51 protein-coding genes and 2 pseudogenes (1 of these 53 only partly in view) are annotated in these 56184 nt (G+C 73.2%); 27 read left to right on the top strand and 26 right to left on the bottom strand.

Annotation, left to right across the window (positions count from 1 at the left end; all coding sequences use genetic code 11):
- Positions 1–792, top strand: the 3' end of a protein-coding gene (locus tag ACF09E_RS00265; protein WP_392203080.1) for a phosphoketolase. The gene continues 1656 nt to the left of window position 1, outside the view; 792 of the gene's 2448 nt are visible here — the last part of the coding sequence; the start codon falls outside the window, past its left edge; it ends in the stop codon at positions 790–792.
- Positions 793–825: 33 nt separating this feature from the next.
- Here the strand turns inward: ACF09E_RS00265 and ACF09E_RS00260 are convergent, their stop codons facing one another.
- The 3 genes from ACF09E_RS00260 to ACF09E_RS00250 all read right to left on the bottom strand — a co-directional run bounded on the left by ACF09E_RS00260 (position 826) and on the right by ACF09E_RS00250 (position 3621).
- The gene (locus ACF09E_RS00260) at positions 826–2001 is read right to left on the bottom strand and encodes a PP2C family protein-serine/threonine phosphatase (protein ID WP_392203829.1); all 1176 of its coding nucleotides are present in this window, start codon (positions 1999–2001) and stop codon (positions 826–828) included.
- A 375-nt stretch (positions 2002–2376) separates the two neighbouring features.
- Entirely contained in the window at positions 2377–2817 is a 441-nt protein-coding gene (locus ACF09E_RS00255; protein WP_392203079.1) for a hypothetical protein, read from the bottom strand.
- 96 nt (positions 2818–2913) lie between these two features.
- Positions 2914–3621, bottom strand: a complete 708-nt coding sequence (locus ACF09E_RS00250; RefSeq protein WP_392203078.1) for a class I SAM-dependent methyltransferase — start codon at positions 3619–3621, stop codon at positions 2914–2916.
- A gap of 284 nt (positions 3622–3905) precedes the next feature.
- Between ACF09E_RS00250 and ACF09E_RS00245 the strand changes: the two genes are divergently transcribed.
- The 4 genes from ACF09E_RS00245 to ACF09E_RS00230 are packed head-to-tail and all read left to right on the top strand — an operon-like array spanning position 3906 to position 8840.
- Complete coding sequence (locus ACF09E_RS00245; RefSeq protein WP_392203077.1) at positions 3906–5255, top strand: polyprenyl synthetase family protein; 1350 nt, start codon at positions 3906–3908, stop codon at positions 5253–5255.
- The gene (crtI, locus tag ACF09E_RS00240) at positions 5252–6808 is read left to right on the top strand and encodes a phytoene desaturase family protein (protein WP_392203076.1); all 1557 of its coding nucleotides are present in this window, start codon (positions 5252–5254) and stop codon (positions 6806–6808) included. The genes ACF09E_RS00245 and crtI overlap by 4 nt, the downstream gene beginning before the upstream one ends.
- Positions 6805–7851 carry a phytoene/squalene synthase family protein gene (locus tag ACF09E_RS00235; protein WP_392203075.1) on the top strand — a complete coding sequence of 349 codons (1047 nt, stop codon included), beginning with the start codon at positions 6805–6807 and terminating at the stop codon, positions 7849–7851. Before crtI ends, ACF09E_RS00235 begins: the two co-directional genes overlap by 4 nt.
- A 5-nt stretch (positions 7852–7856) precedes the next feature.
- Positions 7857–8840, top strand: a complete 984-nt coding sequence (locus ACF09E_RS00230) for a DUF5914 domain-containing protein (protein ID WP_392203828.1) — start codon at positions 7857–7859, stop codon at positions 8838–8840.
- Positions 8841–8907: 67 nt separating this feature from the next.
- Here the strand turns inward: ACF09E_RS00230 and ACF09E_RS00225 are convergent, their stop codons facing one another.
- The 4 genes from ACF09E_RS00225 to ACF09E_RS00210 form a co-directional block, all read right to left on the bottom strand.
- Entirely contained in the window at positions 8908–10467 is a 1560-nt protein-coding gene (locus tag ACF09E_RS00225; RefSeq protein ID WP_392203074.1) for an FAD-dependent oxidoreductase, read from the bottom strand.
- A 76-nt stretch (positions 10468–10543) separates the two neighbouring features.
- The gene (locus tag ACF09E_RS00220; RefSeq protein ID WP_392203073.1) at positions 10544–11716 is read right to left on the bottom strand and encodes a lycopene cyclase family protein; all 1173 of its coding nucleotides are present in this window, start codon (positions 11714–11716) and stop codon (positions 10544–10546) included.
- 246 nt (positions 11717–11962) lie between these two features.
- On the bottom strand, positions 11963–13108 hold the full coding sequence (locus tag ACF09E_RS00215) for a homoserine O-acetyltransferase (RefSeq protein WP_392203827.1): 1146 nt from the start codon (positions 13106–13108) through the stop codon (positions 11963–11965).
- Positions 13105–14466 carry a bifunctional o-acetylhomoserine/o-acetylserine sulfhydrylase gene (locus ACF09E_RS00210; RefSeq protein ID WP_392203072.1) on the bottom strand — a complete coding sequence of 454 codons (1362 nt, stop codon included), beginning with the start codon at positions 14464–14466 and terminating at the stop codon, positions 13105–13107. Before ACF09E_RS00210 ends, ACF09E_RS00215 begins: the two co-directional genes overlap by 4 nt.
- Before the next feature lie 481 nt (positions 14467–14947).
- Between ACF09E_RS00210 and ACF09E_RS00205 the strand changes: the two genes are divergently transcribed.
- Together ACF09E_RS00205 and htpG are read left to right on the top strand one after the other, a co-directional pair.
- On the top strand, positions 14948–15643 hold the full coding sequence (locus ACF09E_RS00205) for a type III effector protein (RefSeq protein WP_392203071.1): 696 nt from the start codon (positions 14948–14950) through the stop codon (positions 15641–15643).
- Positions 15644–15693: 50 nt separating this feature from the next.
- Positions 15694–17613, top strand: coding sequence for a molecular chaperone HtpG (gene htpG, locus ACF09E_RS00200; RefSeq protein WP_392203070.1), 1920 nt, complete (start codon positions 15694–15696; stop codon positions 17611–17613).
- Positions 17614–17821: 208 nt separating this feature from the next.
- Here htpG and ACF09E_RS00195 read toward each other — a convergent pair whose 3' ends face one another.
- Positions 17822–18778 (bottom strand): helix-turn-helix transcriptional regulator, encoded by a 957-nt coding sequence (locus tag ACF09E_RS00195; protein ID WP_392203069.1) that lies wholly within the window; start codon positions 18776–18778, stop codon positions 17822–17824.
- 62 nt (positions 18779–18840) lie between these two features.
- Here ACF09E_RS00195 and ACF09E_RS00190 point away from each other — a divergent pair, with 62 nt between their 5' ends.
- The 3 genes from ACF09E_RS00190 to ACF09E_RS00180 all read left to right on the top strand — a co-directional run bounded on the left by ACF09E_RS00190 (position 18841) and on the right by ACF09E_RS00180 (position 21138).
- Positions 18841–19446, top strand: a complete 606-nt coding sequence (locus tag ACF09E_RS00190; protein ID WP_392203068.1) for a TIGR03086 family metal-binding protein — start codon at positions 18841–18843, stop codon at positions 19444–19446.
- Positions 19447–19554: 108 nt separating this feature from the next.
- Positions 19555–19716: a DUF5670 family protein gene (locus ACF09E_RS00185; RefSeq protein ID WP_392203067.1), complete on the top strand. Its 162-nt coding sequence runs from the start codon at positions 19555–19557 to the stop codon at positions 19714–19716.
- A gap of 201 nt (positions 19717–19917) precedes the next feature.
- Complete coding sequence (locus ACF09E_RS00180; protein WP_392203066.1) at positions 19918–21138, top strand: phosphatidylserine/phosphatidylglycerophosphate/cardiolipin synthase family protein; 1221 nt, start codon at positions 19918–19920, stop codon at positions 21136–21138.
- Positions 21139–21207: 69 nt separating this feature from the next.
- On the opposite strand, the gene ACF09E_RS00175 is transcribed toward ACF09E_RS00180, so the two are convergent.
- Entirely contained in the window at positions 21208–21429 is a 222-nt protein-coding gene (locus tag ACF09E_RS00175) for a hypothetical protein (protein WP_392203065.1), read from the bottom strand.
- Between the two features lie 179 nt (positions 21430–21608).
- Here ACF09E_RS00175 and ACF09E_RS00170 point away from each other — a divergent pair, with 179 nt between their 5' ends.
- Both ACF09E_RS00170 and ACF09E_RS00165 read left to right on the top strand, forming a co-directional pair.
- Positions 21609–21992: a hypothetical protein gene (locus tag ACF09E_RS00170; RefSeq protein WP_392203064.1), complete on the top strand. Its 384-nt coding sequence runs from the start codon at positions 21609–21611 to the stop codon at positions 21990–21992.
- Positions 21993–22172: 180 nt separating this feature from the next.
- Positions 22173–22328: a hypothetical protein gene (locus ACF09E_RS00165; RefSeq protein ID WP_392203063.1), complete on the top strand. Its 156-nt coding sequence runs from the start codon at positions 22173–22175 to the stop codon at positions 22326–22328.
- On the opposite strand, the gene ppk2 is transcribed toward ACF09E_RS00165, so the two are convergent.
- Positions 22325–23314 (bottom strand): polyphosphate kinase 2, encoded by a 990-nt coding sequence (ppk2, locus tag ACF09E_RS00160; protein ID WP_392203062.1) that lies wholly within the window; start codon positions 23312–23314, stop codon positions 22325–22327. The genes ACF09E_RS00165 and ppk2 overlap by 4 nt on opposite strands.
- Positions 23315–23685: 371 nt before the next feature.
- Here ppk2 and ACF09E_RS00155 point away from each other — a divergent pair, with 371 nt between their 5' ends.
- Positions 23686–24486 (top strand): hypothetical protein, encoded by an 801-nt coding sequence (locus ACF09E_RS00155; RefSeq protein ID WP_392203061.1) that lies wholly within the window; start codon positions 23686–23688, stop codon positions 24484–24486.
- 72 nt (positions 24487–24558) lie between these two features.
- Here ACF09E_RS00155 and ACF09E_RS00150 read toward each other — a convergent pair whose 3' ends face one another.
- On the bottom strand, positions 24559–24855 hold the full coding sequence (locus tag ACF09E_RS00150; RefSeq protein ID WP_392203060.1) for a hypothetical protein: 297 nt from the start codon (positions 24853–24855) through the stop codon (positions 24559–24561).
- 569 nt (positions 24856–25424) lie between these two features.
- On the opposite strand from ACF09E_RS00150, the gene ACF09E_RS00145 reads away from it, so the two are divergent.
- A complete protein-coding gene (locus tag ACF09E_RS00145; RefSeq protein ID WP_392203059.1) occupies positions 25425–25613 on the top strand; it encodes a hypothetical protein in 189 nt (62 codons plus the stop codon).
- Between the two features lie 18 nt (positions 25614–25631).
- Here the strand turns inward: ACF09E_RS00145 and ACF09E_RS00140 are convergent, their stop codons facing one another.
- Positions 25632–26474, bottom strand: coding sequence for a hypothetical protein (locus tag ACF09E_RS00140; RefSeq protein WP_392203058.1), 843 nt, complete (start codon positions 26472–26474; stop codon positions 25632–25634).
- 294 nt (positions 26475–26768) lie between these two features.
- Between ACF09E_RS00140 and ACF09E_RS00135 the strand changes: the two genes are divergently transcribed.
- Positions 26769–26945 carry a CsbD family protein gene (locus tag ACF09E_RS00135; RefSeq protein WP_392203057.1) on the top strand — a complete coding sequence of 59 codons (177 nt, stop codon included), beginning with the start codon at positions 26769–26771 and terminating at the stop codon, positions 26943–26945.
- Positions 26946–27014: 69 nt separating this feature from the next.
- On the opposite strand, the gene ACF09E_RS00130 is transcribed toward ACF09E_RS00135, so the two are convergent.
- Complete coding sequence (locus tag ACF09E_RS00130) at positions 27015–27908, bottom strand: RNA polymerase sigma-70 factor (protein ID WP_392203056.1); 894 nt, start codon at positions 27906–27908, stop codon at positions 27015–27017.
- A gap of 80 nt (positions 27909–27988) precedes the next feature.
- Positions 27989–29167: an NAD(P)/FAD-dependent oxidoreductase gene (locus tag ACF09E_RS00125; protein WP_392203055.1), complete on the bottom strand. Its 1179-nt coding sequence runs from the start codon at positions 29165–29167 to the stop codon at positions 27989–27991.
- A gap of 261 nt (positions 29168–29428) precedes the next feature.
- On the opposite strand from ACF09E_RS00125, the gene ACF09E_RS00120 reads away from it, so the two are divergent.
- The gene (locus ACF09E_RS00120) at positions 29429–31171 is read left to right on the top strand and encodes an FG-GAP-like repeat-containing protein (protein ID WP_392203054.1); all 1743 of its coding nucleotides are present in this window, start codon (positions 29429–29431) and stop codon (positions 31169–31171) included.
- 84 nt (positions 31172–31255) lie between these two features.
- Here the strand turns inward: ACF09E_RS00120 and ACF09E_RS00115 are convergent, their stop codons facing one another.
- Both ACF09E_RS00115 and ACF09E_RS00110 read right to left on the bottom strand, forming a co-directional pair.
- Positions 31256–32218: an endonuclease/exonuclease/phosphatase family protein gene (locus tag ACF09E_RS00115; RefSeq protein ID WP_392203053.1), complete on the bottom strand. Its 963-nt coding sequence runs from the start codon at positions 32216–32218 to the stop codon at positions 31256–31258.
- A gap of 252 nt (positions 32219–32470) precedes the next feature.
- Positions 32471–33634 carry an esterase-like activity of phytase family protein gene (locus ACF09E_RS00110; RefSeq protein ID WP_392203052.1) on the bottom strand — a complete coding sequence of 388 codons (1164 nt, stop codon included), beginning with the start codon at positions 33632–33634 and terminating at the stop codon, positions 32471–32473.
- Between the two features lie 994 nt (positions 33635–34628).
- On the opposite strand from ACF09E_RS00110, the gene ACF09E_RS00105 reads away from it, so the two are divergent.
- From ACF09E_RS00105 to ACF09E_RS00095, 3 genes are all read left to right on the top strand, one after another.
- Complete coding sequence (locus tag ACF09E_RS00105) at positions 34629–35390, top strand: hypothetical protein (protein WP_392203051.1); 762 nt, start codon at positions 34629–34631, stop codon at positions 35388–35390.
- A gap of 612 nt (positions 35391–36002) precedes the next feature.
- Positions 36003–36377: a VOC family protein gene (locus ACF09E_RS00100; RefSeq protein ID WP_392203050.1), complete on the top strand. Its 375-nt coding sequence runs from the start codon at positions 36003–36005 to the stop codon at positions 36375–36377.
- A gap of 151 nt (positions 36378–36528) precedes the next feature.
- Complete coding sequence (locus tag ACF09E_RS00095) at positions 36529–37308, top strand: isocitrate lyase/phosphoenolpyruvate mutase family protein (RefSeq protein ID WP_392203049.1); 780 nt, start codon at positions 36529–36531, stop codon at positions 37306–37308.
- 90 nt (positions 37309–37398) lie between these two features.
- Here the strand turns inward: ACF09E_RS00095 and ACF09E_RS00090 are convergent, their stop codons facing one another.
- Positions 37399–37695, bottom strand: coding sequence for a hypothetical protein (locus tag ACF09E_RS00090; protein ID WP_392203048.1), 297 nt, complete (start codon positions 37693–37695; stop codon positions 37399–37401).
- A gap of 235 nt (positions 37696–37930) precedes the next feature.
- Here ACF09E_RS00090 and ACF09E_RS00085 point away from each other — a divergent pair, with 235 nt between their 5' ends.
- A complete protein-coding gene (locus ACF09E_RS00085) occupies positions 37931–38209 on the top strand; it encodes a GlsB/YeaQ/YmgE family stress response membrane protein (protein ID WP_392203047.1) in 279 nt (92 codons plus the stop codon).
- A gap of 139 nt (positions 38210–38348) precedes the next feature.
- Here the strand turns inward: ACF09E_RS00085 and ACF09E_RS00080 are convergent, their stop codons facing one another.
- Positions 38349–39140 (bottom strand): response regulator, encoded by a 792-nt coding sequence (locus tag ACF09E_RS00080; RefSeq protein ID WP_392203046.1) that lies wholly within the window; start codon positions 39138–39140, stop codon positions 38349–38351.
- 118 nt (positions 39141–39258) lie between these two features.
- Here ACF09E_RS00080 and ACF09E_RS00075 point away from each other — a divergent pair, with 118 nt between their 5' ends.
- The 3 genes from ACF09E_RS00075 to ACF09E_RS00065 all read left to right on the top strand — a co-directional run bounded on the left by ACF09E_RS00075 (position 39259) and on the right by ACF09E_RS00065 (position 43110).
- Entirely contained in the window at positions 39259–40863 is a 1605-nt protein-coding gene (locus tag ACF09E_RS00075) for an ATP-binding protein (protein ID WP_392203045.1), read from the top strand.
- A complete protein-coding gene (locus ACF09E_RS00070; RefSeq protein WP_392203044.1) occupies positions 40860–42050 on the top strand; it encodes a PP2C family protein-serine/threonine phosphatase in 1191 nt (396 codons plus the stop codon). The genes ACF09E_RS00075 and ACF09E_RS00070 overlap by 4 nt, the downstream gene beginning before the upstream one ends.
- 175 nt (positions 42051–42225) lie before the next feature.
- A complete protein-coding gene (locus tag ACF09E_RS00065) occupies positions 42226–43110 on the top strand; it encodes an NAD-dependent protein deacetylase (RefSeq protein ID WP_392203043.1) in 885 nt (294 codons plus the stop codon).
- 187 nt (positions 43111–43297) lie between these two features.
- Here the strand turns inward: ACF09E_RS00065 and ACF09E_RS00060 are convergent, their stop codons facing one another.
- From ACF09E_RS00060 to ACF09E_RS00050, 3 genes are all read right to left on the bottom strand, one after another.
- The gene (locus ACF09E_RS00060; protein ID WP_392203042.1) at positions 43298–43750 is read right to left on the bottom strand and encodes a phospholipase; all 453 of its coding nucleotides are present in this window, start codon (positions 43748–43750) and stop codon (positions 43298–43300) included.
- A 405-nt stretch (positions 43751–44155) separates the two neighbouring features.
- The gene (locus ACF09E_RS00055) at positions 44156–45592 is read right to left on the bottom strand and encodes a carotenoid oxygenase family protein (protein WP_392203041.1); all 1437 of its coding nucleotides are present in this window, start codon (positions 45590–45592) and stop codon (positions 44156–44158) included.
- Between the two features lie 305 nt (positions 45593–45897).
- On the bottom strand, positions 45898–46770 hold the full coding sequence (locus ACF09E_RS00050) for a DUF6426 family protein (RefSeq protein ID WP_392203040.1): 873 nt from the start codon (positions 46768–46770) through the stop codon (positions 45898–45900).
- Between the two features lie 361 nt (positions 46771–47131).
- Here ACF09E_RS00050 and ACF09E_RS00045 point away from each other — a divergent pair.
- Both ACF09E_RS00045 and ACF09E_RS00040 read left to right on the top strand, forming a co-directional pair.
- Positions 47132–47512, top strand: a pseudogene (locus ACF09E_RS00045) (ATP-binding protein); the annotation flags it as partial.
- Positions 47513–47659: 147 nt separating this feature from the next.
- Complete coding sequence (locus ACF09E_RS00040) at positions 47660–50332, top strand: LuxR C-terminal-related transcriptional regulator (protein WP_392203826.1); 2673 nt, start codon at positions 47660–47662, stop codon at positions 50330–50332.
- Between the two features lie 80 nt (positions 50333–50412).
- Here ACF09E_RS00040 and ACF09E_RS00035 read toward each other — a convergent pair whose 3' ends face one another.
- A complete protein-coding gene (locus tag ACF09E_RS00035; RefSeq protein ID WP_392203039.1) occupies positions 50413–50631 on the bottom strand; it encodes a hypothetical protein in 219 nt (72 codons plus the stop codon).
- Positions 50632–50950: 319 nt separating this feature from the next.
- Positions 50951–51706: a hypothetical protein gene (locus ACF09E_RS00030; protein WP_392203038.1), complete on the bottom strand. Its 756-nt coding sequence runs from the start codon at positions 51704–51706 to the stop codon at positions 50951–50953.
- Positions 51707–51846: 140 nt separating this feature from the next.
- On the opposite strand from ACF09E_RS00030, the gene ACF09E_RS00025 reads away from it, so the two are divergent.
- Positions 51847–53469, top strand: coding sequence for a multicopper oxidase domain-containing protein (locus ACF09E_RS00025; protein ID WP_392203825.1), 1623 nt, complete (start codon positions 51847–51849; stop codon positions 53467–53469).
- A gap of 121 nt (positions 53470–53590) precedes the next feature.
- Here ACF09E_RS00025 and ACF09E_RS00020 read toward each other — a convergent pair whose 3' ends face one another.
- The 3 genes from ACF09E_RS00020 to ACF09E_RS00010 all read right to left on the bottom strand — a co-directional run bounded on the left by ACF09E_RS00020 (position 53591) and on the right by ACF09E_RS00010 (position 54909).
- Positions 53591–53911, bottom strand: coding sequence for a hypothetical protein (locus ACF09E_RS00020; RefSeq protein ID WP_392203037.1), 321 nt, complete (start codon positions 53909–53911; stop codon positions 53591–53593).
- A gap of 51 nt (positions 53912–53962) precedes the next feature.
- On the bottom strand, positions 53963–54202 hold the full coding sequence (locus ACF09E_RS00015) for a hypothetical protein (RefSeq protein WP_392203036.1): 240 nt from the start codon (positions 54200–54202) through the stop codon (positions 53963–53965).
- A 146-nt stretch (positions 54203–54348) separates the two neighbouring features.
- Positions 54349–54909 carry a peptidoglycan-binding protein gene (locus ACF09E_RS00010; RefSeq protein ID WP_392203824.1) on the bottom strand — a complete coding sequence of 187 codons (561 nt, stop codon included), beginning with the start codon at positions 54907–54909 and terminating at the stop codon, positions 54349–54351.
- A 1069-nt stretch (positions 54910–55978) separates the two neighbouring features.
- Here ACF09E_RS00010 and ACF09E_RS00005 point away from each other — a divergent pair.
- Positions 55979–56184: pseudogene (locus ACF09E_RS00005) on the top strand (class E sortase); the annotation flags it as partial.

Genomic DNA, 56184 nt, shown 5'->3' with positions numbered 1-56184 from the left:
GGCTTCGTGGACCACGTCCTCAACAAGAGCCCCGAGGTCGTCCGCGTCTACCTGCCACCGGACACCAACACCCTCCTGGCCGTCGCCGACCACGCGCTGCGCAGCCGGGACCACGTCAATGTGATCGTCGCGGGCAAGCAGCCCTGCTTCGACTGGCTCTCCCTCGACGAGGCCCGTGCCCACTGCGCACGCGGCGCGGGGACATGGGAGTGGGCGGGCACGGAGGTCGAGGGGCGGGACCCGGACGTGGTCCTCGGCTGCGCCGGCGACGTACCGACCCAGGAGGTCCTCGCGGCGGCGAGCCTCCTGCGGCACCATCTCCCGGACCTCGCCGTCCGCGTGGTGAACGTGGTGGACATGACGCGGCTCATGCCCCGCGAGGAACACCCGCACGGCATGCCCGACGAGGAGTACGACGCCCTGTTCACCACGGACAGGCCGGTCGTCTTCGGGTACCACGGCTACCCCTGGCTGGTGCACCGGCTGGCCTACCGCCGCGCCGGGCACGCGAACCTCCACGTGCGCGGCTACAAGGAGAAGGGCACCACGACCACGCCCTTCGACATGGTCGTGCGCAACGACCTCGACCGCTACCGCCTGGTGCTGGACGTGATCGACCGCGTGCCCGGTCTCGCCTCCCGCGCGGATGCCGTACGCCGGACCATGGTGGGGACCCGTGAGCGCCACCACGCGTGGATCCGGCGACACGGCACCGACCTGCCCGAGGTCACCGACTGGTCGTGGGACGACGAGGCGGACGGCCCGGCCGCCCGGCCGCCCACACCGTCGTGAGACGGCGGCGCGGCGGGACCGCGGCGGGCGCGGTCAGTCCTGGTCCGGGTGCCACTCGGTCAGGAGGATCGTGGCGTCGTCGCGGAGCGGCAGGTCCTGGTGCGTACGAAGGGTCTGAACGAGCCGGCGCAGGGCCTCGGGTGCGGCGGCGCCAGCGGCCGTCGAACGGATGACGATGTCGGCCAGCCGCTCCTCGCCGAAGAGGTCGCCGACCGGCGAGCGCGCCTCGGTGACCCCGTCGCTGTAGACGAGGACCCGGTCGCCGGGCTGGAGCCGCGCCCGGTGCACCGTGGGCGGTTCGGTGAGGTGGAAACCCCAGCCGAGCGGGAGGTCGGCCGGCCGTTCGAGCATGCCGTGGAGCACCCGGCCGTCCCGGATCAGCAGGGGCGCCGGGTGCCCGCAGTTGACCCAGGTCAGCGTTCCGTCCTCGGTGTCGAGGGTCGCGATGACGGCCGTCATCAGCCGGTCGGTGAACCACTGGTCCAGGATCTTGTCGATCTCGGGAACGATGTCCGCGAGCGAACCGCCCGCGCGGCGGGTGGCGCGGCAGGCCGCCAGCCCGGCCGCACTGGCGGCGCCCGCGGCGAGGTCGTGCCCCATGGAGTCGAGCAGCGTCAGGTGCAGCCCCTTCTCGATGAGGCTGTGGTCGAAGGCGTCCCCGCCGATGTCGTAGGCCGGCTCCAGACACGCGGACGAGGTCACGCGCGCGGTGCCGATCGTCCGGGGCGGCAGGAACGCCCACAGCAGCTCCGCCTGCACGGTCATCGTCCTGCGCCGCTCCGCCTCGACCAGCACGTCGCTGTGCGTCGACTTCGACACCAGAAGCAGCGCGGCCACGGCGGCCAGGTCCTCGCACCGGTCGACCAGGTCCGCGTCGAAGCCGCGGCCGGTGGCCTTCACGACGCCGAGCCGCTCGACCCCGTCGACCATCGGCACCCACAGGGTGTCACCGTCCGCCGAACGCTGGGTCCGCTCCTCGCGGTAGGCGAGCCCTCCCAGGGAACTGTCGACGCCGAGGGTCGGCTCCTCGGGGGCGGGCGACTGGGGAAGGGCCAGGAGAGAGGCCTGCTGCAGGTCCGCCACATAGACGGCGGTGCCGGTGAGCCCCATCCGCCGCCCGGCCCGGGCGACGAGCTCGGCCAGGTCGCGGCCGGGAGTCAGACGGGACCCGGACAGCAGCTCGGAGAGCGCCTCGTCGTGGGGCTGCATGTTCAACTCTGCTCAAGTCCTCCGCCGAATCGCGGCCCACGGCCTGTCCACCCCCTGGAGCCCCCGGTCGCGGCCACGGGCGGCGACCCTCTCGTGCGCCGCGCTCACGCCGCCCCTGTGGACCTCCGACGCGGGCGCTCCTCCACAGCAGCACCCTCCGCGGCCCGAGCGACGCGAGGGGGCGCGCCGGGCGGGCCGTGTACCCCCACCACCATCACTCCGGTGACGGCCGACTCCGGCCCCCGACGCGCAGGACACTCCGGGGACCCCCCACCCGGACCAGCGCGAGGCCGGGGCGGCGGGGCTGAGGGGCCTGGGGCTCCCATGCCTCCCGCGGCCACCACGACCCCTTGCGGACGCCGGCCGCCCGCCCCGTCAGGACGGGCCTGCCGTGTGGTCCGGGTGGCCCGTGGTGCGGCGGGCCTCCTTCATCGCCGCCTCGTACAGGTGGTCCCTGCCGTCGGCCAGAGCCTCCAGCGCCTGGCGTTCGAGGGCGCGGAACGGCTCGTAATAGGTGCTGTTGTAGGACTCGACGATCTGGAAGGTCCAGTGGCCCGGGATGACGTTCCGCCCCAGCACCTCCGTCTCGACGCGGTCCGCCCAGTCGCCGTGACCGGCCTCCCTGAGCAGGGCCACCGCCCGGTCCAGTTCCAGGTCCGCGGACCCCGTCAGCTGGTGGAACCCGTAGAGCTGCCCACGGGCCCGCTCGACCGTCTCCAGGGCCTTCGACAGCGACCCCAGGGCCTCCACCGTCAGGTCGCCGACCGAATCCGGCGGTGTGTGGGCGCGGTCGGGGCCGTCTTCGCTGCGTGCCATGCATCTCCCCTGCCCCGGCCCACCGCGCCGTAACGCCCCCGCGCCGCATGCACCCGGAAGGACGCACGGACGCGATCCGGCGACGCTGACGTCACGTCAGTCGCGCGTGGCGAGGAAGGTGTGGGTGATGCCCGTCTGCCAGCCGGGGAGCGGCAGCACGCGCACGTCCGCGAACCCGGCGCGGCCGAGACGGTCGGCGAAGCGGGGCGCCGTGTCGAAGTCGAGCACGCTGCGGCGCAGGTGCCGGTAGAGGCCCGCGTCCCCGTGCAGCCGGCCCCAGGGCACGACCAGGCCGCTCGTCACCGCGCTCCACACCGCGCGGTGAACCGCCCGGCCGCTCAGCGTGTACTCGTGGACCGCGAGCCGCCCACCGGGGCGCAGCAGGGCGCGGACGGAGCGGAGCACGGCGTCGGGGTCGGCGACGTTGCGGAAGAGGTACGCGGCGAACACGGCGTCGTACGGCCCCGCGGCGTCGGTGGTGCCGACCTCCTCGGCCGGCGCGTGCACGAACGAGACGGACGGAGGCCAGGTCTTCGCCCGTGCCTGAGCCAGCATTCCCGCCGAGGCGTCCACACCGGTGACGGTGGCGCGGGGCGCGACGTCCAGCAGGGCGCGGGTGGAGGACCCCGTTCCGCACCCCAGGTCGAGGACGGACAGCCCCGAGCCGTCCCCCGGCAGCCCGAGCCGGCGTGCGGAGCGCCGCAGATGCCCGTGGTATCCGGGATTCGCGGCGGTCATGCGGTCGTACGAGGGCGCGGCGCGATCGAACGCCGCGGCGAGCGCGTGGTCGTGAAGCAGGGTCATGGTCGTCCTCCCGGGTCGGGTCCAGCCTGAGACCGTCCCGGCCCCGAGTCCCGTCCGCCACGCCGTACGGGCTCCGCCTCCGGCACGCCCGAGCCTCGCCCCCGGGGGCTGAGCGCCGGGCACCCGGCGCGTTGTGCCCCGCACCGGCGGGTGGCGGCCCGGGAGCCCTCAGGAGGGGAAGAGTTGGGCCGTACGGCCCAAGACCGGGTGCCGGCGGACCGGCCGCGGTACGTATGCGGCGAGCGAGCCGGTCCTCCCGGCGGCCGACGGTGAAGGGCAGTCCCATGCACGCACTGGACCCGCTCCATGTCGACGACGACGTGGCGGCGGCCGTGAACACGGCGTTGGCGACGGTCCTCGGACGCCGACTCGCGGAGGCGGAGGCGGTGGACCCCCTCTTCGCCGAGGACCTCGCGCGCCGGGTCGCGCGCTTCACCCTGGACGGCGGCCGGCGCATGCGCGCCCGGCTGTGCTGGTGGGGCCTGCGCGCCGCGGGCGGCGGCGCGCCGCAGGCCGCGGCCGCGATCGGCGTGGCCGGGGCCCTGGAGCTCGTCCAGACCTGCGCGCTGATCCAGGACGACGTGATGGACGGCTCGGCCCTCCGGCGGGGACGCACCGCGGTGCACGTCGAACTGGACGAGCAGTACGCGACTCCGCGCCGTGACCGGCCCTGCGGCACCTTCGGCGGAGCGGCCGCCGTGCTCGCCGGCGATCTCGCCCTGGTGTGGGCCGACGACGCCTTCGCGGAGGCGACGGCCGGGTCCCCGGCGGCGGCCCCGGCGGCCGCGGTGTGGCGGTCGATGCGCGCGGAACTGGTCGCCGGCCAGTACCTCGACCTGCACGCCCAGGCGACCGCGAACCGCTCCGCGGCGCGGGCGCTGCGCTCCGCCGTCCTCAAGACCGCCCTGTACTCGATGGAGCGTCCGCTGGTGCTCGGCGCCACCCTCGCGGGCGGGTCCCCGGACGCCCTGGCCGCGCTCGCCGGGGCGGGCCGCCGCGCGGGCCTGGCCTTCCAGCTCCACGACGACCTCCAGGGCGCGTTCGGCGATCCCGCCTCGACCGGGAAGCCGGTCGGCGAGGACCTCCGCGAAGGCCGGTCGACGTATCTCCTGGCCGTGGCCCGGGAAGGCTGCGAGGCCGCCGGGGACCGCAACGGGCTGCGCGTTCTGGAGACGCTCACCGGCCCCCCGTACGCGGCTGGGGACGAGGACGTGCGGCGGGCCCGGGAGGTCCTGGACCGGGGCGGGGCCCGGGCGCGGGTGACCGCCGAGATCGAGCGGCTGTGCCGCCGGGCCGAGGAGACGCTCGCGGGCGCCCCCCTCGACCGGTCCGCCGCGGCCCGCCTCGTCCACCTGCTGCGCGAGGCCTGCGGCCTGCCACCCGGCGCCACACCCGATACCGGGGGGCCGTCGGCCCGCGCGGCCGGGACGGCGCCGGAGGCGGGCCACGTGGCCGGGACCGCGAGGGAGCCGGGCAGCCCGACCGTGCGGGTACCGGGTGTCGGCCGCGCAACCGGCACCACAGCGGGGGAGCCCCACCGGGAGACCGGGACGGCCGGGGCCGCCGGGCAGCCCCGCCCGGCGGGCGCGCCCATGACGGAGTTCGACGACGCGCTGATGGGAGATCCGCGGTGAAGGCACTGCCGGGCAGGACCGATCACGTCGTCGTCGTGGGAGCAGGGCTGGCCGGCCTCTCCGCGGCCCTGCACCTGCTGGCGGCGGGACGGCGGGTGACGGTCGTGGAGCGCGACGGACTCCCGGGCGGCCGCGCGGGACGCATCGAGCGGGGCGGCTACCGGATGGACACCGGCCCCACCGTGCTCACCATGCCGGACCTCCTCGCCGAGGCCTTCGCCGCGGTCGGCGCCCGGATGCGGGACCACCTGGACCTCGTACCCCTGCACCCGGCCTACCGCGCGGAGTTCGCGGACGGCAGCGCCCTGGACGTCCACACCGACGCGGAGGTCATGGCCGCCGAAGTGGAGCGGTTCGCCGGGGCCCGCGAGGCCGCCGGATACCGCAGCCTGCGCCGATGGCTCACCGAGCTGTACACCCTGCAGATCGACCGGTTCATCGACGCGAACTTCGACTCGCCGTGGCAGCTCGCGCACCCCGATCTCGCGCGGCTCGCCCTGGCGGGCGGCTTCGGATCGCTCGACCGGGCGATCGGCCGCCACCTCGGGGACGAACGGCTGCGCAGGGTCTTCTCGTTCCAGTCGCTGTACGCGGGTGTGGCGCCGTCCCGTGCCCTGGCCGCGTACGGGGTCATCGCGTACATGGACACCGTCGCCGGGGTCTTCTTCCCCCGCGGCGGCATGCACGCCGTACCGGCCGCCATGGCGGAGGCGGCCGCCGCCGCGGGCGCCGAACTGCGCTACGACGAGCCGGTGGAGCGCCTGGAGCGGCGGGGAGAGCGGATCACCGCCGTCGTCACCGCCGCCGGCAGGATCGCCTGCGACGCGGTGGTCCTGACCCCCGACCTGCCGGTCTCCTACCGGCTGCTGGGACGCCGGCCCCGCCGCCCCGCCCGGCTGCGGCACTCCCCGAGCGCCGTCGTGCTGCACGCGGGCACCCGGCGGACCTGGCCGCGGCTCGCGCACCACACGATCTCGTTCGGAGCGGCCTGGGACGGGACCTTCCGCGAACTGACCCGCACCGGACGGGTGATGAGCGACCCTTCGCTGCTCATCACCCGGCCGACGGCCACCGATCCCACGCTGGCGCCTGCCGGCCGTCATCTGCACTACATCCTGGCCCCGTGCCCGAACACCGAGACGGGACCCGACGCCCTCCACTGGGGCGAACTCGGGCCCCGCTACCGCGACTCGCTCGTCGCGACCCTGGAGAAGCGCGGCCTCCACGGCCTGGGCGAGTCCATCGAGGAGGAGTGCCTGGTCACGCCCGCCGACTGGGCGGCGCGCGGGCACGCGGCCGGAACCCCGTTCTCCGTGTCGCACACCTTCGCCCAGACCGGCCCGTTCCGCCCGCGCAACCTCGTCCGCGGCACGGAGAACGCGGTGCTCGCGGGCTGCGGCACGACACCCGGCGTGGGTGTGCCGACGGTCCTCGTCTCGGGGAAGCTGGCCGCCCTGAGGATCACGGGTGCGCCGGGCCGCCGCCCCCGCCGCGCCGACCCGCCCCCGACGGCGGAACCGTCGCCCGCGCGCCGCCAGGAGGTGCCGAGGTGACGGCCCGCGAACTGGACGCCGCGGGCATCCTCGACGCCGGACTCCGCGCCGACTACACGGCGTGCCGCAGGCTCAACGCACGCCACGGCAGGACCTACTTCCTCGCCACCCGCCTCCTTCCGGCGGACCGGCGGTCCGCCGTCCACGCCCTGTACGGCTTCGCACGCCACGCCGACGACATCGTCGACGACCTCGGGAGCGGGGCCACGCTCGCCGAACGGGAGGCGGCGCTGGACACTGTGGAGGCCGCCTGGGAGAAGGCACTCGCCGGCGGCCGGGTGGCGGAACCCGTGGTCCGTGCGGTCGCCGACACCAGGGCCCGCTACGGCATCCCCGCCGCCCACTTCCGCGACTTCCTGGCCTCGATGCGCAGCGACCTGTCGGTCACGGACTACCCGACGTACGAGGACCTGGCCGGGTACATGCACGGCTCGGCCGCCGTGATCGGGCTCCAGATGGTGCCCGTCCTGGGCACGGTCGTCCCCAGGGCGGAGGCCGAACCGCAGGCGGCCGCGCTGGGTGTGGCGTTCCAGCTGACGAACTTCCTCCGGGACGTGGGGGAGGACCTCGACCGCGGCCGGGTCTACCTGCCCGCCGACCTGCTGGCCGCCCACGGCGTGGACCGCTCCCTCCTGCTGTGGAGCCGGACGACGGGGCGGCACGACGGGCGCGTCACCGAGGCGCTCAAGGACGCGGCCTCCCTCACCCGCCGGGTCTACCGCGCGGCCGAGCCCGGCATCGCCCAGCTCCACTCGGTGTCGGCGCCCTGCGTCCGCACCGCGTTCGTGCTCTACCGCGACATCCTGCGGGCCATCGAGGACGACGGCTTCTCGGTCCTGCACCGGCGCGCCGTCGTGAGCCGGCGACGCCGTCTCGCGGTCGCGGGACGCGGCTACGTCCGGGCCGTGGCGGCCCGCCGCGGCAGGCCCGGATCCGGAGGCGGGGCGGACCGCCCCCGCACGACGGCCGCGCCGCCGCCCGCGCACGGCGGGGAGACCACCCGGGCGCCGCGGCCCTCCCGGGCCGGAGGTGAGCAGCGGTGAGGGCGATGCCGCTGCGCTGGCGGCGCGACGCCGTCGCCTGGGATCGTCAGCGGCCGACCTGGCGCGAGGCCCGGCCGTCCTCGATCGCGGCCGCGCTCCGCCGCGCGCAGGCCCGGCCGTCGGGGAACTGGTTCGTCGTCGCCGACAGCCGTGACGTGCGACCCGACCGCCCGGTCGGCCGGAGCGTCGCCGGCGTCGAGCTGGTGCTCTGGCGGGACGCGGACGGGACTCCCGTCGCCGGCCCGGGTGCCTGTCCGCACCTGGGCGCGCCCCTGAAGGACGCCGTCGTCCGGTGCGGAACCCTCATCTGCCACTGGCACGGCATGCGCCTGGAAGGCCGGTCCGCCGCGGGCTGGCGGCCGTGGCCCGTCCACGACGACGGCATCCTCGTGTGGGTGCGTCTCGACGCGGCGGGAGGAGAGGCGCCCACGGAGCGGCCCGTGGTGCCCGCGCGGGGCACCGGCGGCGCGACGGTCAGCGCGGTCTACACCGGGTTCGGCGTCTGCGAGCCGGAGGACGTCGTGGCCAACCGTCTCGACCCCTGGCACGGCGCGTGGCTCCACCCGTACTCCTTCGTGGACCTGAAGGTGGTGAAGGTTCCGCCGGAGGACGCCGTCGGTGAGGAGGACGCGCTGGTGGTGGACGTGGCGTTCAAGGTGGCCGGGCGTGCCGTCGTCCCCGTGCGGGCCGCGTTCACCGCGCCCGGGCCCCGTACGGTCGTGATGCGGATCGAGGAGGGCGAGGGCGCCGGGTCGGTGGTGGAGACCCACGCCACGCCGCTGACGGCGCCCGGTGCGGACGCCCCCCGTACGGCCGTCGTCGAGGCCGTGGTCGCAGCCTCGGACCGGCGCGGGTTCACCGCCGCCCGGGCGACGGCGCCGCTGCTCCGGCCCATGATCCGGGCGGCGGCCGGCCGCTTGTGGCGGGACGACCTGGCGTACGCGGAGCGGCGCTGGTCCCTGCGCCGCCAGGGGCGCTTCCCCGGGTGAGGCGGCGGGACCCCGCGGTGACGCGGGGCCCTGCCGGCCGGGAGGAACGAGCCGTGACGGCGTCAGGTCACGGGCTGCCCGCGAAGGCCGCGAGGCCGCGGACGACGGCGGACCGGCCGCGCCGCGGGACCGTCCACAGGGTCTGGCCGCGCAGACCCCAGCGACGCAGGTGCGCCCCCGCGGCCAGGAAACCCGTGGTGGCCGCGCGTTCCATCAGGGCCACGGGCAGGTCGGTGCGCACGAGGTCGCCGGCGACGGTCACGGAAGGGTCCGGGGTGTCGACCGTCGGACGGTCGTCGGCGCCGCCGACCGCGAACAGCGGGCAGTCGGCGCGCCACAGCCGCCGCTCGTCGACGACCCGGGCGCGCCGCGTCTCCGGGTAGACGCGGTGGAGTTCGCCCAGCAGCGTGCGGGAGAGGGCCTCGGGGTCGCTCGACGGCTCCGCCGCGTAGGCGTGGAGCTCGACGACCGACCCGCCGGACTTCCGCGCCCAGCGGAGTGCCTCGCCCTCCCACCGTTCCAGGACGCTGATGTTGTCCAGCGGTCCGTAGCCGCTGGTGCCGAGGAAGCCGGGCCGCTCCGCGCCGACCGGCCGGTCGAGCCAGATCCGGTGGACCAGGAACGGCGGCGCGCAGGAGAGGCGGCCGACGCGGGCGCGCCAGGCCTCGTCGCAGAGGGCCGGCGAGTGGCTGACCAGAGAGCGCAGCCCGCCCGGATCGAGGGCCAGCACGAGGGCGTCGGCCCGCTCCGAGCCCTCCCCGGTGACGACGACGTGCCCGCCGCGCGGATCGGGCTCCACGGCGTGGACCGGTGTGCCGGTGCGGAGGCGTACGCCGTGGCCGTCGAGGTAGCGGGCGAGCGGGTCCCACAGGGCCTGCGGGTAGGGCTCGTCCGGTACGTCGAAGAGGAGGCCCTCCGAGGATCCGAGGAAGTAGATGTGGAACATCAGGGCGAGTTCGGCGGCGGAGAGCTCGTCCGGGTCGGCGAAGAAGCTGCGGGAGAACACTTCGAAGGCGAGGTGCCGGGCCGCTTCGGGGAAGCCGATGCGCTCCAGGAGCGCGCGGGCGCTGATCCCGTCGTAGCGCGCGTACAGCTCGGGCAGCCGGACGTCGAGGAGCGGCAGGGCCGCCCGCGCGTTCAGCCCGCCGAGGTCGTCCAGGCGGAAACTGGGGCTGAGCGCGGCGAAGCCCAGGGCGTTCCACGGGGGAGTGCGCGGGACGCGGGAGAAGCTGTCGTAGAGGCCGGACGCGTGCTGGAGGGGGTAGTCGCCGATGCCCCGAAGGCGTTCCAGACCCGGATCGACGCGCCGGAGCAGCCCGCGCAGGTTGTAGTACTGCCGGAAGAACGCGTGGAAGCCGCGGCTCATCGTGGCCGCGGAGCCGTCGGCGAGCTCGACGGGCCAGCCGGCCAGCCGTCCGCCGAGGGAGCCCTCCCGTTCGTAGAGGGTGACGTCGACACCGCGCTCGGCCAGCAGGGTGGTCGCCGCGAGGCCGGCGATCCCACCGCCGACGACGGCGCAGCGGGGCGCGCCTCCTCCGGTGTGCCGGTCGCGGCCCTCGTGGGCGGGGACGACGTCGGCCTTCCGGTCGCGACCGCGGCGCGCGGACCGTACGGGGTGAGGACTCATCTGGCTGCCTTTCGGGGGCGGTCCGGCACCGGGGCGCCGCACGTGGGCGCCGGGGCCGGTCGGAGCGGGGGCGGGTTCAGCGGGGGACGCGGGGGAGGAACGGAAGCCCGGCGGCCGACCGCAGCATGGGCAGTACGGGCGTCCGCAGTCCGATCAGCACGTCCTCCGCGGGGCGGGTCTCGCCGTCGAGGAAGCGCAGCATGCGCTCGGCCGGGACGGTCCGGAAGAGGCGGCTGAAGAACGGTGCGCCCGGCACGCGGCCGGTCGCGAGACCGCGCAGCAGGATCGCGTCCATGGCGAGGTGGCGGGCCCGGTAGGCCGGGGGCGGCACGGGGACGCGGCCCTGGTGGACGGCGGCGGCGACCGCGCGGGTCTGGCGCTGGATCGCCGAGAACGCGTAACCCGTGGAGGGACGGACGGCCCCGCCGGCCGCGCCGATCCGGAAGACGTGCCGCCCGGCGCGCGGGACGTGGCGGGCGTCGGTCATGGGGATGACGCCCCGCTCCTCGCCGAGGACCTCGTACGCGCCGAGACGGAGCACGTCCCGCGTGTAGTGGCGCAGCGCGGCGGTGTAGGCCTGCTCCGTCAGGACACCCGGACCGAACTCGGTGTACTCGACCAGGGCTTCGCAGGGGCCGGTGGGCAGGACGTAGCCGAAGGAGAGGCCGTGCCCCGGCTGCGGCGTACGGAAGTCCATGAACTCCACGACCTCCGGCCGGAACGCCGGCCGGCGCGTCCGGACGAACCAGCCGCGGAAGTGCTGGAGGAGGGCGGATCTGGCCGGGGCGGGGGAGGGGGGACGGGAGTCGAAGACCCAGCGGGCCCGCACGGACGTCGGCGCTCCGTCGGAGGCACGGCAGTCGAGCACGGCACCCTCCGGCCGGTCTTCGATCCGCTCCACGACGGCCCCGATCCGGGTGAGGGCGGCGAGCCGCGGGCGCAGGCCCTCCTCGAAGGCGGGCGAGCGGAGCATCTTGTAGCGGAGGCGGTCCAGACGCCGGACGGTCGCGTGTCCGTCGGCGGCCCGCACCCGGAGGCGGTCCCAGGACGCGGTCAGGAGGTCGTCGTAGTCACCCGGCCCCTCCTCCCAGTAGCACCAGGTGCGTTCGGCCGGGCGGAGCGGACCGGGCGGGGCGTCGACGAGGACCACGGAGGGGGCCGGGACACCGGCGGGGGGATCGAGGAGGCGCCAGGCGAGCGACAGCCCGGCCGCGCCGCCTCCGACAATGGCCACGTCGCTCTGCGGCACCAGACGTCCTCCTCCGGCCGGGGCGATGCCGGGGGACGGGTGCCGCGGGGCGTCGCACGCGGCGATGGTATGCCGCCCCCGGCCCCGGTCGGGCCCACCGCACGCGGCGTTTCGCGTACGCACCGTCCTGGGGCGTCCTGGGGCGTCCTGGGGCGTCCTGAGGCGCCGTCGGGCGGTTCGACGGCGTCTGGAGGCATCGCGAGGTGTCCCGCGAGTTCCCCGGGCGTCCCGACGTGCGCCGACCGGTCAGCGCAGGAGTTCCTCGACCAGCGCGCCCACCTGTTCCACCTCGATGAGGAATCCGTCGTGGCCGTACGGCGAGCCGACCACGCGCGGCCGGTCCGCGCCGGGGATGCCGGCCGCCAGCTCCGCCTGCTGGGCCGGCGGATAGAGGCGGTCGGAGTCGATCCCGGCGACCAGGGTCCGCGCGGTCACCCGCCGCAGCGCCGACCGGACGCCGCCCCGGCCCCGGCCCACGTCGTGGCCGTTCATCGCCGTGCTCAGCGTGACGTAGCTGCCCGCGTCGAAGCGGCGCACCAGCTTGGCGGCCTGGTGGTCCAGATAGGACTCGACCTGGTACCGGCCGCCTCGCCGGGGATCCTCCGCGCCCTGGGCGGCACGGCCGAAGCGCGCCGCGAGTTCCGCCTCACTCCGGTACGTGACGTGGGCGAGACGGCGGGCGAGGCTCAGCCCGGCGTGCGGGCCCGGGCCGGCGTCGTGGTAGTCGCCGCCGCGCCATTCGGGGTCGGCGCGGATCGCGTGCAGCTGGACCGAGGTCCAGGCGATCTGCTCGGCGCTCGCGGCGGCGGTCGTCGCGAGCAGCAGCAGTGCCTCGGTCCGCTCCGGACGGGCCACCGCCCACTCCAGGGCACGCATGCCGCCCATCGACCCGCCGACGACCAGCGCCCAGCGGTCGACGCCGAGTTCGTCGGCGAGGCCGGTCTCGGCCGCGACCTGGTCGCGCAGGGTGAGGTGGGGAAAGGCGCCGCCCCAGCGGCGGCCGTCCGCCCGGAGCGAGGACGGCCCGGTGCTCCCCTGGCAGCCTCCCAGCACGTTCGGCGCCACGACGAAGAGACGGTCCGTGTCCACGGCCCGCCCGGGCCCGATGAGCCCGTTCCACCACCCGGCCGTGGGATGCCCGGGACCCGCCGCGCCGGCCGCGTGGCTGTCGCCGGTCAGGGCGTGCAGGACGAGCACCGCGTTGGACCGGTCCGGCGCGAGCGTCCCCCAGGTCTCGAACGCGAGGCGCACGCCCGGGAGTTCGCCACCTGCCTCCAGACTCAGCGGCGCCTCCCGTACGAACCAGCGGCGCCGCCCGGCCGGGTCCCCCTCCCGCCAGGCACCGGAGATCGGCGGGAGGGGAGTCGCCGAGGGCGGTACGACGGTGCTCAGGACGCGCCCTTGGCCGCCCGGAAGCCCGCTTCGAGGTCCGCCTTCAGGTCGGCGAGGCTCTCCAGGCCCACCGACAGCCGCACGAGACCGGGCGAGGCGCCGGTCGCGGCCGACTGGGCCTCGTCCAGCTGACTGTGCGTCGTGGACGCCGGGTGGATGATCAGACTGCGTACGTCTCCGATGTTGGCCAGGTGGCTGAACAGTTCGACGGCGTCCACGAACCGCTTGCCCGCCTCGACGCCGTCGCGCAGTTCGAAGGAGAGCACCGCCCCCGCGCCACGCGGCAGATAGCGCCGCCCCGCCTCGTACCAGCGGTTGGACGGCAGCCCCGGGTAGTGCACGGTGGCGACCTCGTCCCGCTGCTCCAGCCACTCGGCGAGGGCCTGCGCGTTGGACGAGTGCCGCTCGATCCGCAGGCTCAGCGTCTCCACGCCCTGGAGCAGCAGGAACGCCGAGTGCGGGGAGAGCGCGGGACCGAGGTCCCGCAGCAGCTGGACGCGCAGCTTGATCGCGAAGGCGCCCGGACCGAGCGCGGGCCAGTACCGGAGCCCGTGGTAGCTCGGGTCGGGCTCCGTGAAGTCCGGGAAGCGTTCGGGGTGCGCCCCGAAGTCGAAGGTGCCGCCGTCCACGACGACGCCCGCGACGACCGTGCCGTGCCCGCCGAGGAACTTCGTCGCCGAGTGCACGACGATGTCGGCCCCGTGCTCCAGCGGCCGCAGCAGGTAGGGCGTCGGTACGGTGTTGTCCACGATCAGCGGCACCCCGGCCGCGTGCGCGACGTCGGCGACCGCGCGGACATCGAGGACGTTGCCCCGCGGATTGCCCAGGGTCTCGGCGAACAGCGCCTTGGTGTTCGGCCGGACCGCCGCCCGCCAGGCCTCCGCGTCGTCGGGGTCGTCCACGAACGACACCTCGACACCGAACCGCGGCAGGGTGTGCCGGAACAGGTTGTACGTGCCCCCGTACAGCGACGTACTGGCCACGACGTGGTCGCCGGAGCCCGCGAGGGTCAGCACGGCGAGCGTCTCCGCGGCCTGTCCCGAGGCCAGCGCGACAGCGGCGACACCACCCTCCAGCGAGGCGATCCGCTGCTCGAAGACGTCCTGGGTGGGGTTGTGGATGCGGGTGTAGATGTTGCCGGGCTCGGCCAGCGAGAAGAGGTCGGCGGCGTGCTGCGTGTCCCGGAAGACGAAGGACGTCGTCTGGTAGATCGGGGTCGCCCGCGCCCCGGTCACCGGGTCGGGCGTCGCGCCGGCGTGGATCTGCCGTGTCTCGAACGACCAGGCCGAGGTGTCGGGCCCGGCGGGCTCGTCCTCGGGAGTGTGACCGGCGCCGACGGCGTCGATGGGCTGGCTCATGACGGTGCTCCTTGTGCGGGGTGTGCGGGGTGTGCGGGGTCCGCGTACGGGCGTACGGCTTGGCGCCGCGCCCGGGACGGGACGGCGAGTGGAGGGGAGAGGGAACCGGGCCGACGTGTCGGCCGGAGGCGGCTCAGCGCGCGGTGGGACACCACGCGGGAGCGGCACAGGAGCCGGCGCACACGCGAAGGGCGGGAGACAGGGGTGCGGAAGCGGTCACATGCACACGTAAGCACAGCGGCGTTCGGCGAACCAGCGGCCCGTACGGCGTGACATACAACGTTCATCCACGACCTGATCCACGCCGGAGACCTCGCACGTCGGTTCGGTCCGAGGCGCCCGGCCGGCCGTTCCACGGCTCGTGGCCGTCCGTGCCGACGGCCGCATTCGCCCCTGCGTTCCTCCGCCCCTGTGTAACGTGTCATCCGATCGATGACGTACCCGATGTCGTCGAGGCGATGACCGCAACCGGGAGGTGGACGTGCCGGCAGCCGATCAGCCGTCACCGTCGAGCACCGGAGCCCACGGCCCGGTGTCCTTCGTCGCCGCGGCGGCCGCCCTCGCCGCCGTCGACGACGCCCTGCGCGACGCCCACCACGGGTCCCCCCACGACGCCCGCCACGAGACTCCCGACGCCCGCCACCAGGCTCCCGACGCCGCCCGCCCGGGTCCGGAGCAGGCGCTCGCCGCCCTCATGCTGCTGCGCCAGGTGCGCGAGCAGCTCGCCGGCTGGGAGACCGGCCTGATCGAGACCGCGCGCGAGGCGGGCGCCAGCTGGGCCGAGCTCGCCCGCCCCCTCGGCGTCGCCAGTCGCCAGGCCGCCGAACGCCGGTACCTCCGAGGCCGTCCCGGCGCGTTCGGCGCCACCGGTGAGCAGCGGGTGACGGCCACCCGCCAGGCGCGGGCCGCCGAGCGCGCCGCGGTCACCCAAGCCCGCGCCCACGCCGCCGACCTGCGCCGCCTCGCCGCGCGGATCACCGCGCTGGACCACCTCGGGCCCGAGGCGCGCCCGGCCCAGGCCGCCCTGCACACCGCCCTCGGCGCGGCGGACGCCGCCGCACTCCTGGCCCCTCTGACCGGCATGCGTCCGTACCTGGATGCCCGCCACACCGACCTCGTCGCCTCCCTCGACGCCCTGGACGACCAGGGCGCGGCACCGCCGGCCGACGATCACTGACTCCGTTCACGACCTCTTCGTCCAAGCCCTTCCCACAGAAAGAGACCCTCATGGCCCACAGCGTCGAGACGCTGGAGTTCCAGGCAGAGACGCGCCAGTTGCTCCGACTGGTCATCCACTCGATCTACTCGAACAAGGACATCTTCCTGCGCGAGTTGATCTCGAACGCCTCCGACGCCCTGGACAAGCTGCGCCTGGAGTCGCTGACCGACGCGAGCCTCGTCGAGGGCGACACCGCCGACCTGCACATCTCGCTGGAGGTGGACCAGGACGCCCGCACCCTGACCGTCCGCGACAACGGCATCGGCATGAGCCGGGACGACCTCGTGGACCTCATCGGCACGATCGCCAAGTCCGGCACGGCGAGCCTGCTGGAGAAGATCAAGGAGTCCCAGGACGCCGCCACCGCCGAGAACCTGATCGGGCAGTTCGGCGTCGGCTTCTACTCGGCGTTCATGGTCGCCGACAAGGTCACCCTGCGCACCCGCCGCGCCGGCACCGACTCCGGCACCGAGTGGGAGTCCGACGGCGAGGGCGCCTACACCGTCCAGGCCGTCGACGGGCTGCCCGTGGGCACCTCGGTCACCCTCCACCTCAAGCCCGCGGACAGCGAGGACGGCCTCGCCGACTATCTGTCCGAGTCGAAGATCCGTCAGATCGTGAAGCGGTACTCGGACTTCATCCGCTGGCCCATCCGGATGGCCGCCGAGCGCACCGAAGCGGACGGCGGGACCACCGGCGAGGTCGACACGCTCAACTCGATGAAGGCGCTCTGGGCCCGGCCGCGCAGCGAGGTCACCCAGGACGAGTACAACGAGTTCTACCAGCAGATCAGCCACGACTGGCTGCCCCCTGCCGAGACCGTCCACATGAAGGCCGAAGGCACCTTCGAGTACGAGGCCTTGCTGTTCGTCCCCTCGCAGGCGCCCTTCGACCTGTTCTCCCGCGAGAGCAAGCGCGGCGTGCAGCTGTACGTCAAGCGGGTGTTCATCATGGACGACTGCGAAGCGCTGATGCCCGACTACCTGCGCTTCGTCAAGGGCGTCGTGGACGCCCACGACCTCTCGCTGAACGTCTCCCGGGAGATCCTCCAGCACGACCGCCAGATCCGCGGCGTGCGCCGGCGCCTGGTCAAGAAGGTCCTCGGCGCCCTCAAGACCATGCAGACCAAGGACGCCGAGCGCTACGCGACGGTGTGGGAGCAGTTCGGCCGGGCGCTGAAGGAGGGCCTGGTCGAGGACACGGACAACACCGAGGCCCTGCTGGACCTGGTGTCCGCCGCCTCCACGCACGACCCGGAGCGGACCACCACCCTGCGCGAGTACGTCGAGCGCATGAAGGACGGACAGGACGCCGTCTACTACCTGACCGGCGAGAGCCGCGCGATGGTGGAGAACTCCCCGCACATGGAGGCCTTCACCGCCAAGGGGTACGAGGTCCTGATCCTCACCGACCCGGTCGACGAGGTGTGGGTGGACCGGGTCCCGGGCTTCGACGGCCACCGCCTGCAGTCCATCGCCAAGGGCCAGGTCGACCTCGACGACACGGCCGACGGCGACAAGGAGGCCGAGGCCGAGAAGGCCCGGCGCGAGCAGGACTTCGCCGCCCTGCTGCCGTGGCTGACCACCACCCTGTCCGAGCAGGTCAAGGAGGTCCGTCTGTCGTCACGTCTGACGACCTCGGCGGCGTGCATCGTCGGTGACGCCCACGACGTCACGCCGACCCTGGAGAAGATGTACCGGGCCATGGGGCAGCAACTGCCCACCGTCAAGCGGATCCTGGAGCTCAACCCCACGCACCCGCTGATCACCGCGCTGCGCACGGCACACGAGGCGAACGCCGACGACCCGGCCCTGGCCGAGATCGCCGAACTGGTCTACGGCGGCGCGCTCCTGGCCGAAGGGGGCGACCTTCCCGACCCGTCCCGCTTCACCCGGCTGCTCACCGACCGCCTGACGCGCGCGCTCTGAGCCCGTGGCGCGCGTGCGGCCGAAGCGCTCGGACGCACGCGCGGCCGCCGACCCCGGGGGTGCGGCCCTGCGCGCCCCACGCGCCCGGTCGCACCCCCGGGGGTCGCCACGGCCAGGTCGGCCCCGGCGCGCACCGCCCGTCGGCCTTCCCGGTGAGGTCCGGTGAGGTCCTGCGGTGCTCCGCCGGGCCGCCGGGCCCGCGCCGCCCTCAGGGCGAGCCCGGCGCTCCGTACACCCCGGCCAGTTCGACCGCGAGCCGCGCGAGCCGCACCCGCGCCTCCGGCGGGTCCAGCACTTCGACCCGCGCCCCGAGCCCGGCCAGCTGAGTCGCGACGACCTCGGGCGTCGGCCCGTCGACCCGTATCTCCGTCCACCCGTCGGCGAGCACCGGACCGACGCGCAGACGCCCCTCGAACAGCCGCTCAAGGATCGCCATGGCCCCCGGCTCGGCCCGGGCCCGTACGGTCGCCGCGTACAGCCGGTCCTCCAGGCGTGCGGCGAACGAACGCCAGACGGTGGCCAGGTCGAAGTCCCGCGGGCGCACGACCGGCTCGCCCGTCGCCTCGACCGAGGCGACCCGGCTGAGCCGGAAGGTCCGCAGGCCCCGCTCCGTTCCTGCGACGAGGTAGTCGTGTCCCGCCTTGGCCACGAGCCCGAGCGGGTGAACGGTCCGGACGCCCACGGGCTTGCCGGGGCCGGCGTAGCCGAGGCGTACCTGGACGCCGTCCACCACGGCCGCCCGCAGCGCGTCGAGGTGCGGCCCGGACGACGAGACATCGGTCCGGGACCAGTCCGTGCCGTCCGCGAGACCGGCCCGCGACGCCGCCTCGGCACCCGAGCGCAGCGGCGCGGGCAGCGCACGGATCAGCTTCCGCAGCAGCGTCCGGAGCTCGGGCGTCGTGGACGAGGGGCCCGCGAGGAGGAACAGGGCCCGGATCTCCTCCGCGGTCAGCCCCGTGAGGTCCGTGCGCGCACCGCCGACCAGGGACCAGCCGCCTCCGCGGCCGCGCTGCGAGTAGACGGGTACGCCGGCGGTGGACAGGGCCTCCAGGTCGCGGCGCGCGGTCCGCGGCGACACTTCGAGCTCGGCCGCCACCTCCGCCACGGTCACACGGGGACGCGACTGGAGGAACAGCAGGGTGGCCACGAGGCGATCGGCTCTCATACCGGCGATTCTCTTCCGTGAAGTGGCCAGGAGATGACCTGTTCTGCTTCGAGGATGGGGCCATGACCCAGAACGAGAACACCCCGACCCCCGCCGCCGCGACCGACGACCCCCGACAGAGCCTGCTGAAGGCGATCGCGCTGGCTGGACGCACCGTCGCCGCGGCCCGGCCCGAGCAGTGGGACGGACCCACGCCCTGCACCGAGTTCACCGTCCGCCGGCTCGCCGCGCACCTCGTCGCCGTCCTCCGCCGGATCGCGCTCGCCGGACGCGGCGGCGACGTGACGACCCTGCCCACGGTCGTCGAGGACCTCGCGGACGGCGCGTGGCGGGAGGCCTGGGACGCGGCGGTGCGCGAGGTCGAGGAGGCCTGGGCGGATCCCGCGGTCCTCGGCCGGACGCTGACCCTGCCGTTCGGGACCCTTCCGGGAGCAGCCGCCGCAGCAGTCTGGACCTCGGAGTTCACGGTGCACACCTGGGACGTGGCCACCGCGACCGGACAGCTCCCCGACTGGGATCCGCGGCTCGTCGCGATCTCGGACGCGGCGATGCGGCGCGGGCTGCCCGCCGGGCAGCGGGACGGCGCACCCTTCGGGGCCGCCGTGGACGTCGACCCGGACGCCCCGGCCATCGACCGCCTCGTGGCGTGGTGCGGACGCAAGCCCTAGCCGGCGTCCGACCGGAACGGGCCCCGAAATGCGGCCTGGGAATCCCGTGAATCTCGCACGCATGGCCGAAGAGCGGTGGGGCATACGGCGCCTCGGAGGTTGATATCCATGGTTCCCCTGCTTCTCGTTCTGCTGCTCGTACTGATCCTGTTCGGCGCCGGCTTCGCGCTGAACGCCCTGTGGTGGGTCGCCGTCGTGGTGCTCGTCCTGTGGCTCCTCGGGTTCGTCGCCCGGCCCAAGGGCGGCAGCGGCCGCTGGTACCGCTGGTAGGCCCACCGTCCCCGTACCGCACGGCCGTGAACCCGCTCCCTGACGAGGCGGGTTCGCGGCCGTGCTCACGGCGACCCGCCCGTCCGGGCCGAGCCCGGGCGGAACTCCAGCCCCCAAGGGCCCGCCGCCGCACGCGACGTCGACGGCCGCGGGCCGGGCGGAGCCCCACAGAGCTTTCACGACCTCATCGAGGAGTGCGAAATGACCGACAGCAGCACGGACGTGTTCATCAGACCCGCGGACGCCCCGGACGGGAGCGACGAGCCGGCCGAACGGATCCAGCGCATCCGCCGACGCCTGGAGCGGCTCATCGGGATCGCCGCCACCGAGGGCAACGGCGTCCGGCCCCTGCGCAACGGCGACGAGATCTTCGCCGCGATGCTCGCCGCGATCGACGGCGCGCGCCACACGATCGACATGATGACCTTCGTCTACTGGCGGGGCGAGATCGCACGGCGCTTCGCCGACGCCCTCACCGACCGGGCGCGCGCCGGCGTGCGGGTGCGGCTGCTCCTGGACGGCTTCGGCAGCCGTCTCATCGAGAAGGACCTGCTGGACCGCATGAGCGACGCCGGGGTGGAGGTCGCCTGGTTCCGCAAGCCGCTCTACCTCTCGCCCCTCAAGCAGAACCACCGCTGCCACCGCAAGGTCCTCGTGGTCGACGAGCGGACCGCCTTCACCGGCGGCGTCGGGATCGCCGAGGAATGGTGCGGCGACGCCCGCAACCCGGGCGAGTGGCGGGACACCCATGTCGAGGTGACGGGGCCCGCCGTCGACGGCATCGCCGCCGCCTTCGCGCAGAACTGGGCCGAGTGCCACCCCGAGCTCTTCGACGAGCGCGACCGCTTCGTCGACCACGAGCACAGCGGGGACGCCATCGTCCAGGTGGTCCGCGGCTCCGCCAGCTTCGGCTGGCAGGACATGCAGACCCTGATGCGCGTGATCTTCGAGTCGGCCGAGGAACGGGTCCGCCTCGCCACCGCCTACTTCGCGCCCGACACGTACTTCGTCGAGCTCCTGTGCGCCACGGCGCGGCGCGGCGTCCAGGTCGAGATCCTCCTCCCCGGACCGCACACCGACAAGCGGGTGTGCCAGCTGGCCGGAGAGCGCCACTACGAGGCACTGATCGCCTGCGGCGTGCGCATCCACCACTACCAGCCGACCATGATGCACGCGAAGGTCATGACCATGGACGGGGTCGTCTCCCTGATCGGCTCCACCAACTTCAACCGCCGCTCCCTCGACCACGACGAGGAGGTGATGCTCGCCGTGATGGACACCGAGTTCACCGCGACCCTCGACGCCCAGTACGACGAGGACCTCGAGGTCAGCGAGCCGATACGCCCCGACCGCTGGAAGCGCCGCTCGCTGCTGAGGCGCGCGGGGGAGACCGCGGTCCTCCCGATCCGCCGCTACCTGTAGCGGCAGGCGCGGTCCCGGCCCGCCGGCGCCGGGACGGCGTCCGGAGCGTCTCCGGGACGCCGTCGTACGTCACCACTCGGGGTGCACGTCGTGGCTGTCGAAACGCGAGCCCTTATCGGTGGTCCAGGGCCTGAAGCGACCGGGCCCGGAGGCTTCGTGGGCGTAGGAGACGGTCTCTCCGGTCTCGTCGGTGACGATGACCGCTCCGCTCTTCTGCGCGCAGCGAAGGGCGTGAGTCCAGTGCCGGCCGCGGTGGCCGGTGCGGTAGTCGGGGGCCTTGCATTGAGTCATCGGTACTCACCGCCGTGGGTCATGGCGTGACCGCGTCGTACAGGGACAGCAGATGTTCGTTCGGTCCAGAGAATTGCGGAATACCCTGTATGTGAATTTTCGAACATGCAGCTCTTCCGGGTCGCCGGTCGGATGACGGCCCTGCCCGTCCCCGGTGCACGCGCAGCTGGAGGGAACCCATGGCGTCGACCGTCCCGGTCCTTCTGTACAGCAGTGACGCCGACGTGCGGGCCGCCGTCCGGACCGCGGTGGGCGGGAGGCCCGCACCCGACGTGCCGCCGGTGGTCTTCGTCGAGTGCGCGACGCTCCCCGCGGTCCTGCGGACGCTGGAGACCGTGCGCATCGGTGCCTGTGTGCTGGACGGCGAGGCGGTTCCCCTCGGAGGCATGGGGGCGTGCCGGCAGATCAAGGACGAGGTCTTCGCGTGCCCGCCGGTCCTCGTCCTGATCGGGCGGCCGCAGGACGCCTGGCTGGCCGCTTGGAGCCGCGCCGACGCGGTGGTCACGCTGCCCCCGGACCCGGTGGAGACCGCGGCGGCCCTCGCCGAGCTGCTCCGCCCCTGAGCGCGGCCGCACGAAGCCGCGCCTCCTGCCTCCGTACGGGTTCGGGGCCGGCCCGAACAGATGGAGGAAAGCCGCTACGTTTCCGCCACCCACACATGGGCAAACCGCAGGAAACGGACAATCGGCAGAGCTTCCGCGGACACCCCCGTCCCCGGAGGCACGCCGGAGAGGCAGCCATCCATGCATGTCGTACGAGCCGCCTACCAGCAGGTCCGCGGGCTCATGAAGGAGTCCGACGGCAAGGCCTTGCAGAACGCCGCCCTACGGGCGGAAGGACGCCGGATGCGCGACGAGGCCCGCGCGGCACGCGACCGCCGCCCGCCGCACACCCCCTAGACGCCCTCATTCGTCTCCGGATGCGCCCCCGGCCCCTCGTGGCGCGGGGCCAGGGGCGTGGGGGAGAGGTGGGAGGTCTCCTCGCCGGGTTCGAGGAGGGTGTCGGCGGCGCCGACGACGAGCGGATCGGGTTCCCCCACCGCCTTCGGGTCCTTGCTCGCGTAGTCGACCCGCCAGAGGAGGCTGCGCATGGCCTCAAGGCGCCCGCGCCGCTTGTCGTTGCTCTTGACGACCGTCCAGGGGGCGTGGGAGGTGTCCGTGGCCCTGAACATGTCGACCTTGGCCGCGGTGTAGTCGTCCCAGCGGTCCAGCGACGCCAGATCGGTGGGGGAGAGCTTCCACTGCCGGACCGGGTCGACCTGCCGGATCGCGAACCGGGTCCGCTGCTCCGCCCGTGACACGGAGAACCAGAACTTCACCAGGATGATGCCGTCGTCGACCAGCATCCGCTCGAACTGGGGGCACTGGCGGAGGAACAGCTGGTACTCGTCGTCGGAACAGAACCCCATGACGCGCTCGACACCCGCCCGGTTGTACCAGGAGCGGTCGAAGAAGACGATCTCCCCGGCGCCCGGCAGGTGGGCGGCGTAGCGCTGGAAGTACCACTGCCCGGCCTCCCGCTCCGTCGGCTTGTCCAGCGCGACGATCCGCGCGCCACGGGGGTTGAGCCGCTCCGTGAACCGCTGGATGGTGCCCCCCTTGCCCGCCGCGTCACGCCCCTCGCACACGACGACCACCCGCGCGCCCGTGTCCTTGGCCCACCGCTGCAGCTTCAGGAGCTCGATCTGCAGGATCCGCTTGGCCCGCTCGTACTCGCTCCGGCGGACCTTCTGGTCGTACGGGTAGTTCTCCCGCCACGTGCGGATCGGACGGCCGTCCGCGCTGAGGAGAACGGGCTGCTCGGGGTTGGTGTCGTCCACGCTCAGGCCGCGGAGCAGATCCGTCCGGTCCCCGTCCCGGTCGTCGGCGCCCCTGGTTCCCGTCACACCCGTCACCTCACTGTCGTGTCGTCGGCCGTCGGCCCCGGCCCGTCGCCAGGACCGTGCGTCTCCACAGTGATCCTGCCCCGATCATGGAGGAACATCGGCCGCGCCGGCACGGTCGGCCGACTATCCGGCGCGAGTCCACCCGGTCGTCGGCGCAGAGCAGCGCGGCAGCCCGGTCGGACCGCCGGTGACGACGGACGGCACCGGTCGTTCCCGGTCAGGTCCCGAACCTGGTCCGGATGGCCGAGGCGCTTCGCTCATGCGGGGGCGAGCGAACGTCTTTGTTCTTCCTTCGCCACCACCGACCTCGGGACGATCACGTCGCCCCGGAGTTCCCGGGGAACCCGAAACCCTCCCCGAAGGTGGTTCCCGTGGCCCTCGTCGTGATCGTCGCCGTCCTCGCCCTGCTCGCCGGCCTGGCGGCGAACCGCTGGCTCAGACCGCGACTGGTCAACGCGGACGACGACGAGGGCATGGCCGTGAAGGACCTGGTCGGCCCGCTGCTGACGATGACCGTCCTCCTGCTGTCCTTCGTCCTCGTCACCGCCAACGGCTCCTACGGCAAGGCCGAGGTGGCCGCCCGCGGCGAGGCCCGCGCCCTGGACCAGCTCGTGGAGACCGCCGAGTACGCCCCCGCCGCCGAACGCGCACGCGTCCAGGCGGACGCCGTCTGCTATGCCCGCGCGGTCCGGGTCCAGGAGTGGCCCGCCATGGCCGACGGCAACGGCTCGCCCGCCCCCAGCGTGTGGTCGACGGACGTCCGCGAGTCCTTCGAGAGCGTGGCGGGCCAGCCCGTGTTCGGCATGCTCGTCGCCGCCGACAACAGGCGCTCCGACGAGCGCGAGGAACGCCTCACCCAGGCCACGTCCAGCATCCCCGGCACCATCTTCTGGTTCCTCCTCGCGACGCTCGTCGTCACCGTCACGGCCCTGGGCATCTGCCTCCCCCGGAGGAACAACCGGGGACAGATCGTCACCCTCGTCGTGATCACCGGTCTGCTGACCACGGCGCTGGTCATCATCCGCGACGTCGACCGGCCCTTCGGGGGCATCATCGACATCGAACCCACCGCCATCGCCGAGGTCGAGCGCCAGGCCCAACGCGACTTCACGGCGAACCACCCCAACGCCGCCCTGCCCTGCGACGGCGCCGGAACCCGCAGCCGCGTCTGACCGCGCCCGCCGCAGACACGCCCGAGACTCCGCCGGAGCAGGACTCCGGCGGAGGATTCCAGCCTGCTCGGTTCAGGTGCCGACGGCCTCGGCGACGGTGGGCGCGAACGGCGCGCGGGCGGCCCAGGGCTGGTCGGAGATGACCAGGGGAATGTCGAGGCTCTCGCACAGTCGGCGGACGCGGGCGAGAACGCTGAGCGAGGCGCCCGTGGCGAGGCCTGCCACCAGATGGAGGCGTACGCCCGCCGGCCGATGGGCGAGGACGAGGCGCTGCACGTGCATGGCCGCAGCGGCCCGGGCCGTGACGTCGAGGTCGTCACGCAGGCGCAGAGCCAGGATGTGGCCCTCGACGGTGTACTCCACGGGCATGTATCACTGCCTTTCACCAGACCGACCCCACCCTGCGCACGGGCAGCGGCGATGGGCCGGTGGACACCGGGTGGTCGACTTCTCAGACGGACGCGGGGGTCGTCACGGCGACGCCGAGTGCCGGGACCGGAAGGTCCACGACGGCGCGCTTGGTGGGAGGACCGGCTCCGCGGCCGGCGCACGTGCACGGTGGTGCGTGCACGCCGGCTCTCCGAGCTGTTCTCACAGTACGCCTCTACCCGCCGTGCGCACGGGCACGCGGCCCCGCGCGCATCCGCCCGCCCCGTCCGCCGCACAGCGCCCTCCGGTCCAGGGGACACCCCGGCCCCGTACGGCGGCGTCCCCCGTCAGTCGCCCTCGGGGCGTCGATGCCGCCGCGAGGGCGAAACTACGTAGGCGACTACGTGGTTCCACGGGCGCCCCCGGACGGTCGCGACGGGGAGACTCGGGGAGCCGTGGTGCCACGCCGTAGGGCGGCCGGTCGCCTCACCGTCGACCACGGTCGCCGGCGAGCCGACGGGCGCTCGCCGCGCGTCACCGGAACCCGTCGCACATGGGAGAGACCTCCGTTGGTTTCCAAGCTCCGTGTCCTGCTGGGCATGCTCGTGCTCCTGGCGCTCGCCGTCGGCGCCATCGTCCTGCTCGCGGCCCTGAAAGCCGGTGCAGCCTGGTTCACGATCGTTCCCCTCGGCATCCTCTTCGTCGGCGCGTCCGTGATCCGGTCGCTGGGGTGGTTCGACAAGAAGGCCGGTGGCTGAGGGGAGACGACGGGGACTTCAGGGACGCTCGTCGTACTGGAGCAGGCCGCCGACCGAGAAGCAGAGAGCGCCGGTGAGGGTGCCCCAGTCGGCGACGTCGGCGTTGATGAGACTGCCCGTGGCCGGACGCGTGTAGGCGGCGAGCGCCGAGACCATGAAGAGGATCGAGCCCAGCTGGTTCACGGCGACGATCCACCAGCCCAGGTCGCGTCGGCGGAGGCACGGCCGACCGTGGCAGATCTCGGCGAACCCGAGGTGCCCGGAGATCAGGAAGAGCACGCAGCCGATCACGTCGGGCGCCCAGATGAGCCGGTTGATCTGCTGGGCGGTCAGCCCTTGGAGGAAGGAGTCCAGCAGGTCGACGGCGAACACCAGGGTGCCGGCGAAGAGGACGAAGGCGCTCAGCCAGTCGATCCGCAGGGGTTCGTAGCTCCACCACCGCCACCGTCCGGCGACCAGCGTGCCCTCCGCTCCGGGTGCGTGGCGCGGGGCGTTGACCACCTGGAGCAGGGACACGTAGCCGCCGCTGTTGAAGAACAGTCCGCCGGCGAAGTAGATCGAGGCACAGGTGGTCGCGTCTCCGGAGCCGAACTGGGCGACCGCGGCTCCGGCCGCGAAGAGCAGTCCGCCGATGACGAAGGCGGTGGCCGCGACGGCGTTCAGCCTGCGCAGTCGGCCGAGGGTGGCGTCGTCGGCACGCGCATGGCGCGGGCCTGCCGCGCCGGGCGGCCGGACGGCGATCAGGCCTCGGCGCCGGGCGGGCCTGGACTCCCAGACGGCCGTGCCGCCGCCGGGGGGCCGCCAGGTGAGGCGCGTCGTGAAGGGCCCCGCGCCTTCCGCATGCTGATCGGACTGTCCCACGGGCCGAGACTAGAGCCCCCGGCGGGCTGCCGGCCCGGCGCAACGCCGGTCGTGCGGACGGGCGCCGAGCGGAGGTACGCCGAGCTGACGCAGATCGAGCCGACGCATGCCGAGCCGCGCCGTGCCGACGGCCCTCGATGCGGCCGTTGAGAGGCCCTCGACCCCGGCCGCAGCACGGATCTCCTTCGCCAGACCCGTCCTGGAGATGACCCCGTCGCCTCCCTGAGGAGGCGGACCCCGGCAATTTGTCCTAGTTTGTCAACGTCTTCAATTCCTCACCCAGAAGGACGGGTCATGGCTGACAAGGGCCGCACGGACAAGATCAAGGGCAAGGCGAAGGAAACGGTCGGCAAGGTCACCGGCAACGACCGGATGAAGGCCGAAGGAAAGATGGACCAGGTCGAGGGCAAGGCGAAGGAAGCCGCGTCCGAGGCCAAGGACGCCCTGCGTGGCAAGCGCGACGAGCGCTGAGTCACCGCAGGAACACGGGTCCGTCTCCCCAGGGAGGCGGACCCTCCGGCATGCCGGAGCCACTCTGCCTCAGGGGCGGGCCAGGCCGTTGTCGGGGGTCAGGCCGCCGAGCTTCTCGGGGTTGACCTGGAAGCGGAGGTTCTGGATGCGGTCGTCGACGAGGTCGAACGTGAGGGCGCCGACGGTGTAGCCGTCGAGGGCTGCCAGGATGCCGAGTTCGCCGTTGATGACGACCGGCTCCATGGTGAGGGCGGCCAGCTCGGGCTTGGCCAGGAACCCCAGGATCCAGCGCGCGACGTTGTCGGTGCCGTTGAGGGGGCGCCGGGCCGCGGTGACCTTGCCGCCGCCGTCGGACCACGCGGTGACGTCCGGGGCGAGCATCTCCATGACGGCGTTCAGGTCGCCGCCCGCGCACGCCTCCATGAACTGCGCGGTGATCCTGCGTCGTTGGTCCCGGTCGGAGTCGAACCGGGGGCGGCGGGCCTGGACGTGCGCGCGGGCGCGGTGGGCGATCTGGCGGACGGTCGGCTCGGGGCGTTCGAGTGTCTCGGCGATCTCGGCGTGCGAGTAGCCGAAGACCTCGCGGAGCAGGAACACGGCACGCTCGACGGGGCTCAGGGTCTCCAGGACGACCAGCATCGCGGTGGAGACGCTGTCGGCCAACTCGGTCTCCACGGCGATGTCGGGTGAGGTCAGCAGCGGCTCCGGAAGCCACGGTCCGACGTACGTCTCACGGACGGCCCGCGCCGAAGTGAGGCGGTTCAGCGAGAGGTTGGTGACCGTCCGCACGAGATACGCCTTGGGGTGGCGGACCGCGTCGCGGTCCACAGCGCTCCAGCTCAGCCAGGCGTCCTGGAGCACGTCCTCGGCGTCGGCGACGGTGCCCAGCATCCGGTAGGCGGTGGCGAACAGCAGCCTGCGGTTCTCGATGTACGGGTCCTGTTTGTCCCTGGCGTCGACCATTCGATCATGCTGCCAGCGCCGTACCCGGGCGGCAAGGTCCGGGATCACCGAACCGGGCGCCGACCTGCCCGCTGTCCCTGTCACCCCACCGGCCTGCGGGTGGCGCGTCCGCCCTTGGACACGATCGTGCTGACGTTCATGCGCTTGCTGAACCGGTACGTCTTCAGCGGGCTGCCGCTGACCAGCTCCTTGTAGACGACGGCGCTCCGCCCGGTGAGGTGCATGCCGCGGGGTGTCTCGTCGGCCTGGGTGAACTGGATGACGGCGTCGCGGCGGCCGAGGCTGACCGGCTGGTGGAAGTAGCCGAAGCGGAAGGGCCTGGCGGCCTTGCCGCGGATCAGGCGCGCGATGGTGTCGGCGGTGTGCTGGGCCGTGGGCAGGCCGCTCTGGCAGGTGCCGTGGAGCCGGCCCCAGGCCAGGCGCACGGCGGCGGCGTCGCCGATGGCATGGACCTCCGGGTGCGAGACCGAGCGCAGCGTCGAGTCGACCACGATCAGGCCGCGGTCGTCGGTGGTGATCCCGGCGTCGGCCGCGAGCGGCGACACCTTGACCCCCGTGGTCCACAGGCACGCGTCGGAGCGGACGAGCCGCCCGTCGGCCAGTTCGACCGCGTCGGGCAGCACCTTGGAGACGCGGGCGCCGGTCTCCAGCGCGACGCCGAGCCGGTCCAGCGCACCGTGGAGGTGGGCGCGGGCCTTGGCGCCCATCATGCTGCCGGGCTCGTCCAGGCTGATGAGGGTCACGTGCAGACCGGGGTGGCTCTCGGCGATCTCGGCTGCCGCCTCGACGCCGGTCAGGCCGCCCCCGCAGACGGTGACGGTGCCGCCGGACGCGGCGACCTCGGTGAGCCGCGCGGCGAGAAGGCCGGCGGTCCGGGGACTGTCGAGGGTGAAGGCGTGCGTGTCGGCGCCGGGGACCCGGCCGGTGTCGGTCGAGCTGCCGAGGGCGTAGACGAGGGTGTCGTACGCGAGGGTCCGGGTGCCGTCGACGGTGACCCGCCGGGCCTCGGCGTCGAGGGCGGTGACGGTCCCCTCGACGAACGAGACGCCGGTCCCGTCGAGCAGGTCGGGGATCCGGTGGTCGGCCAGTTCCTGCCCGGCGGCGATCTGGTGCATCCGCAGCCGCTCGACGAACCGGCCGGAGGGGTTGACCAGGGTGATGCTCACGCCGGTCCGGCGCGTGCGGCGGGCCAGCCGGATGGCGCTGAACACGCCCGTGTAGCCCCCGCCGACGACGATGATGCGGTGGTCGCTGCTCATGGCCTCTCCCAAGGTCGGGCACCGGTTTCGGTCCCGGTGACGTCCATGGGACAAGCGCCCCGCGGCAGACGTGACAGGTCGCCCATGTGAGCTGGGTCATACGGGTGTCGAGGGTGACGGCACCCGGCCTCGCGGGTGTGTCCGACCCACCGTCAGAAGCGCCTCCGCCGCCCTCTACCGTTACCCGGTCCCTCTTCGTACGGCGGCCCGCAAAGGTCGGCCCGGCCCACCCGGCCGTCGTCTTCCACCAGGAGATACTCGGTGCACATACGCAAGGCCCTCGGCAGCGCCGGGGCGCTGCTCGGTACTTTTGCCGCCGGCCTCTTCCTCGGAGCGCCCGCCGCCCGAGCCGACGACGTTTCCCCCGCCTCCGCTCCCTCGCTCCGCTTCGTCAGTTTCAACATGTGCGGCAGCGGGACGATGTGCGAGTGGAGCGCCGGCTACACGAACAAGGCGAAGTACGACGCGGTCGTCAACGAGACCGCGGCGGCCGACCCGAACACGGCCACCGGCTGGAACGCGGACCAGATCTTCCTTCAGGAGACCTGTAGGTACCAGTTCGACACGCTGGCCGCGAAGCTCGCCCCCCACGGCTTCTCCGGGCACTACGTCACCACGAAGAACTTCGGCGACACTGCGGACAAGCAGTGCCAGAAGCCTGCCGGAGACACGGAGAGCATCCAGACCGGCGCCACGATCGGCGACTACGGCATGGCCGTCTTCGTCAAGGGCGCCGCCCTCGCGCGTACGGAGCTCGCCCTGGGCGCGTACGACGGCGAGGACATCGTGTCGCCCTGCATCAAGGCCTCCACCCAGGGCCGCCCCACCTGGGCCTGCTCCGTACACCTCGACTGGAACACCGCGAGCGACGCGGGCCGCGAGCAGCAGGCCGGGAAGCTCGCCCGGCAGGCGGACCTCTGGCAGGCCCAGGGCGTCCCGGTCTCCCTCGGCGGAGACTTCAACGGCAAGCCCGGCACCGGCATGGCCGCCACCTTCTACGAGCCGACGGTCGGCGACGGCGTCGCCTACGGCAACGGCGCCTTCAGGGAGGTCGACGAGACCGACCGATCCCACTTCACCGCGGCCTGCGTCAGCGCCCAGGCGACACGCTGCCGCAGCGGTGCGACGACCTTCGGCGTGGCCAAGCGGAAGATCGACTACATCTTCCTCTCCGCCCGCCACTTCCAGGACGTCGTCGCCGACACGCCTCCGCTCGTCGGCGACGCCACGGACCACCAGATGCTGCGCGGAGCCGCGGCCTGGGCGGACTGCGGCACGACCTGTGCCACGGACGGCCTCTTCCGCCGTGACGCGAACGGGGTCCTGCGCCGCTACGCCGGCCGCGTCGACGGCAGCCTGAGCGCGCCCGGCCAGGTCGGCGTCGGCTGGGGGGCGATGAGCAAGATCGCCCGGGACGGCACCACGCTCGTGGCCGCCGACCACGACGGCCGCCTGTGGCGCTACCCGGCCGATCCGAGGACGGGCCAGTACTCCGGCTCCACCCGGATCCTCGCCGGCAACGGCGGCTGGCAGAACATCACCACGATCCTGGCTCCGGGCGACTTCGACGGCGACGGCAGGACCGACCTCGTCGCCCGTGACACGGCGGGCGAGCTCTGGCTCTACCCCGGCAACGGCGACGACGGCTACGGAACCCGCAGAAGCATCGGCACCGGCTGGCAGATGTTCGACGTCCTCCTCGCTCCCGGCGACTTCGACGGTGACGGCAAGGCCGACCTGATCGGCCGTACCCCTGCCGGCGACCTCTGGTTCTACGCGGGCGACGGCGCCGGCTCCTACGCCCCCCGCGTCCGGATCGGCGTCGACTGGGAGCGTTACACGGCACTCGCCGCTCCCGGCGACCTCGACGGTGACGGCAAGGCCGACCTGATCGGCCGTACCCCTGCCGGCGACCTCTGGTTCTACGCGGGCGACGGCGCCGCCTCCTACGCACCCGCCGCCCAGGTGGGCTACGGCTACCCCGCCGGCGAGCTGCTCTTCTGACCCTCCGGAGCGCCGCTCTCACGGGGCCCGGTTGCTCCGGCAGACCGCCGGAGCAACCGGGCCCCGTCGTCGGAACAGACCCGACTACTTCAGCGTCACGTCTCCGACCAGGATCCGGTGGTCGGAGCAGAGGCCGATCGTGCAACTCGTGGAGGTGGTCAGCGCGTCGGCGCTGTAGGCGTGCGGTTCGGCGAGAGCCGACTCGCGTACCAGCAGGAAGTCGAGCTTCGGGTTGAGGGCCGGATCGCACGCGTTCTTCGCGGTCCCGGCCGGGTTGTTCGACGTGGGCTCGCCGTATCCGAGACAACTACCGGTGGTCGTGCCGTCGTTGTCGTCGAGCTCACGGTACGCACCGGTGTTGCCGTCGTTGACGTCGGGCACGTTCACGGAAGCCGAGTAGACGTCGTCCATGGCCTTGTAGTGCGGCTGGACGTTCAGGTCGCCCGCGAGCAGGACCTTCTCGCCGGCCGCGTTCCAGGCTTCGAGCTTCGCCAGGACGTCACCGATCTGCCGGTACTTGACGTCGTTCACCGTGGTCAGGTGCGTGACGCAGAACCGCACACCCGAAGCCGCGTTCTGGAGCGGCGCATACAGCAGGTTGCGCTTCTCCGCCGCCCCGTCGTCGGTCAGGGCGGTCCGGCTCGCGACCCCGAGCGGCTGCTTGCTGAAGAGCGCGTTGCCGTACGCGCCGTCCTTGGGACCGCAGACCCCGGACCCGGCTGGCAGGCTCGGCTCGAAGCGCGCGAAGTTCGTGTCGTCCACGTTCCAGCCCGTGCCCGCGAGCTTCGTCACGAGCGCGTCGAACTGGTCCTTGCACAGCTCGTTGAAGGCGACGAAGTCGGGGTTCCGGTTCACGATGGAGGACACGGCCGATGTCACCATGCCCGTGTCGGTCCGGCCGCCGTGGAGCGTGTTCCCCGCCGCGTTCCACTGCCAGACCTTGTAGGTCGTCGAGCCCGCCGCATCGGCCTGGGCGGTGGCCGCGGGCACCATGGCGGCGAGCAGCGCACCCGCCGCACCGAGCTGAACGAGCCGGAGCTTTCGCACGAGAGATCCTCCCCTGGTCACATCGGCCGTCCCTGCGGCCGACACCGCAGGCTGCGGTGATGATCTCCGACACCTTCTCATGTGCCCCGACGCTCGCCGCGGCCGATCGGACGGCGTCCCCCGCCGACCTGCTCGACCACGGCGGGCCTCGTGCCACGACAGCGGCCGCGGCGGTACGAGGAAGGGCGCCCGCCAGGGCCTTCGCCCGACGGACGCCCCTGTCCTCCGCGGTGCGCGGCGGCCGGGCCGGTCCTACCGGATACCGAGGGCGACGATCTGCGTGATCGCCTCGGGGGTGAAGTTGTCGTCGCTGACGAGGACCAGCAGCCGCTCACCGGTCGGCAGTTCAGGACCCCACGTCATGCCCTCGGTGTTGTCGACGGCGGACAGACCGAGCGTGTCGAAGTCCGCGACGAGCTTCTTGCGCATCGGCACGACGGGCTGCCCGGCGAGCGACTCGACGTCCTGGACGTCGGTCGCCCCGCGCGTCGTGGCGTCGAAGAGCCGGATCTTGTAGCCCGCGCCGGCGACCCAGGTGCGTTCGAGGACGAGGTAGCGATGCGGCTGGTCGGGGAAGGCGAGGATCGACGGCACGCCGGTGTCCGGCCCCCAGGGGCTGGTGGGGTCGTTCACGGCGAAGATCTTCTCCAGCGGGTACGCGAACTGGCCGAGCACCCGGCCGGAGCGGTTCTGCTGGGTGACGCGGACCAGGGCGCCGTTCTCCACGTCCGGCTCCGGCCCGTCCTGGAGCAGCGGTCCCTCGATCGCGCTGGTCACCACCCGGCCCCGGGAGCCGAAGGTGAACGCTTCGACGGCCTGGTTCCTGCGGGGCCCGCGGTTCTCCGACGTGATCGTGTAGTTCGCGGGCAACCGCAGCCGGCCCCGGTAGGCGCCGGTGGGGGCGGCGTACTGGATGGACGTCTGCACGACCGGGGTGCCGGCGGAGCCGGGCCGGTCGCCCTCCTGCCCCCACCAGTAGGCGCAACTGCGCGGGTCGACGCGGATCTCCTCCGGGTCGACGGCCTTTCCGTCGCCGAGTGCCGGAGACGGGTAGACGCCGCCGTCGGGCTGGAGGAACGGGTGGGTGCCGGTGAAGTCGACGGAGTGCACGCCGCCGGCGTCCACGTCCAGCCGCGCGGTGTAGAAGCGGGCGGGCTGGATGTTCGAGCGGTCGTCGCTGATGAAGACGTACTCGCCCGTGCACGGGTTGCGGTCGATGCCGGAGAGGCCGCCGACGGTGGTGTTCTGGAAGGCGAGCTTGTGCGGGACGGTCGTCTCGCCCAGCAGACGGGCCTGTACGGCGCGCCCGGACGTGCCTTCCGGTGAACCCGGTTGAGCGGCGGCCACGGCGGGCGCCAGGGTCGAGGTGAGGAGCAGGGCCAGGGAACACGCGCGTCGCGTCAGAGAGGAACTCACTCGATGATCATGGACCGCCGGGAGGTGATGCGCAGTCACCCAGGGGAGTGGAGCTGCGGAGTCGGGGCTCCGAACGCGCCGCGACGTCGTCCGGTGGACACCGCGTCCCGCCGGCGCGTTCACTCCGACGGCGGGCGGCGACCCCAGACGCCGTGACCGGTCGGGCTCATGATCGTTACCCGCAGTGGCAGCGTCGAGGGCAGGAAGGTTCCGTCGCCCCCCGCGCGCCGTCAACGAGTGTCCGACGTCGGATCGTCACGGGGAGGAACGGCGAGTGGCTGGCTGGATCAGTGTCGGTCTCGGGGCTGCCGCGGCGCTGTGCCCGCTGCCCCACAACGGAGACGTGACCGTCTTCATGGACCACTCGCCCGCCCACGACCGCCTGGTGGTGTGCGCCCCGGACGTGTGGGTCGACATGGGCTACGGCGACGAGGTGCGGGAAGACCCCCGCCCCACGTGTGAGCCGACGCCGACGACGCCCGTCCTCCCGCCGCCCCCTGCGCCGCTCCCGTCGCGGCCTGCCGCACCCCCACCGTCTTCGGTCGCCGATCCGGCACCGCCGGAGCCGCCTGCTCGCCCGGCGCCCGAACCCACCCGGGACGCTCCCCCGGAGGCCCGTCCGGAAGCGGCTCCGGAACCCCTCGCCGCGCCCCCGACCGCCCCGGTGCCCGAGGACCCGCCCCCGGCGCCGAGCGCGACCGCCCCCGCCCCGGCGCCCGAGGGATACCGTTGGGAGCCGCGCTCGCACTACACCGGGGGACCGTCCCGTCCCGCCCCGCCCAAGCTCTCCATGACCATGTCCACGGTCGTGGTCACCCTGCCGGGCGTGCTGGCCGCGGCCGCCCTGCGGCCCGGGGCCCGGCGCCGCAGCCGCGGCTGACCGCCCGCCCCGCCCGCCCCACCTCCTCCCGGACGGCCGCCGGGCCCTCGAACGGCCCACCGCGCCCGTCCCCGCCTCACGTACACATCGCTTCGCTCGTCCTGGAGTTGTGCAATGCCGGAATGGCTCGTCTACACACTGGCCTCGATCCTGGTCTGTGTCCTCGTCGTCACGGCGACCGTCCTGCGGCACCGCCGCGTGGCGGTCGACGAGGACACCTCGCAGACACCGGACGTGCTGGAGTACATGGTGATGATGGTCGGCGTCGTCTACGCCATCGTCCTCGGACTGGCGATCGCCGGCGTGTGGGAGGCCCGCACCGCGGCCGAGGACACCGTCCAGCGCGAGGCACAGGCACTCTACGAGATCGACCAGCGCCTCGACGTCTATCCCGCCGCCTTCCGGACGCAGATCAAGGAGCACATCGACGCCTACGCCCGGCACGCCGTCACCGCCGAGTGGCCCGCCCTGAAGGACGACCTGCCGGTCGACGACACGGGCGCCGAACTCCTCGGCCGTATCCGGAGCGACATCGCCCACCGCGCCCCGGCGGACGAACTCCAGGCCCAGGCCTACCAGCCGCTCCTGGACCAGGTCGCGGCCGCCGACGACGCCCGTCACCAGCGCCTCGACACCTCCGGCACGACGCTGCCCCCGGCACTCTGGTTCGGCCTCGTCGCCGGCGCCCTGGTCACCCTCGGCCTGCTCTACACCCTCCAGATCCGCCGCTCCGCGCGCGAACTCCTGCTCGCCACCACCTTCAGCGCCCTGGTGGTCTTCCTGCTCTTCCTCGTCTGGAGCTTCGACGCGCCCCTCGGCCACTCCGGAACGGACTCCGCCCAGCCCTTGAGCGACCTCATCACCGCCGCGGTCTGAACGGGGACCACCCAGGTCCGCCACGTCACGTACCCGCGTGCGGGCGGTCCGCGCCGGGGCCGTGGGGCGGGCGGCGCCTCGCCCGGTCGGGACCTGACGAGGCATGAGAGGGCTCCGGTCGGGCACGCGAGGAGGAGAGGGAACTCCTTCCCTCCCGACCCCGTGAGGTGGTGTGACGATGGGAATCGACGTACAGGCCGGCCCTCCGGCGCGGCCGGTCCCGCCGGAGCCAGGTCCCGGGTCCCGCGGAGCCGGGACGCACATGGGCACGCCGCCCGACGACCCGGTGCCCCCGAGCCCCACCCCCGTCCCGGGGCCCGGCCCCGGGCCGCAGCCCGGGCCGCTGCCCGGTCCGGTGTCCCCGCCCGGCGGCCCCGATCCGGTGCCCCCGCCTCCGCCGCGCCCCGAACCGGATCCCCAGCCGGGCGACCCGCGCCCGGATCCCGGCCCCCGACCCGGTCCGCTGCCCGGCCCCGTCCCCGCGCCGGAGCCGCTCACCTGACGGGCGCATGAGGGAGCGGCGGCAGGGAAGCCGTCGCATGCCGGGCGGCGCGACGCGAGATCGGCCCTCCGCCCGGGAGACGTGTCGTCGAACCACGAGGAGCGCACCTGATGATTCGGAAACTGCAGGCGATCGCACTGGACTGCGAAGATCACGTACGACTCGCACAGTTCTACGCGGACCTGCTCGGCGGCCGGGTCGTCGCCGACCCGGACGCCCCCGACTGGATCGAGGTGCACGGCTTCGAGGGGACACCGCTGGCCTTCCAGCGGGTGGACGGCTACCAGCCGCCCGAGTGGCCCGACCAGAAGCGGCCGCAGCAGGTCCACCTGGACTTCGACGTGGACGACCTCGACGGCGAGGAGAAGCGCGCGGTCGCGCTCGGGGCCACCGTGCTGGAGCGGGCGGACGAGATCAGGCCGGGAGCGAACTGGCGGGTCTACGCGGATCCCGCCGGCCACCCGTTCTGCCTCTGCCTCCACTGATCCGTGCCCGGACCGGCCCGGCACCCCGCCACGGGGTGCCGGGCCGGTCCGCGCCACGGCCGACGGACCCGTGGCAGATTCGGGTGCGGCCCGGCCATCGGGCGCCCCGCCGCCGCGCCGTTCGGGGCTCCACAGGAGTAGCGTCGCCGCCATGGATCACAACACCACCGTGGAACGGGCCCGCCGACTCGCGAAGTTGCACGCCGAGTACGAGCCGCTCGTCCTTCCGACCGTCTGGGACGTCTGGTCCGCGCGGACCGCCGTCGACGCCGGATTCCCCGCTCTGACGGTCGGCAGCCATCCGCTCGCCGACTCCCGGGGAGCCGCCGACCACGAGGGGCAGACCTTCGAGGAGGTGCTCGCCGCCGTCCGCCCCATCATCGCGGCCGTCGACGTCCCCGTCTCCGTCGACCTGGAAGCCGGATACGGGCAGGAGCCCGCCGACCTCATCGCCGGACTCACCGGAGTCGGCGGCGTGGGCCTCAACCTCGAGGACACCGTCCACTCAGAGGGCGGACGCGTACGCAGCACGCAGGAGCACGCGGCCTACGTCGCAGGACTGCGCGCCGCCGCCGACGAGGCGGGGATCCCGGTCTGGGTGAACGGGCGCACCGATCTGTTCCTCCACGCGGAGGACCCCTCCCACGCCCTCCCCGAGGTGATCGAGCGGCTGCGCGCCCTCCAGCAGGCAGGCGCGGACAGCGTCTACCCCGTGGGCATCCAGGACGACGACAGCCTGCTCGCGGCGGTCGTGGACGCCGTCACCGTTCCCGTGAACGCCACCGCCCATCCCGTCAAGCACGACGTGGAGAGGTTCCGTCGCCTCGGCATCCGCCGGATCAGCTACGGACCCCTGCTCCAGTTCGCGATGGCGGACGCCATGCGGGAGATGCTCGGGCCGTGGGGAGGCGACGGCGCCGCGCGCGGCTAGCGCTCTCCTCGGGCACGACGGCGCCCCTCCCGCCCGGCGATGAGGCCGGGCGGGAGGGGCGCCGTCGTGCCCGAGGAGAATCGGGCCCTCTCACACCGCGACAGGTCCCGCGATCGTGGCCTGCGACCCCGTACGGACCGGGGGTGCGGCGTCGGCGACGGTCAGGGATATGCCCAGGTCGTCGCAGAGCCTCTGGGCACGGGCGAGGATGCTCAGCGACGCCGGCGAGGGAGTGGTCGTCGGCCAGTGCCACCGCACCTGCCGAGGCTGGTGCGCGGAGAGCAGTCCCTCCACCTGAACCGCGGCGGCCGCCCGCGCCGACACGTCGAGATCACGCAGCAGGACCACTCGCAGGACGCCGTTCTCCGATTCGTGGCTGATGAACACGCCGACCTCTTTCCGCTCTGTGGTTGTCAGGCCGCGTCTGCCCCCGCGAACGGGCCACAAACGCCACCCGGGCACCGGCGCGCACACCTGACCCGCAGCAAGGTCATGCCGTACGGCACGGAAGCGGGGAATGCGTGAACACGCGGAGTGATCGGACGATTCGTGTGTTTGGAATCCGCGGCGAGGTCCATACGCCACTCGACATCACGCAAACTCGTCGAGGTAGGAGAAGCACATGGGCATCATCGCCTGGATCTTGATCGGACTGCTCGCGGGCTTCATCGCCAAGGCCCTGATGCCGGGCAAGGACCCCGGCGGCGTCATCATCACGATGCTGATCGGCATCGCGGGCGGCCTGCTCGGCGGCTGGCTCGGCAAGGTCATCTTCGGCGTCGACTCCATCGACGGGTTCTTCGACCTGTCGACCTGGGTCGCCGCCATCGTCGGCTCGGTCATACTCCTGGCCCTCTACCGACTGATCACCGGCAACAAGCGGCAGCACCGCCACGCCTGAGTGATCCCCTGATCGCTCCGGTCGGGCCGGCGGCCCGACCCGGCGATCTCGCCGGCGCAGGGATGCGGGTGCCTACCGCTTCCGGTCCGGGTGTTCCGCGAGAGCGGGTGGCGTACTCCGCCACCCGCTCTCGGACGTGTCAGCCGCGGGGCGCGCGGGTGGCGGTGTCCAGGTAGAACGCGTCGATGCTCTGGACCGCCGCCTCGAACTCGTCGAGGTTGACCGGCTTGGTCACGTAGGCGTTGGCGTGGCTGCTGTAGGCGCCGCTCACGTCGTCGGGAGCGGACGAGGTGGTGAGGACGACGACCGGGATGGTCTGGAGCGTGGGGTCCGACTTCAGGACCTTGAGCAGGTCCCGTCCGTTCATCCGGGGCATGTTCAGGTCCAGGACGATCAGGTCGGGACGCGGGGTGCCGGGCGTACGGAGGTGTTCGAGCGCGGCCACGCCGTCGGTGACCTGCACCAGGTTCCGTGCGCCCCGCTCGGAGAGGGCCTCCTCGATGAGCATGGCGTCGGCCATGTCGTCCTCGACGAGCAGGACGTCGAAGGGCTGGACGGGCGTGGTCATCATCGGGTGCTCCATGGGTGCGTCGTCGGAATGGTCGAAGAGTCCCGGCCAGCGGCGTCGGGCACCCTGGCGGGTCATCCCGCATGCGGCGCCGATCTGCGGGTAACCGGCACCCGCACGGGCTGCGGACCGGGCCGCATTCCGCTGGAGCTGCTCGGCGGCCTGCTGGACCTGTTCCAGCAGGTGCAGCATGGTCAGTGCCTCCGCCGCGTCGCGGTCCGCGGCCGCCTGGCCTTCCGGTGCCGGCGGGACTTCCTCCGACAGCTGGAGGGCAAGACGTCGCGCGAGGTGAGCGACGGCCGTCTTCGCGACGGCTGCCGTCTCGTCAGGCGCAGTGCGCAGAACGAAATCCCTGCCAGGCATATGGGGAACTGTAGGCGCAGATCCGACCCTGCGACAACATGCGTTGTCGGCCGCCCTCTACAGTGTGCGCTGCCGCTCTTCTCGGTTGGAGGCGGTCACCATCGGAGGGGTTCTCGGCATGAGCGGAAGTGCTGGATCGCGCGCGGGCAGGTTCTCCACCTGGACCACGCGCCGCTGGCTGCGTGTGGGCGTCGCCGCCTCGCTGACGGTTCTGACCCTCCTCGGGATCACCGGAGCCTGGGTGCTGGGGCGGACCGCCGCGATCAGCGACGACCTCGTGAACGTCAAGTCGCCCGCCCTCACCACGGCCTTCCGGCTGGAGTCGGCGCTCCTCAACCAGGAGACCGGGATCCGCGGCTACGGCCTCACCGGGGCCTCCGAGACGCTCGATCCCTACCGGCAGGGCCTGGCCGACCAGGCCACGCACACCGCCCGCCTCCAGGAGCTGCTCCGGGGCGACGCGGGCGGCCTCGGGGATCTCCGGAGCGTCCAGGACGCCGCCAACGCGTGGCAGAAGCAGATCGCCCGGCCCGTCGCCGCCGCACCGGCCGGCTCGCCCTCCCCGCTGGCCACCAGCCAGGCCCACGAGGGCAAGGAGGCCTTCGACGCGCTCCGCGCCGCCCTCGGCGCGCAGCAGGAGCGGCTGCGGACGGAGCGCGCACAGGCCGCCGAGGACCTCAAGGGCACCATGGCGCTGCGCAACTGGGTGTTCAGCACGATCGCGGCCGTGATCGCCGCCCTCGCGGTCCTGGTCTTCGAGGGCCTGCGCCGAGGGATCACCGGACCTCTGGACCGGCTCGGTACGGACGCCCGCATCATCGCGGGAGGGGACTTCGAGCACCCCATCACTCCGACCGGTCCGGCGGACCTGCGCCGGCTGAGCTCAGAGATCGAGTCGATGCGGCGCCGCCTCGTACGGGAGCTGGCCTTCACCGAGGAGGCACGACAGCGCCTCGACGCGCAGTCCGCGGACCTGCACCGCTCCAACGCCGAACTGGAGCAGTTCGCCTACGTGGCCTCGCACGACCTCCAGGAGCCGCTGCGGAAGGTCTCCAGCTTCACCCAGCTCCTGCAGCGCCGCTACGGAGGCAAGCTCGACGAGCGGGCCGACCAGTACATCGACTACGCGGTCGACGGCGCCAACCGCATGCAGGTGCTCATCAACGACCTCCTCGACTTCTCCCGGGTCGGCCGCGTCCACCGCGAACTGGAGAGCGTCGACCTCGAAGCCGTGCACGAGCGGACGCTGTCCTCGCTCAGCGTGAGCATCGAGGAGACCGGGGCGTCCCTCACCCACGACCCGCTTCCGTCGCTCACCGCGGACAGCACCCAGCTGGGCATGCTGTGGCAGAACCTCATCGGCAACGCCGTCAAGTTCCACCGCCCCGACACGGCACCGCGCATCCACGTCTCCGCCGAGCAGGACGGCGACCTGTGGCGGTTCGCCGTCACCGACAACGGCATCGGCATCGCTCCGGAGTACGCCGAGAAGGTCTTCGTGATCTTCCAGCGGCTCCACACCAAGGACGCCTACAAGGGCAGCGGGATCGGCCTCGCGATGTGCAAGAAGATCGTCGAGTTCCACGGCGGCACCATCGCCGTGGACACCGAGTACCGCGACGGGGCCCGCATCACGTTCACCCTGTCGACACCCCGGCCCGTGACGGCAGAGCTCTTCGCCGGGTCGGCGGCGGCGCCCGCGGACGGGGAGCTGGCCCCGTGACCCTCTCCTCCACGGCCGCCCCCGTGGCCGCCGATCCCACGTACCGCATCCTGCTCATCGAGGACGACGCGGCCGACGCCCTGCTCGTCGAGGAACTGCTCTACGACACCGGACTGAGCTTCGAGCTGACCACGAGGACCACCCTCGCGGCGGCCCGCGACGAACTCGCCGCCCGGACCCTCGACTGCGTCCTCCTCGATCTGCACCTGCCCGACATCTCGGGCACCGAGGCCGTCGCCGCCGTCCGCTCCATCGCCCCGCACACCGCCGTGATCGTCCTCACCGGCCTGTCCGAGAAGCAGGCCGGCGCGGAGGCCATGACGGCCGGCGCCCAGGACTACCTCGTCAAGGGCCGGGTCGAGGCCGAGCTGCTCCACCGGACGCTGCGCTACGCCGTCTACCGCAGCGAGACCGAGCGGGCCGCCGCCCAGGCCCAGAAGGCCCGGCTGCGTGCCGAGGAGAACGCCCGGCTGGAGCGGCGTCTGCTGCCCCCGCCCATCCTCGACACCTCGGCCGTCACCGTCACGAGCCGCTATCTGCCCGGCTCGGAGGGTGCCCTGCTCGGCGGGGACTTCCTCGACGTCGTCGAGGGCGACGACGGGCTGCTGCACGCGGTCGTCGGCGACGTGAGCGGGCACGGGCCCGACGCGGCCGCCGTGGGGGTGTGCCTGCGCATCGCCTGGCGTTCCCTCGTTCTGGGCGGGCACCAGGGTTCCGAACTGCTGCGGCTGATGGAGCGCGTCCTCGTCGCCGAGTGCGGTACCGACATGCTCTTCGCGACGTGCACGATCATCACCCTCGACCAGAAGGCGGGGACCGCCACCCTGCACCTCGCCGGCCACCACCGTCCCCTCCTCACCACGGCCGAGGGGACCCGGGAGATACCGGCGACCCACGGCACGGCCCTCGGCCTCGTCCCGGACCTGGGCACCTGGACGGCCACGGTCGTCGACCTCCCGCCGGTCGGAGCGCTGACCATCTACACCGACGGTCTCTCCGAAGGCCACCACGGCCCGGGCCGTGAGCGGCTCGGTGTACAGGGGCTTCTGCGGCTCATGCACGCGTTGCCCCCGAACGATCCGGCGGCCCACCTCGACCACCTCATCAACGAAGCCCGCGCTCTCAACGCGGCACGGCACACGGACGACGTCGCCGTGCTCAGGCTGGACTGGAACACCGGCGCCTGACCGGGGCGGGCGAGCCCGTCCGGGCGTCGAGGAGCGGTGAGGCGTACGCCGAGGACGTGTGTGCTCCCAAGCCCCTGCGGGGGCGCGTCGGGACCTGGTCGCGGTGAGCTGCGCCTCCCGCAGGGAGAGGGGCCGTGGGCGTACGCGCCCGGGGCCGGCTCCGTACCCTGGTGGCATGCGTATGCGCCCCACGTTGAGCTGGACCCCCACCGAGGACCTGCCGCCGGGCACGACCGACCTGGAGCCGGTCGTCGCCGCGCTGGACGCCGGCGGTGTGCTGGTGCTCAGCGGGGCGGGCATCTCCACCGAGTCGGGCATCCCCGACTACCGGGGTGAGGGCGGAAGCCTGAGCCGGCACACCCCGATGACGTACCAGGAGTTCACGACGGACGCGCAGGCGCGACGCCGGTACTGGGCACGCAGCCATCTCGGCCTGCGCACCTTCCGCCGTGCCCGGCCCAACGCGGGGCACCTGGCGGTGGCCGCCTTCGGGCACCACGGTCTGCTCTCGGGAGTGATCACCCAGAACGTCGACGGACTGCACGGGGCGGCCGGCAGCGACGGAGTCGTGGAGCTGCACGGAAGCCTGGACCGGGTGGTCTGTCTCTCCTGCGGGGCCTTCAGCCCGCGCGGGGACCTCGCCCGGCGGCTGGAGGAGGCCAACCCCGGCTTCGAGCCGAGGGCGGCCCGCATCAACCCGGACGGGGACGCGGACCTCAGCGACGAACAGGTCGGGGACTTCCGCGTGCTGCCGTGCACGGTCTGCGGAGGGCTCCTCAAGCCCGATGTGGTCTTCTTCGGCGAAGCCGTCCCTCCGCGGAGGGTGGAGCACTGCCGCGAGCTGGTGCACCAGGCGGCCTCGCTGCTCGTCCTCGGGTCCTCGCTCACGGTGATGAGCGGTCTCCGGTTCGTCCGCCAGGCGGCCCAGGCGGGGACGCCGGTGCTGATCGTCAACCAGGATCCGACCCGCGGCGACCGGCACGCGGTCACCCGTGTGGCCCTGCCGCTGGGGGCGGCCCTCACCGCGGCGGCCGCCCGCCTGGACGTGCCCGTCCGTTGAACGGCACGGCGGCCGGCCCGCACCACCCCGAGTGCGAGCCGACCACCACCGTGCCCGGGCCCGGCGGAGGGGGGAAGCCCGCGGGCCCTGAAGGAGCGGCCATGTCCTCCGCTCCTGCTTCCTCGTGCCCGCGAACCCGAGAGTCATGCACACGGCCTTCGCCCGGGCTCCGGTGCGCCGCGGTCGGTCAGCCGAAGGCCCTGACCGCCTGGTAGTAGGTCCATGCCGTGCTGTTGCACGCCGTCTTCTTGGCGCCGCTGTAGTTCGCGCACACGCGCTTGAGGTCCTCGTACAAGGCGCTGTCCAGACGGGACTTGTTGGCGCTGAAGGTGCCGGCGGCCTTGTAGTTCCGGTAGCCGAAGTCGTGGCGGGCGCACGAGGTCGAGAAGGGGAAGCCGAGGGGGTTGTCGGGGGAGGTGGAGCAGTAGTCGGTGGACCAGTCGAAGCCGTAGGCCGACCATGCGCCCTGATTGGCCCTGGCGGCGGCCCAGAGGTGGTAACTGGACGCGCTGGTCTGGGTCCAGCGGGACAGCACCTGGGGTTTGTCCGCGGGTGCGGCCGTGGCGGTGGTCGTGCCGACCACGGTGGTGAACAGGGCGAGGGCCGAGGCGGACAGGGCGACGGAGAGCCTTTGGTGCATCCCACACCTCCATGAGGCTGCGGCCCACTCGACGGGCCGCAGGTACATGACAAGATGATCGACGCGGTGTGGGCGGTTTGTACAGACGTCGGCAGGTCGGCGTTCCAACAGTGCGTCGGAACTCCGGAGTCGGGGAGAAGCGTTCGGCGTGCGGGGGGTGGGGTCGCTCCGCGGGGTGCCGTCTGAGCACGGGGCAGGAGGGGAGGAGTCGTCCTTCCTCGCCGGTCGTTCAGACCCTCACGCCGACGGGACCGTCATGCCGTTGCGGGCGAGCTGCGATGAGAGCCCGGCACGTGGTGGCGGGGGCGGGCGTGGGGGGTTTGTCCACGCTCCGTCCTGGCGTACGTCCGCCGGCCCCCGGCCTCGCCGTCTCCCGTACCCCCGTCGCGACCGGTTTCCGGCGGCTCAGCCGCCGTCGTTCGGCAGCCAGCAGCCGTGCAGACCCAGCGGTACCCGCACGGGGATGCGCGCGCGTGCCACCGGTCCGGACGTCGGGTCCTCGGCGGGCACCACCAGGAACCAACTCGTCCCGTCGGTCCGGTCGGTGGCGAAGGTGAGCCAGTAGCCGCGTTCCTCGGAGTCGGTGCCCGGCTCGGGAGCGAAGACCGGTTCCCCGACGGACAGGTCGCCCGCGTCCCACACGCGGGCGACCCCGGTCCGCAGGTCCTGGAAGCGCACGGCGTCGTACTCGCCCGACAACAGATCCGTCCGTCCGGTCGACGTGGCCAGCGCGGTGTGCCGGTGGCGGCGGCCGATGAGACGGTCGTCGATGCGGGGGAACTCCACGCGGGCGTCGTCCAGCAGCGTCCGGGTCATCGTGCCGGCCGCGGGGTCGATGAGCGCCCGGGTCAGACCGCCCCTCACCGGGTCCTTGACCGCGCCCCGTGCGCTGCCGACGGTCAGGCGGCTCCACTGCACGAAGTCCAGGACGACCGGATCGTCCGCACCGGGCCCGTCGTCGTAGGCGTTCACGGTGTGCCACACCCAGAACGCCTCGTCGGCCGCCCAGCGCGGCGGCCCGCCGTCGCGGGGGATCAGCAGGACGCGGGTGCCCCGCTCGGGCCGCCAGGCGAGGAACGAGCCGCCCGCCATGGCCGCGTCCAGGTCGAAGAAGGCGGGCGCGAGGACCAGCACGGCGTAGCGGCCGGTCAGGGCCATGTCGTGGATCATCATCGGCTCGTCCACTCCCTCGACGGGAGTGGGACCGCTCGTGACCGTGCCCTCACGGTCGATGACCGACCAGGTCAGGTACGGGGGCTCCAGCGCATAGCAGAAGACCACCATCTCGCCGGTGACGGGGTCGATCTTGGGATGGGCGGTGATCCCCGCGGGAAGGGCGCCGCCGAAGTCCTCCGGGCCGAGCGTGTCGAGCTCCTCACCGATCCCGAACGGGCAGCCCGACTCGGCGAGCGCCAGCAGCCGCCCGCCGTGCCGCACGATGTTGATGTCGGGCAGGTCCCGGAACGTCCCCGCAAGGTCGGGTCCCACCTGCTCGGCGTCCGGCAGGATCATCGACTCCAGGCCACCCCACAGGGCGTGCCCGGCCCGTTCCTCGGCCTCGAGCGCGGGGGTGCGCACGAAGCGGTTGCGATAGCGGGCGCGACCCTCCGAGAGCCACACGCCGTGCAGCATTCCGTCGCCGTCGATGGGGTAGAGGTACGAGCCGATCGGAGTGAAGCGCGGGTTGGGGCCGTTGCGCAGGTACAGGCCGTCCAGTGCGGCCGGTATCTCACCCGTCACTTCCAGTTCTGCGGCGTCCACCTCCTCGCTGACCGGCGCGAACGACCCCAGCAGGTGGGGGACGCGGGTGGGGTCGAAACGGGGCGGCGTGTGCGTGTTCACGGAACCTCCCGGACCGCGGGTGGGCACCTTCCGGCACCTTCCAGTGAAACGCGGCGCGGGGGCCGGTGCCAGTGGCCCGGCCGGCAGCGGGCGGCTGGGGGCCACGCGGGCGGGACACCGGAGCCCGGCACGCGCCCGCCGGCCGTCCGCGCCCGGGTGCCGTCGCCGTGCGGACGCCGTCCGGCCGCCGCGCCCCGCGGAGGCTCGGGTCGCGGCGGCCGGACGAACGCGCCGTCGGTCAGGGGCGGGCCGTCACGCCGGATCGCGCGCGTGGTCCGTCGGACGGGATCACGGGGGCGGGACGCCTAGCAGGCACGGCCCGTGACGGCCCCGGTGGGCTGGGTGACGTTGACGAACTCGGTCGAGTAGTTGCCCCAGAAGTCCGACGTGGTGATCGCGTAGACGTTGGTCTGGTACTCGACGTACGGCGCCCAGGACTCACCGGGCTTCAGCGTGAACTCGGTGTTGTACGTGGCGGTGACCGTGGTGTTGAGCTGTGTGCCCAGCTGGGCGGTGAGGAGTTGCAGCGCGGTCGCCGAGATGTTGGTGCTCGTCTGGGTGGCGAGCGTGTACGTCACCCCGCTGCTGTACTTCGCCTCGACGGTGCTGGACTGGTTGCGGTAGCACTTGCCGCGCTCCTCCCACACCCGGCCCCGGCTGTGCACGGTGACCAGCGGGCCCGGGCCGCTGAGACCGCCCCCGTGGGTCGTCGGGATGCCGGGGCCGGCCGGAGCCGACGGGCGGACCGCGTGCCCGGTGACGACGACCTCGGGCAGCGTCGCGTCGATCGGCTGGCCGATCGGCCCGTCGACGACCTCCACTCCCGGGCCGCCCGGATCGGCCGGGCCGTTCCCCGGGTCGCCGGGGTCGCCGGGGTCGCCGGGGTCGCCCGGATCACCGGGGTCGCCGGGGTCGCTCGGGTCACCGGGGTCGTCGCTCCAGTCGCCGCCGTCGCCTCCTTCGCCGCCGCCTCCCTCACCGCCCCAGTCACCCCAGTCGCCGCCACCCCAGTCACCACCGCCCCAGTCGCCGCCACCGCCCTCCTCGCCGGTGTCCTCGTCCTGGCACAGGGTGGAGCCGCCACAGGCGTAGGCGGTGAAGGGGACGGCGACCGCCGGCACGGCGGTCAGGACGACGGCGCCGAGTACGGCCGTCGCCGCCATGGATCTCAACTTCACGGGTTCTCCCAGGTCGGGGAATCGGTCTGACGGCACGGGAGTCTTCCCGGCGCCCGAGCCGCGCACAGCCGTAGAACTACGCAACGGGTTACGGAGCCCGGGGACGGCGACGGCCGCGCCCCGGGCGGGGCGGCCGGGTGGACACGGCACCGGTGGCGGGACGGAAGAGGCCACGTGAGGCGCGCGACGCGTTCCGGCCTGCGTCGCGTGCTCCGGCAGTCCGCTGTCGGTGGGGGCCGCTACCTTGATCACAAGGCTGGAGCGGAAGAGGCTCCGGGACGGGAGTGCGGCCCTGTCACGCGTGATCCGCGGCAGGCGGGAACCGCGGGGGAGAGGGGCGGTGTTCGTCGTGCCATTACCGATGGGGGACGGGCCACTGGCGGGACGTGAGGCGGAGCGGGCGCGGCTGGCCCGGGTCCTGGACGGGTTGGGACACGGTCGGGGGGCCGTCGTCGAGATCATGGGCGAACCTGGTTCGGGAAAGACACAGTTGGCCTGTGTCCTGGCTGAGGAGGCGGTCCGGCGCGGACTGCCCGTGCGCTGGGCCCGTGCACACCGCCCGGGTGACGAACCGTTCGAAGCCTTCCGCGACTTCGCCGGGGCTGCCGGGGCTTCCGAGGCGCCGACCCCTGTCGTGTGGTGCGAGCGGGCCCGGCGGCATGCCGCCGGCGGCGTACTCGTGGTCGACGACCTGCACCGGGCCGATCCGTCCACTTGGGAAGTGGTGCTGCGGCTGATCCGCGCCTCCACCTCGGACGCTTCGTTCCGCGCGCGGCCGGTGTCCTCGGGGGCACCTGAGCCGTCAGACCCATTCGAGCCCCCGACAACCTTCACGCTCTCTGCGCCGGCCTCACCGCCCCCTGCGCCCTCTGCGCCCTCTGCGCCCTCTGTGTTCCCCTCCCCTCCCACCGCGTTCGTCCTGGTGCTCGCGCATCGGCCGCGGCAGACTCCGCCTGCCCTGCTGGAAGCACTGGACCTCGGCGTACGGCGGGACGGCATGGTCCGGGTGCAGGCGGGACCGTTGAGCGTGGCGGCGGTGGAGGAGCTGGTCGACGCCTGGGACCGTCCCGCCCCCGCTCCCGGCGGGGTCGACGGCCGAGAAGCGCCCACGGGCACCCTGCCGGTGCTCCCCGACCGGACCACCCCGCACTCGACCGCGCTGCACGCCGCCGCGCGGGGACTGCCGGGATACCTCCGCCTGCTGGTCGCCGCGGGCTTCGACCCCGAGACGTGGCCGGACCGGGCGGGTGAGGACGAGCCTCGTCTCCTGCGCGAAGCGGCGCCGCTCCTCGCCGAGTTCGGAGAACTGAGCGGCCCCGCCCGATCGGCCCTACGGGCCGCCGCCGTACTCGGCGGGTCGTTCGACGCGGTGGAGGTCGCCCGGGTGGCCGAGCTCGATACCGAGGCCGGCCTCGACGCATGTGCGGAGCTGGTCCGGGCCGACGTGCTGCGCCCGACGGGCCCGGGCCGGCGGCTGGCGTTCCGTCATCCGGTCGTCGGACACGTCGCGCACGCCGCCTGCGAGCTGCCGTTCCTGCCGGCCGCCCACCGGCGCGCCCTGCGCATCGCCGCGGACCGCGGCGCCCCCGCTCCGGAACGGGCGCGTCACGCCGAGCACCTGGTCCACACCGACGGTGTCGCCGTCGCCCGCGTACTCGCCGAAGGGGCCGCACAGACGGTGACCAGGGCACCCGCGACCGCGGCCCGCTGGCTGAGACTCGCCCTGGACGCGCGGCCGGCCCGCGGGCCGCGGCCCGGGGAACGAGCCCGGTGGGAACTGGCGTACTGCAAGGCGCTGATCGCTTCCGGGCGTCTGCGAGAGGCCCGCGCCCTCGCCCACGACCTCCTCTCCAGAGGCACCGTCCCCGCCACCGGGCCGGGCGACAGCGAGGACCCGGGGCAGGTCTCCGGGCTGCTGCTGCAGGCCTACGCGGTGTGCGCCGACGCCGAGCGGTTGCTGTGCCGCTACGAGGAGGCCGAAGCCCTCGCCCGTACGGGAATGGGACTGCTGCCCCGGCCGCTGCCTGCCGTGCTGTCCGCCGAGGCCACCGAGCTGATCTACGCGTACGGGCTGGTGCACGTCCTGCGCGGCACGCACCACCGGATCCGGCCGCTGCTCGGGGAGGCCGCTCGGGCGCGCACCGAGGCCGGGCTGTCCGCCGCGGCCGCGCTGGCGGTCCTCATCGCCTTCTGCGACACGTTCTCCGGCGACATCGCGCGGGCGGCACCCGAAGTGGCCCGCAGCGCCGCGCTGGTGGACGCGCTGCCGGACGGAGTGGCCGGCCGGACCCCGGACGTCCTCGCGCTCCTCGGCTGCGCCGAGCTGTACCTCGAACGGTTCCCGGACGCCCGCCGTCATCTCCAGCGCGGACTGGACGCCGCGACCGGGGGAGCGCAGAAGCACATACGGGCCCACCTTCTCCTCGGCCTGACCATGATCGACCAGTGGGCCGGCCGGCTCGACGACGCGGAGCGCAGGGCCACCGAGGCGGGCGAACTGGCCCGCGCGGTCGATGCTCCGGATGTGGTGACGCTGGCGACGGCGATGCGCGCGATGACGCTGGTCTGGTCCCGGGGGAGACGACACACGGAGGAGGCGGTCGCGCTCGCGGCGAGGGCGGTGGACACCGCCGTTCTCGGCCGGGGCTGGTGGGCCAGTTCCGCCATCAGCCTGCTGGCGCACGCGCAGTTGCTCGGCGGGGACGGTGAAGGATGCCTGCGGACGCTCCTGGACGGCGGGGGCGGTGACGGCCTGCCCGACGTGCAGCCCGCCTTCCGGCCCTCACTCCTCGCCCTCATGGCCGTCGCCACGGTGAGCCGCGGTGACATCGCGGGGGCCGAGCGGCTGCTCGCCGACGCCGAGGCCGACGCCGGCCGCCTCGGCCTGGCGCTGCAGTGGGCCTGTGTCCATCGCGCGAGTGCCCAGGTGCGCGCGGTGCGCGGTGACCACGTCGTGGCGCTGGAGCTGTTCGAGCGCGCGGCTCAGGGCTTCCGCGGCGGTGGGCTGCCCGTACAGCACGCGTGGACGCTCGTCGCGATGGCACCCGAGACCCTGGCCGTGAGCGGTCGGGCCGCAGCGCTGGACGTCCTGGCGCGGGCGGAGAGACTGGCCCGGCCCTGTGGTGCCGCCCTGGTCGCGGAGGAAGCGGCTCGGGTACGGGAGCGCATGGAGGCGGACCAGCGGATGGAGGCGGACGACCGGGCGGACGAGGACGGCCGGGCGGACGCGGGCCACCGGGCGGACGCGGGCCCGGGTGAGGGCCTCGGATCCGGCCTTGGTCCCGGCCCCGTGACCGCGGGGCACTCCTCCACCGGTCCGCGGGCCGCGCACCTCACGTCGTCCGTCGGAGCCCGTACCGTGGATCTCCGCTCCGTGCTGAGCGAGCGTGAACGCGAGATCGCCGACCTGGCCGCCGAGGGACTGCGTTCCCGGCAGATCGCGGAACGCCTCTTCCTCAGTCACCGCACGGTCGACTCCCATCTGGGCAGTGCCTACCGCAAGCTGGGCGTCACCTCCCGCACCGCCCTGGCCAGGGCACTGGGCCCGGCCACCCGTGGCTAGGAGTGGAGGGTACGAGCACGGGTGACCGGATGACGCCCGGTCGGTGGGTGACCGGGCGTCGAGTGGCCCGCCCCGTGGGCTCAGCGCCGTCGGTGGTGAGCGTCGCTGGCCGAGGGCGGCGCGTTGTGCATGGCGATCGTGCTGAAGGAGACGCGGTCGCGGCTCGCCTGCAGCCGGGCCTGCTCCTCGATGCGAAGTCCCTCTGCGGACTCCGTCTGATTCCTGCTGCGCCGGAGGAGCGTGACGATCAACAGAAGGGCCAGCCCGCCCAGGATCCCGAACAGTACGACGAATGCCATGACCATCTCCCCGTGTAGACCTGAGCCGAGTATGCAGGGGGCAACCGCGGCTGACCACCGCTCAGTGGCCCTGACTTGGGTGCCGCATCAACGCCACCGTCTCAGGGCCGTGTTGCTCCTGCCCCGCCGGGGGCGGAGACAAGCCGGATCAGCTCAGTGCGCGGTGTGGCCGAGGCGGACGATCGCTCGGACACGCTGCTGAACTTCATCGACGGACTGGTCTTCGACCGGCTCGTGGACGGCAGGGCCGACGACGCGAGGCGCTCGAAGCTCTGGTCGCCGCGCGCTGCGTGCCCCGTGGGAGCCCGGTGCGTTCCGGCTACGCCGAGCCCCGATGATCATCGGCATCGAGCATGCGGCGGCCCCGCGTGGCCGCCCACGCCAGCAGGGCGGACTCGGCTGCTTCGCGGGAGAGCGGACCGTGGTCGAGGTGGAGCTGCTGGAGATGGCGGACGGCGGCGCCCACTGCCCTGCCCGGTGGGATCCCGAGCAGGGCGATGACCTGCTTGCCGTCGAGAGCGGCGGGCACGCCGGGCAGCCGCTCGGAGAGGGCACGGTCGGCAGCCCTGCGCTCCCGGGATGCGCGGGCGGCCTGTTCGGCTGCGTACCACGCGTCGTAGTCGGCCGCGCCGGACGCGTTCAGCGCCGCACGCCGCCAGTCCTCCTCGTCCCGGGCCTGGCCGAGGCCGACGGCCGCGAACAGGTCGTCGTGCTCCGGGCCACCGGGACGGGGGTGCCTCAGACCCAGCCGGGCGAGGGCCGCGTTGATCGGCCACTCCGCCCGAGGCCCGTCGAACGCCGAGGTGTGGACCGGCCCCCACTCCCGTACGCCGTCCCGCCACACGGAAGCGGTCTGCTCTCCGTCGCCTCCCCAGAAGTCAGCCTCCAGACGGGCCACCGCACCCTCCTGCGAGAGGTCCCGCAGCAGCCTCGGGAGGTCATGCCGGGAGTCGTCGGAGAGCGGCAGCAACCCCATCCGGTCCCCGAGCGGCGCGACCGCGGCCGACGGCGCTCCTCCGGCCCGGCCCCGCAAGCGGTCGAACTCACCCACGACAGCATCAAGTCGGTACGACATCCGCGCACCGTACTTCACACACCCCCGCTCCCACCCGGCGCCGGCCGTTCCCGGAGGTACCGGAAGTCCTGGAAGCTCTGGCAGTCCCGGAAGTCCGGGAAGTCGCAAAATCACGGTGAGCCGCACAGACAAAACGCCCGATTGTCCTATATTCCGCCTGTGCGAAACATCCGTGGAGTGAGTCGTCGAACGCTGCTCAAGTCGCTTTCCCTGGCAAGCCTCCCGCTCGCCTTCCGGGAGCCACCGACAGTGCGGCACAGCAAGGCCCCGGCCCCGTTCCCCCAACCCGCCGTCACCTCGCCGCAACCGGCAGCGGACTCGTCGGCGCCGGTGACCGAGCAGACGCTCGACGTCCGGCTCACCGAGGTGTCCGTCCCGGGCCACGGACGGGTGACCACCCGCACGTACAACGGAGCCGTTCCGGGACCGACCCTGCGCGTACGGCCCGGCGGAGTGCTTCAGCTGACCCACGTCAACGGCCTCCCGCCGAACCCGCACCACGACGGCGGCCACAACGTCCCTCACCACCCCAACAGCTTCAACCTGCACACGCACGGCATGCACGTCTCCCCGAGCGGCGAGGCCGACAACGTGCTGCGCGAGTTCGCCCCCGCACCCAGGAGGACGTCGACGCAGGCCGTCCCGAACCCCGGTACACCTCCACCATCCACGTTCCCGACAACCACCCGGCCGGGACGTACTGGTACCACCCCCACCTGCACGGAGCCATCGCCGAACAGATCGTCGGCGGGATGGCCGGCGTCGTCATCGTCGAGGGGGACGTCGACGAGGTCCCCGAGATCAGGGCCGCCGCCGACCTCGTCGTCTGCATCAACGAACTCAAGCCCAAGGACGGCCGGATCCCCGCCTTCACCACGGGCAACTGGGTGACGGGCGTCCCGTCCGTCTTCACCGTCAACGGCGCCGTCAATCCCACGCTCCAGCTGCGCCCGGGCGAAGTCCAGCGGTGGCGCCTGGTCGCAGCGACCGCGTTCACCGGCCTGGGACTCACGCTCACGGGCGAGAGCGGCAGCCTGACGGTGCACCAGATCGCGCAGGACGGCATCACGTTCCCCCGGCCCGTCGCCCAGGACCGGCTCGACCTGGCCATGGGGAATCGCGCGGACGTCCTGGTACGCGGCGGTAGTCCCGGGCGCTACGAACTGCGCGCCGAGTCGGTGTCCGGCCCGCTGATGACGATCGAGGTCACGGGAGCCCCCGTCGACCCGCCGATGGCCCTGCCGACCGCCCTGCCGCAGGGCCGTCCCTTCCTCGACGAGAGCGCCGTGGACACCGGCCGGCCGGACCGGGACGTGGTCTTCCACTCCGACGCGCGCGTGTTCCCGGCTCCCTTCCCGAACGCCTTCCGCATCCTGGGCGAGGGCGCGACACCTCCGGCCGACCCGAACGGCGACCTGACGCGCGACCCCGCCTACGGCCTGTTCGACCCGGACGTGGTCAACCACACCCTGCCGCTGGGCACGGTCGAACGCTGGACCGTCCGCACCGACGAGACGCTGCCGGCCCACAGCCACCCGTTCCACCTGCACACCAACCCCATGCTCCTCACCCACCGCAACGGGCGCCGCCTCGACCCACCGGTCTGGCACGACACGATCGGCCTGGCCGGCGGAGCCCCGGGCGACTCGGTCACCTTCCTGGTCGCGTACGAGGACTTCACGGGCCGCACGATCGCCCACTGCCACCAGCTCCAGCACGAGGACCTCGGCATGATGCAGACGGTCGACTACGTCGAACCGTAGGCCGCCACCACGACGCCGCCCGTGACGAAAGCAGCGGCCTGCTCTGCGGGGAACCCGGTCATGGCCGGTCGGTGGACCTTCCCGTCCGGCCTCGGTGAAGGGGACTCCTCGTCGGCGGACCTCACATGCCGCGCTCTGGGCCGTAAGCCTCGCGGGTGTGTTCTCCCGGCCCCGTCGGGAGGTACCCGAGCCGAACGGGGCCGGGGTGGAAGGTCGCGCTGTCCCAGCCGGCCATCTCCTCGCCGATGAGATAGCGGTACAGCCATTCGGCGAAGGTCATGGGATGGCCGACCCATTCGCCCTCTGCCCCCTGAGCCACCAGGCCGTCGGGAAATCCGTGGACCTCTGGGGCAAGGAAGACGGCAGCTCCTTGGTCCGTGGCGGCGAGTGGGATGAGCCCGTCGGGGGTGCCGAAGGTGATGTGTGGGCGGTTGCAGATCACGCGGGGATCTTCGTCGGGCTCCAGGTCGTAGGACTCCCACAGGCTCTCAGCCTAGACTTTCGACGTCGACCGGATCTCCTCGCCCAGCTCCCGCCATGAGCAGGCCGGATGAGACGAGAGGTAGAGATGGCCGTTGAGTTGGACGGGTGCGTAGGCGTCGACGATCGCCTTGTAGTCCGTGGGGAGCTCTCTGCCGAGCTCCTGCTCCAGACGAAGCCACGCGGCAGGATCGGGGTATCGGCTCTCCGCCGGGCCGAGCATGTCGAAGACGGCCTGCAGGTAGTCGGTCATGGTTCCTCGGGGATGCTGTCGGGCAACGTCTCCTACAGCATCGACCAGCATCGTGCGCGAGGACGAATTCGTCTGCGAGTCTGCCAGTCTCCGAGTCTGCGTCCTCTGCGGCAGCGATCTCCAGAGGCAAGGAACATGGACAGCCCTCACCCGATGCCGCTCAAGCGGAGAAAGCCGGCCAAGCCGCCCCGGTCATCGCCCCTGCCGCGCCGGCCCGTCTCGGATCGCAGGGCGGCGCGGGTCTCGGGGCCGTACACGCCCCGTTCCTCCGAGATGCCGTGGAGGCTCTGGAAGAGGCTCAGGGCTGCCTCCAGACGGGGGCCGAACACCCCGTCCGTCGATCCGTGGTATAGGTGAAGTCGTCTGAGTCGGCGCTGGAGTTCCTCGACTTCCGGTCCCGTGCTGCCTCTCCGGAGGAGTGGACCGTCCGGCTTCTCCTCGGGCGCCGGAGACGTCGTCCGGCTCGGAGCCGGGGTGGGATCGACCCGGGGGGCGGCGGCGCGCTCCGGTGGTGCGGAGGGGCGAGAGGTGGTCCCGGGCGACGCGGACCTCCCCGGGCGTACGGTCACCGTCGGCGCGACGGTGACCGGGGGCCGGGCCGTGCCGGTGGCCGCCCGGGCGCTTGCCGGGGGAGTGCGCGTCGGTGCCGCGGCGGTCGAGGACGGCTCGGCATCCGTGGCGTCCTGGTGCGGCGGGAGATCGGGCATCGTCACGGTCAGCTGGTCCGCGGGCTCCCGTTCCATGCCGGAGGTCAGTCCTACCGAAAGCCCGAATCCCGCCGCGAGCGCACCCGTGATCAGCAGCGGCATCGACATCCCGCTCCGCCACTCGCGCTTCGGCGCGGGTGCGGCCCTCCTCGGACGCGGGGACCTCCGAACGTACCGGGGCTTCCCGGCTCGATGGCGAGCGCGCGGGCCTGCGGTTCCGGGTCCCGCAGGAGGGCCCGGCGGAGTGGCGTCGAAGAGTTCCAGGTCCTGCGCGAGAGCGCTCGGGGATCCCTGGCCGGGCAGAGCGACCTTCCCGAAGACCTCGTCGCCGGGGGTGGGGCTCGGGGCCGATGCGGGAGCGGCGGACGTGACTGCTGCAGCAGTCTTGTTGGGCATGCGGGTGCTCCGTATGTGGTGAAGCTGTGAGGGCAAGCCGGGGGAGTAGAGGAGACTTTGACCGTCACTCAAGACGACCGTCAACTGCGGACAGGTCGCCCAGAACGGGACGCTCTCGACGTTGATTCTTAAACAACCCTTAATAAGTGACGTATGTCACTCGCGCGGCTCTCTCTGGGAGTGACATGGCATCAGACAGGGCCCCTGTCAGGTGACTTCCGGGTCGGGAGCAGCCCGAGGCATGCATATACAGTTCCGGTCCATGCCATGGAACAACAGCAGGCAGCGGCACATGCCATCGCACGCCGATCCCGGCCGCAGCGGCACGCGCGGTGGAGTGCGGCGCAGACGGCGTGGCGGCACGCAACCGTCCCGACTCGTGCCCGGCGGGACGCCTTCGACGGGCGCCCCCCAACGCACCGGCCGTCGCGTCGGCACCGCTGTGGCGGCCCCCGAAGCGCTCGCCGAGACCTCCTCCGCGGCCCTGCCCGGACCAGGGCGCACCGAACGCCGCCGCGCCGCGGCCCGGCAGGGGCGGGGTGGAAGCCGTAGGAAGGCATCCGCGTCCCGCCGGGGCGGAGCGCTCGGCACCGATGGGCGCCCCCTCTCCCGCGTCGAGGCGCGTCGTGCTGCCCGGGAGGCGAAGACGGGCGTCGAGGGTGTCGGGGCGGTCGTGGGGGAACTGTTCATCACCTTCGGCGTGGTGATGCTGCTGTTCGTCGCCTACCAGCTGTGGTGGACCAACGTCCTGGCCGGTCAGGAGACGGACCGGGCCAAGGAGCGGATCGAGGACACCTGGGCGAAGGACGGCGCGGAGAAGGACGACAGCAAGCCGGGCGTGTTCGAGCCGGGCGAGGGCTTCGCCATCATGTACATCCC

The organism is Streptomyces sp. NPDC014891 (assembly GCF_043081085.1).
GTDB lineage: Bacteria > Actinomycetota > Actinomycetes > Streptomycetales > Streptomycetaceae > Streptomyces.
This window is presented reverse-complemented; position numbering and strand designations above follow the sequence as displayed.

Coding starts and splice junctions, on each gene's coding strand:
- htpG (WP_392203070.1), top strand. CDS start 15,694: ATGGCCCACAGCGTCGAGACGCTGGAGTTCCAGGCAGAGACGCGCCAG.
- ACF09E_RS00095 (WP_392203049.1), top strand. CDS start 36,529: ATGGATCACAACACCACCGTGGAACGGGCCCGCCGACTCGCGAAGTTG.
- ACF09E_RS00190 (WP_392203068.1), top strand. CDS start 18,841: ATGACCCAGAACGAGAACACCCCGACCCCCGCCGCCGCGACCGACGAC.
- ACF09E_RS00065 (WP_392203043.1), top strand. CDS start 42,226: ATGCGTATGCGCCCCACGTTGAGCTGGACCCCCACCGAGGACCTGCCG.
- ACF09E_RS00185 (WP_392203067.1), top strand. CDS start 19,555: ATGGTTCCCCTGCTTCTCGTTCTGCTGCTCGTACTGATCCTGTTCGGC.
- ACF09E_RS00060 (WP_392203042.1), bottom strand. CDS start 43,750: ATGCACCAAAGGCTCTCCGTCGCCCTGTCCGCCTCGGCCCTCGCCCTG.
- ACF09E_RS00225 (WP_392203074.1), bottom strand. CDS start 10,467: ATGAGTCCTCACCCCGTACGGTCCGCGCGCCGCGGTCGCGACCGGAAG.
- ACF09E_RS00210 (WP_392203072.1), bottom strand. CDS start 14,466: ATGAGCCAGCCCATCGACGCCGTCGGCGCCGGTCACACTCCCGAGGAC.
- ACF09E_RS00255 (WP_392203079.1), bottom strand. CDS start 2,817: ATGGCACGCAGCGAAGACGGCCCCGACCGCGCCCACACACCGCCGGAT.
- ACF09E_RS00165 (WP_392203063.1), top strand. CDS start 22,173: ATGCATGTCGTACGAGCCGCCTACCAGCAGGTCCGCGGGCTCATGAAG.
- ACF09E_RS00195 (WP_392203069.1), bottom strand. CDS start 18,778: ATGAGAGCCGATCGCCTCGTGGCCACCCTGCTGTTCCTCCAGTCGCGT.
- ACF09E_RS00100 (WP_392203050.1), top strand. CDS start 36,003: ATGATTCGGAAACTGCAGGCGATCGCACTGGACTGCGAAGATCACGTA.
- ACF09E_RS00250 (WP_392203078.1), bottom strand. CDS start 3,621: ATGACCCTGCTTCACGACCACGCGCTCGCCGCGGCGTTCGATCGCGCC.
- ACF09E_RS00125 (WP_392203055.1), bottom strand. CDS start 29,167: ATGAGCAGCGACCACCGCATCATCGTCGTCGGCGGGGGCTACACGGGC.
- ACF09E_RS00015 (WP_392203036.1), bottom strand. CDS start 54,202: ATGACCGACTACCTGCAGGCCGTCTTCGACATGCTCGGCCCGGCGGAG.
- ACF09E_RS00030 (WP_392203038.1), bottom strand. CDS start 51,706: ATGTCGTACCGACTTGATGCTGTCGTGGGTGAGTTCGACCGCTTGCGG.
- ACF09E_RS00010 (WP_392203824.1), bottom strand. CDS start 54,909: ATGCCCGATCTCCCGCCGCACCAGGACGCCACGGATGCCGAGCCGTCC.
- ACF09E_RS00035 (WP_392203039.1), bottom strand. CDS start 50,631: ATGGCATTCGTCGTACTGTTCGGGATCCTGGGCGGGCTGGCCCTTCTG.
- ACF09E_RS00175 (WP_392203065.1), bottom strand. CDS start 21,429: ATGACTCAATGCAAGGCCCCCGACTACCGCACCGGCCACCGCGGCCGG.
- ACF09E_RS00260 (WP_392203829.1), bottom strand. CDS start 2,001: ATGCAGCCCCACGACGAGGCGCTCTCCGAGCTGCTGTCCGGGTCCCGT.
- ACF09E_RS00075 (WP_392203045.1), top strand. CDS start 39,259: ATGAGCGGAAGTGCTGGATCGCGCGCGGGCAGGTTCTCCACCTGGACC.
- ACF09E_RS00245 (WP_392203077.1), top strand. CDS start 3,906: ATGCACGCACTGGACCCGCTCCATGTCGACGACGACGTGGCGGCGGCC.
- ACF09E_RS00230 (WP_392203828.1), top strand. CDS start 7,857: ATGCCGCTGCGCTGGCGGCGCGACGCCGTCGCCTGGGATCGTCAGCGG.
- ACF09E_RS00170 (WP_392203064.1), top strand. CDS start 21,609: ATGGCGTCGACCGTCCCGGTCCTTCTGTACAGCAGTGACGCCGACGTG.
- ACF09E_RS00180 (WP_392203066.1), top strand. CDS start 19,918: ATGACCGACAGCAGCACGGACGTGTTCATCAGACCCGCGGACGCCCCG.
- ACF09E_RS00085 (WP_392203047.1), top strand. CDS start 37,931: ATGGGCATCATCGCCTGGATCTTGATCGGACTGCTCGCGGGCTTCATC.
- ACF09E_RS00130 (WP_392203056.1), bottom strand. CDS start 27,908: ATGGTCGACGCCAGGGACAAACAGGACCCGTACATCGAGAACCGCAGG.
- ACF09E_RS00105 (WP_392203051.1), top strand. CDS start 34,629: ATGCCGGAATGGCTCGTCTACACACTGGCCTCGATCCTGGTCTGTGTC.
- ACF09E_RS00135 (WP_392203057.1), top strand. CDS start 26,769: ATGGCTGACAAGGGCCGCACGGACAAGATCAAGGGCAAGGCGAAGGAA.
- ACF09E_RS00150 (WP_392203060.1), bottom strand. CDS start 24,855: ATGCCCGTGGAGTACACCGTCGAGGGCCACATCCTGGCTCTGCGCCTG.
- ACF09E_RS00080 (WP_392203046.1), bottom strand. CDS start 39,140: ATGCCTGGCAGGGATTTCGTTCTGCGCACTGCGCCTGACGAGACGGCA.